The organism is Mesorhizobium sp. P3_A2 (assembly GCF_056403115.1).
The window spans coordinates 1-57,671 of the sequence record NZ_JBFUGC010000014.1 but is presented as its reverse complement, the minus strand read 5'-3'; the positions used below and the strand labels follow the sequence as shown (position 1 = coordinate 57,671).

Genomic DNA, 57,671 nt, shown 5'->3' with positions numbered 1-57,671 from the left:
CGCGATGTAGCTGAAATTTCCCGGCAACTGCGCCCAGAAGGCCAGTTCCGTGTTCAGTGTCTCGCGGACCGGCACGATCGACATGCGCGAAAGTTCGGCCGTGATGTCGGATAGCGCACGATTGAGACCAGTCATGTCCGGCGCCAATGCCATGACACTCATGTGATGTTGTCCGAATACGACTTCGCCGCCAGCCAGCTTGTCGGCACCGTCGTGGACGGAGACCTCGACCGTCGTGCCCGCCTCGTCGGAACCCTCGACCTGGTTGGCGATAGTGTTGATCCTGCGCATCGCCGTGACACGGTCTTCGATCGCGAAACTTTGCGTCAGGACAAACTCATGCGGCAGTCGCAACAGACCGTCCAAAGAGCCCGGCGCGGTGAACGGCGGATATTCCTTGATTGACACCATGGCGCCGAGCTTGGCTTGGTCCGGACCGCGAAGTTCCAGCGCCGACTTGCCGAAAAACAGCTGCCGCGTCGCCAGCACATCGCCAAGGGACATGCGCGGCAAAGGCATTTCCACGTCGCCACCACCGGCGAGGATTTTCGCCAGAAATTCGGCGGGCTCGGAAAAGAAGCTGTCGCGGCGCTTCACCACTCCGAGAAGACGTCCCCCATATGCGCTGAAATCCTTGACCATGCCGTCGAGGATGTCATGCAGTTCGGCTATTGCCTCTTCGCGGGTTTCTTCGCCAGCGGTGCTGATACGGAATGCATTGAGCGCCTTGTCCACCCAGCCGACCCGGCCGACCATCGGGCGCCGTATGACCGTCAGATACGCCTCGTTGACGAAGAGGTTTTTCGAGCCAAGCTCGTCCATGTAGCGGGCGTCGAGCTCGGCCACGAAAGGATTGTCAAAGTCGCCATCGATCTCCGGTGTCACGTGGCGGCGGATGATCGTTGTGTAGACCGCAAAGCGAGAGGTCGACAGGTTGCGGAAGGTGGTGTTGCGGTTGAACATTCGGCTGTTCAATTCGGCCTGATCCATCGTCTGGAAGGGCAGGCCGCTCAGCTGGATGACGCCAACCAGAAAGCCGCTCTTCGTCACGATCAGATTGTCATCGACATGGCGAAGGTAGGGGATGTGCATCGCAGCCGGCTTTTCGCGGCGGCGCTCACGGCCAAACTTCAGCTCTGCATCGAGGCTCATGGCGAATAGCTCCTCGCCCCCCAGAAAGTGAGATTCGCCACCGCTCCGCGTTTGGAGACGCGCCGCTCGAAAATATGAAAGATGTAGGGATCGCGCTGGCACAGATATGCGCTGACCAGATGCACCACGCCGAACACGCCAAGACCGAGCATGAAGCTGCTCGTGGCGATGAAGCCGATCACCGCCAGGATGCCGTTCAGTGCAAAAACTTCATATCGCACCCCCCATTTCATCGGGGGGCGTGTTAGGGGCAGGCTGACCGGTTCGACATAGACTTCCTCGTCGTCCATGGCTCAGCTGCCTCCAGCCGTCGCGCGAACCGCGTCCACCAGCTGGGCGGCGCCGAAGATCAGAGCGATGCCGATGATGATGGAAAAGGCCATCATCCACGCCAGCCGGCCTGTCATGGCGAGGAAGCCGAGAAAACAGACCGCAATGATGGCGAATGAGCGCGCTATGTTGCCCTGCAGAACGCCGACGAACCATTCCAGCACGTTTTCGACGGGGGCCGCCGACTGGGCGTACGCGGTGGCTGGCGCGAGCGCTATTCCGACCGCCGAGGCCAAGGCCAGTTTCAGGGCAAATTTGCCCGCTTTCCTGTATTCCACCCTTGGCTCCTTTCAGTTGCCGAAATCCATGACATGACCATCCTGCCAAGCGTCCTCGCTTGCTGGCGGAGCGGCCGCCAGCATTTCGGATTTGGTCAGGGCGGACTTCTTCACGACACCGCCGAACTTCCAGCGGTTCAGTATCTTCACGATGTATTCAGCCGTCTCCGGATTCACCGGAATGCCCTGCGCCTTGTAGACGCTGTTGGGTCCGGCGTTATAAGCCGCCAGCATCAGCAGCGGATCCTGGAACTCGTCATAGAGGGACTTCAGATAGCGCAGGCCAGCCCGAACATTCGCCTGCGTGTCGCAACGGTCGCTCACGCCGAGACCGGCCGCCGTTCCCGGCATCAACTGCATGATCCCAAGGGCTCCGGCCTTGGACGGACCCTGATTGGCGCCGAGATCGCTTTCAGCCCATGCGATCGCCTCGGCCAGATCGGCGTCGAAGCCTTCGTCCAGCGCGACTGAACGCACAAGTTCGGCGACATCAGTACGGTTTCCGGTCTTGCACGCCCCAGGCCTCTGCGCCCCGACTGAGGTAAGGGCTTGCGCCGGCGTTGCAAAAGCGACCGCGACGCGGTCTGATGCCAGATCCCGGCCGTGCGCTTCCAAGGGCATCGTAGCGGCACACAGAGTGAGCAGAAGAGCTGTTCGAGTGTTCATACTGTCGCCAAAATTTAACACTTTACTATGGCTACACGCAGCCCTAGTAAAGTGTCAACACCATATGCACCGCAGGGACGGATTTCGATGAAACAGATTGCCCTTTGCACGGCTTTGCTGCTCCAGGGCAGCGCGGCTTATGCTGCCGGCTCCGACGCTCCAAATGCCTTCGCGCAGCCGTCGGAACACTACCTGCTCCAGTTTGCCAAGCCGGGCGAGAAGGTGTTCGTCTATGAGCGCTACGATGCGAAAGGCGCGCTCTTTCAGCGCGACGCGGCGACCCTCAGTTCGCCGGTTAAGGCGTCGTCGGCGACCGAGCGCGTCATCAATGGCGTGGCCTATCGACTGCGCGGCCTCGCGGCCTGCCCAAATCCAAAGATTACCTACAAGACGCAGGCGTGGGACTGCACGAAGGCTGCGCAGGACTATGAAGAAGGAATCTACAACCATCGTGCTTCTGTCGTGCTTTGCAGAACGCTCGTGCTGCAGAGCAGGAAGGGGGAACCCGACGCCGTGTCGTGTTTTTCTCTCGTGGGTGCGGGCAATACAAACGACCCGTACAACGTCGCCTACGATGATGACGAAATGGTTTTCTTCGGCATGGCCGCAATCGGACGCAACAAGGACGGCAAGTCGCTGCGCCCCGATCTGGAGCACTCCGCCGACCTCGGTGGACAGTTCCAGGAATGAAACAGGCGCGCTTTGCAGTGCTGGCCGCTTTTGGTTTGTGCGCATCGGCACAGGCCCAGGATGCATCCGAATCTGCTGCGCAAACGCCCTTCGCGGTATCGAAATCGGCTCAACTACTGACCGGAGATACCTGGCGTGACGGCGACCATCTTTTCCGCCTCTATGGCGTGCAGTCATGTCTTCGCGGCACGTCGGCTGAACAGCCAAATGGGAACAAACTCGATTGCGGGAACATCTCGCTGGCGCATCTGGCAGCACTGTTCGATAGCGCGGCGGTGACATGCCAGCCAATCGGCTATGCCCTCGACAAGGCGGCCTTTGTCGTCTGCGGTGCGCAGCTGAATGGCGACACAATCGACGTCGGTACCGCGCTCATAGCGACCGGATACGCGTTTGCCGCAACGACAGCAAAGGGCAAAGCCGTCAATGAGAACTACCTCGTTGCGGAAATCAACGCTAAGATGAAACGTGCAGGTTTGTGGGGCACGACGTTTCAGCATCCTGTTCAGCTGCTGCTAAATAAGCGGTAGGAGAGACAACAATGAAGCACGACGATGAGGCGCACAAATATTACTATCCCGTGGAAGGACGCACCGAAGGCGCCATCGGCGATGCTATCGCATTCATCGCGATCATCTTGGTGCCGGCGGGGCTCTATGCGGCCTGGAACACCGTGGCTGCATGGATTTCAGCACTCTTCTCCTAGGACCGGAGTTTCGCGAAGGAACCGAGCAACGCGCGAAAATCGTCGACATCAACCTCGCACCAGTCATGAGCCGTCAGCCGTTCAAAGTAAGCAGCCTTCATTTTCATTTCCTCGATAGTGGCTACTGGAGCAATGGCAGCACGCCTTCGCACCGCGGCCTCTTCCGCCATGACCGCGTCCAGTCTCTGACCCAGCAAGATAGCATCCGTACCCTCTGCCTCCATCGCACGCTTGCCGATACGTTCAAGTTCAGCGACGCTCTGACGATGTTCCGCAATCAGTTTCGTGACGTCTTCAGCCGCTGCCATCACTCCGTTGCGACAGACCAATTGAATAGGCATTGACCGGCTCCTCGCGCATGACAATTCGTAAATGATACCTGGGCAGGCGAGAAAAATAGGGGGTTCATCCCTCTGTTTCTCAGGCTCCTGACCCGTAGCTTCCCCTACTTTCACTCATGCGGTCACACTCCGCCGCTGCCACCAGACAAAACGTTTCAGATTGTAGGCGTGCCGGCCAAATCGAGTTGATAAAAACGTTGATTGAGGACGAAGGCACGATAGGATACGAAGCCTGGCGAAACGGAACGAAACTAGAGCCTATAAGTTGTTGTTTAGGAACGGAAAATTATTTCTCCCTCCGCCTAACGATGGGAGTGATTTCAAAGAATTGTTCAAACGACTGGCGGCGGCGGGTGCGGGTCGACTGTTGGGCAAAGACGGGTTTCCTGCAGGCCCATGGACGCCCGAGCTCCTTGCAGAGGCGATTTCACAGATTGATGCTAACCGGGTTGGGGTCGATCTGCGAACGGTGCAGCTTTGGTTTCAAGAGAACGACAAGGGAATTAGCACTGCCAACATTCGTTGGCTGGCGAGGGTTTTTGGATGCGATGATCCGGCCGCAACTAGCGAATGGCAGATGGAGCTTAGCGCGGCCCAATCGCGGTTATCGGCCAAGAGACGAGAATGGAAGAGAGCCGGAAGCAGCGTTGCACAAGAGATTCCAGATACGGCACAGGCTACGACCTTCGATGATGAGACAGACTCCCCGGCAGAGCCGACACGGGATACTGACGCCAAGGGGCCGAGCCAGCATTTCAGTTTGGCGAGGAAATCGGAGGCGTTTTTTAGTCACGGATCTCCCCTGAATTTACCGGCGTCGGTGTTTGCCGGCATGACCGCCCTCGGCTTCTTGTCGTACATCATTGGTATCCACAACGTCACCTACGAGCGAGCGGACGGGCTCGTTAAGCAGGTTGGATTCCTTTGGGCCGCAAATTGGACACTCGACTTTATGGTGTTCTTACCGCTGTTTTTCTTCTTCGTTATTGAGTTGCTGGACTTCTGGAAAAGTGAGGGGCGCAGAAAGCTCGCAGCGCAGGGCGATCAGGCGGAAAGCGACGACGCTTGGTTACGCAACGTTGACGCTTCCTCCTACACATATTGGTCGGTTTTTTTGATTTGCTTGCTGTTCGCGGGTCTTTTTCAATGGATCGGCGTGTCCTTGATCCCGTTGATGAAGGGCGGTGGCAACTATGCCATGGATTGGGGAAAAATAGCTCTTGTGCGTCCTGAGGTCATATCTGTCCCTGAAACAGTCATCTTTACGGGGGTCGCTTACCTATACATGTGTCTGGTGTTTTATCTTTTCTTCGCCGGCCTCATTTTGCTCTATACGGTTGTTCATGATCTTTGGAGAATTGGAGACGGATTGAAGAAGCTGCCGCATGTTGAACATCAGCAAGAGCTCAATGATGCCGGCCTCAGAGTGATGCGTGGGGTTTTTCGGTGTACTGTTTTGGGGGTTCTGGTCGCCATATGGATGAAGGTCCAAAGCTCTTATCTGGCATCCGGTGGTGAGAATATTGTGGCATGGCTGGTCGGCGATATGTCCTCGATCTTCCAAGGTCGCGTTGATGTCAGCACCGGGTACCGCTATCGTATGCCGACCCATTACAGTAGCCTTCTTATCGTTATTTCGACCTGTTTTGTATTTCTGTACGGCTCCATCCGATTAGGTGTCGGAGGTCGATTTCATGCGCCTTTGTGGAAGATGTCAGCGGTCGTGGCGTTACTTGTTGTCAGCTACTTGCTGATCGACGCGTTTGCCGGCTTTTCGACCCTTCTGGCCATTTCAGTGCTAGTCGCACTATACGGCCTATTCGATCCAGGATTAGGCCGCCGGTGAGCGAGCGAGTAAGGAAACAATCAGAGTGTTTCATAGTTGGCTAGATCGTTGGGACGAACGCCGGGCCCTTCGCGGTGAGGAAGGGAAGAAACCAACGGATTTCGTCCTTGACGCGGAACGCGCCTTTCCAGGTGCGAAGAAGATAACGAGTATCGAGGAATTCTGTGCCCTTGCGGACCAAGCCGTGGCTGATCCAGCCTTTTTCGATGGCCCGAATGTGAGTGATCAGGGGTTTGAAAAGCTAGATGGGTGGCTCAAATTTCCATCCGACATTTCTACTGATATCGAACAGAACAATGTCGTCTCGGCGAAAATCACAGAAAGCGGGTCGTTAGATCAGGCGATGGTGATTTTTCACCATTGGAATGCAAGCTCTCGGAATGGTCAAATTGCCAACTTTTTCTCGCAGCGTGGCATCACGGTTGTCGAGATTGCTATGCCTTATCACTTCGAGCGCAGCCGTCCCGGCTCGATGCACGCCGACTATATGCTTAGCCCTAATCTCGGTCGAACGATCCAATCGGTAAGGCAGGCAGTGTTGGATGGGCGAAAACTCATACGTTGGTTGAAGATCGAAGGCTATCGAGAGATTTCGGTTCTCGGTATGAGCTTAGGCTCCTGGGTTGCGGGGTTGCTCGCGGCGTACGACTCGGCTGTGTCAAAAGCATCGTTGTTTCTGACGGCGGGGAGTCTAGCGGATATGGTTTGGACGGGTCGCGCAACACGAGTAATACGTGCTAGCCTGGAGCCTGAGATTGAGCTGACCGATCTCAGGAGGGCCTGGGGTCCACTTAACTTGGAGAATTACGCACGTAGTTTGGCACGGCCTGATCTCGATCTTCACGTTGTGTTGGCTAAGAGAGACAAAGTGGTGTTGCCAGAGCTATCGAAGAGCTTCATGCAGAAGCTGAAGGACGCCGGAGCTAGGCCAAATATTTTGGAATTAAACTGTGGTCATTATTCGCTCGCCATGCCGCCATACATTTTGTTGGCCGGGTTGAGCTTGAAGCGGTTTCTGTCGTGTGCTGACAAGTTGGCCCGGCGAGCATGAGTTTGCCGTTGGCCGGTCAGTTCACCAGGAAAAATCTCTGATAGGCATCACGACACGAAAGTGATGAATCTGGGTCGCCCCCTACCGGAACCGCCCCCGGAAGTGGCCGACAACGGCGCGGGCATGACACCGGCTTGTTGAAAAGGCCACGGCGCCGGCACAGTCGCCAAAGTCCCTTATGATCGCCGCCGCTGCAACAGGCTCACAGCGGACGATGACAGCAGCGGCCCGACAGCCGCGGCGGAGAGCGCGAGTCAGCCGCCGGGCTTGACCAGGGGCATATGGGCGGCGCCGGCTGGGCGAATAATAGGCCCTTTAGCAACACTCGTGGAGGCTAGGTGTCGGCTCTGCCAAACGCGATCTTTTCAGAAAAGAGGAAGGTCGCTGGATCAAGTTTCAACGCCTTGGCGATCGCGGCTATGGTGTCCACGCTGATGTTGCCGCTCGCGCGTTCGAGTTTCGTGTATGTCGCCTCCGCCACGCCGATGAGCTCAGCCATCTCATAGCGGTGCAAAGTACGTCGTTGTCGCTCAATATCGATGATGTGGGCCAGCCTCTTGCGGATCGCATTGTCGTCCAACCGATGCGCCCACTCCGGAACTTTCTTACCGCCGGCAAGCAGTCCTGCAAAAGACACTTGCAAGCCGTTTGCCATGATCTGCAGCGTCGTCAATGTGACATTATTTTTCTGACGCACTGTCTGAATGTAGGTTCGATAGGCCAGTTTTTCGCCCTCGGCGGTCCGAAACAGTTCGGCCATGTGCATATGGGATAGGCCGCGTCTGGCTCTCTCCCGCTCAAGCGTCAGTGCAATGTTGGCGCGCAACGGGTTATTGACCACGCCTCCGTCGTCTCGTTTCATAAATCGATGTAGTCGCACAAACCTGCCTTTTCGACCTGTCCTTTTTCGCGCGGATCATCCATAGTAAACTGTCAAATCTGCAGCGAGGAAAAGGCTATGACCATACTCAAATTCCTACTAGGGGGTGCCGTCGCCATCGCGGGCGCCGCAGCTCTTCCATCCCAATCAAAAGCGTCGGAATGGGGCTGTCAGGTTCTCCTATGTCTTTCCGGCGATTGGCAAGGCACCCCCTCGTGCCACCCGCCAATTTACAAGTTGATTGCGGCGATGGAAGCCCCGGGTTTTAATTGGCCGACCTGTCCGCAAGCCAACTCAAGCGCGGCGAGATATGAGAAGTATGAGGATTGTCCGTCTGGCTGGCAAGCAGTTGACAGCTCCGAATCCGATCGGCCGGGCTTAGGTCAAGAACGGAACGTCTGCCGCATCGCGGCCGATAGGCTCTCCCTGCACGTTGTTTTCAAAAACAACGCCCTCGGCGGGCATCATGGAGACGGATCACGTCCGGTCCAAATCGAAATCGACGGTAAGGTGGTTGCGGCAACAATCCAGACCGCCGGAAACGATCGAGGGCATTCCCTTGGTAATGGCCCCACCTACTACACCATCCCTCGACCGATGCGCGGAAAGCCCTGGTTCATCGAGTATGATGACGCGAACGGCGTGCGCCAGAAAAGCTGGTTCACTCTCAACATCCCATGAGCCAGGCGATCACGCAGGACGAGGTGCTACGACGGTGACAATTTCAGGGAGGTTTGAAGTGTTCAAGGCGCTTCTCCTGTCCGCTGTGATTATGAACACAGGCACAGTGTTGGCGGCAGCTGGTCAGAGCGACAAGCCGCGAGCAAACGTAGACAACCCTATGTGGCCGGCTTCACTGAAATGGGACTGCAAGACCGCAGCCAAAATCGTGTGCGAGCGCGATGGCAGTTGTTCGGCGGCTGAGGACCACACTGGATTTGTGCTGAACTACGGCAGCAACGAAGCTGAGTTTCCGGCCAGCAATGTCAGGATCAAACGCCACTATCAACAGACCGTGCAGGGGAGCCCTTTGCAGCAGGAAGTTAAAGTTGAATTGGCCGACAATCGCGTTCTTTGGCTGACGGCCGTGGATGCCAGCCGCACTTATTCGCAGGCGTGGGTCGGCGCACTGAGCGAGTTGAAGGGTGGCGCGGTACTCATGGAATCCGAGGGCGTCTATTGCATGCCGGACAAGTGAGTGCGCCGGGAGGGGAGGCGAGCGAAGGCCGATATCGTCTCACCTGGGGCGCCGGCCCCGGCGCTTCAGAAGAGTTCATAGTCTCCCACCCAGTCTTAATCAGACAGTGAGGTGACGTTGATAACATCGATCTGTCGAAGAATAAGTCGTACTGTTACAACAATGAAGGTTTGTCATTAGATTACAACCGACAAGACTAGCAGAACGGGCCATTAAAGCAGTTAATTAGTAAGGAATACTAACATTTACTGATAGAAGTCGCATAATCTATCTTATGGAACTTGCTAAGCGAGATCGTCGGGCAGATTTTCACATTGCGCCACGTTGAACACGATGAAGCGCTTCAGGAACGGTATGGCCTGTGCCGCCTCGCCGGTTTCCCGCGCGCGAGTCTTCTCGTCGTCAGGGATGAAGCGATCGGCATAGACGACGGTGGTCCCGTGTTCGCCCTTGCGGACATGGCCGCCCAGCGATAGCGCCTGGCGAAAGGTCAGCCAGCTCTGGACGGGAAAGCCATGCTCGATGACCGCACCCCACAGGATCAGCACGTTGATCCCGGAATAGGCGCGGCGGGTCGCGGCATTGGCCGGCATAGCGAGGGGCACTTGCGCCGCCGCCGTGCTCCAGGGCTGCACCCAGGGAAATCGCCCAGCCTCCAGCTCGGCGATGATCTTATTGGTGATGTCGTCATAGAGGCTTGCCCGGTCGGCGCCGGCGCGAGCGTAACGTCTGGACATCGCGGTTCTCCGCGGCGGGCGCCGAAGGGCCTCCTCCAGCCCTCAACCCGTCACGGCAACCGGTTCGTACTCTCACTCTAGACGGCTTTGCGGGGGTCTCCCACAGGCGAATTTGGGGCAAAGGCGGTCCGCGCCAAATCGGCAAATGTCGCTGACCATCTCGGTATGGTTGTTGCTACCGGACTGCGCGGCGGATGCGGTCGGTAAGCGTTTGTTCGACGTCGAAATAGCCCTCCCAGGCTTCCGGCAGCTGAGCGCGCGCGGCGGCGGCGAAAACATCGAAACAGTTGGCGCTTTCGCAGGATGGCAACTCCTCCCAGCTGACGGGCACCGCGCACCCCGCCCCGGCGCGTGCCCGAGTGGACCAGGGACAGATTGCAGTGGAGCCCTGGCCGTTGCGTAGGTAATCGAGAAACATTCGGCCCTTGCGCTTGGCCTTGCTCATGTTGGCGACGAAGCGCGACGGATCTGTACGGGCCAGCAGTTCGGCGAAGTCTTGGCAGAAGCTCTTGACCTCGTCCCAGTCTGCCTCCGGGACGAGCGGCACGACCACATGAACGCCCTTGCCGCCGGACAGCAACGGCCACGACTGCAGTCCAAGCGCTTCCAGGATGCCCCGAATGTCGAGGGCTGCCTGCTTGACGGCAGTGAAGCCCAAGCCCTCGTCGGGGTCGATGTCGAAGATCATGCGGTGTGGCAGATCCGGCTGCTGGCGCAGGCTTCCCCAGATGTGGAATTCGAGCACGTTCATCTGGACGCCTGCGATCAGCCCAGCCAGGTCATCGATCCACAAAATCCGGCTTTCCTTCCCGGACATCTTCTCCAACTGGCCGTCATGGATGGCCTTGGGCATGCCTGGCAGTCTGTGTTTCTGAAAAAAGGTCTGTTGCAGGTCGCCGTCGGTATCGCGCACCAGTGATAGCGGCCGATCCTGGATGTGCGGCAGCATCTTCTCGGCGACCACGGCATAGTAGGCGGCGAGCGTGGCCTTGGTTACCTTGGTCCCCGGATACATTACCTTGTCCGGATGCGTCAGCTTGACGCCGACAGCAGCGGCGATCTCCTTGCCGATTCCCGGATCGAGATAGGCGGAGCCAAGAGTTGCCGGCGTCTTCGGCATTTCCATCACCACCTGGTCGGCTGGCTTGTCTTCCCGCATGCCCTTAAAGCTTGGATGCCGCAAGCTGCCGTCCGATGTCACTTCGGCATAGGTGACCTCGGCAACAAGCTCGGGCCTCACCCATCGGGCACGGCGGGCAATGTCTCGCGGAACGGAGGCGAAAGCCGGTTTCTCAACACGGCGTGTCTCGAGCTTCGGGAGGATGTCCTTGCGCATCGCCGCGGTGAACCCCGTGCCGACGCGGCCGCGATAGATGAGCTTGCCATTGTCGTAAGTGCCGAGGATTAGCGAGGCCATGCCATGTCCTGTGTCACTTGGTCGATAGCCGCCGACGACGAATTCCTGTCGCTTCGTGCACTTGATCTTGAGCCAACTCCCGGTGCGTTCGCCGACGTAGGAGCTGCCGGCACGCTTGGCGATGATGCCTTCGTGGCCGCCCTCGCACATGGCGTCGAACACCCTTTTGCCTTGGTCGACGATGTGGCTGGAGAATTGCAGGCTGTCGTCAGGGCGGCGCGCGCCCAGCAGCGACTCAAGCCGCGCCTTGCGCTCGAGGAGCGGCTGGTTCGACAGATCTTCGCCATCGGATTCAAGCAGATCGAAGGCGTAGAACTTGAGGGGCATACCCGCGGCAATGCCGGTTTTCAGCATGGAGAAGTTCGTGCGGCCCTGGCTGTCGATCGCGACGATCTCGCCATCGATCAGCACCGCGCCTTTGGTCAGTCTCTGAAGCGGCGGCAGGATGACCTTGAACTGTCGGGTCCAGTCGTGGCCATTGCGGGTATAGACGACGACGTTCGAGCCGGAGATGGCGACTTGGGCACGATAGCCGTCGAACTTCATCTCGAAGAGCCAATCCCCGCCCGCCGGTATGTGGTCTGTCAATGTGCAGAGCTGGAACGACCGAAACCCGGGCAGCGGATATGTAGGGATAGATTCTGAGTCTCTGCGCCGTGTGCGCCTTTTGCTGAGAGTGCCATCTACAACCGACATGCGGAACTCGGATACATAGTTCATTCAATACCCTGCCCCGGATTCGGTTCCATGCCCAAGCATCTCCGCGCCGGCGACCGCCGGCGCTCACAGGAAGAACGGCGTATAAGCCGCAGTCCTGCGCGCGTCCGTAAAACGGGCGATTGTCGCGCGCAGGACGTAGGAAATTCGCCCCCGCCGCGGGCGGTGAACGGGACAGCCGTAGGAGCGTCAGCATAGCGCCGGCCGCAGGACGGGACGCGGGACCGACTGTCCCCGTCCGCGGCGGTCCGTGTGGATCTCGGCAGCAGGCGTTGGCTCCCTGTTACGCCCACAAGGCGGCGTCAACAGCCATCAACGATCGGCTGTGATCAAAGCGCGTCAGTACTCGATGCGCATAGAAGGCGTAGAGGCGCGCGTCGATACCAAGCTGATCCGCAGAGGCAGTTCAATAAAGACGGCGTCCGTCCGGAGTGGACGAATTCACTTGGAAGGAGCGTCGGTAATGCATTGGGCTGGTGTTGAAGCGGGCCCGAAAAGCTCGGAAATATGTCGCGGAAGACATAAATCCGCTTGCTAATCCGGTTTCCCGCACGCTTAGCGTGCTATAAAGAAGCAATTCCTTAGCGCGCTGCAGTCGAAACGTAATGTAGTAGTTCTTTGGACTTGCTTTTAAATGCTTCCTGAATAAATGCTGAAGCTCTCTTTGGGAAATTCTGCATTCATTCGCCATGGCTTGGATCGACAGCGGATCCTCGATGTTGTCTTGCATCAGTTTCTGCGCACAAAGAAGAACAGGATTTGAATGCCAAGCGTTGCCATTTATGATTTGACGTTGTTGACCTGTCTCGCTTTTGACTGACGGGTAAATCATCTCGTTTGCGACAACATCCCGCAAAACCCTGCCGCAAAAACGATCCAGCATGAAGAGCGCATAGTCCAGGCAGGCGGCCTGGCCCGCGCAGGTCGACCGGTTTCGATCTACGACAAACAGCTGTTCGACGATCTCCGTTTCGGGATATAGCTCCTTGAACGACGCCAACGTGCTCCAATGGCCCGTGGCCTTGAAACCATTGAGCAGCCCCGCTTCCGCGAGAAGCAGCCCACCAGCGTCCAATCCGCAAAGATGGGCGCCAGCAGATGCCTGCCTCCGGAGCCATCGAAAAAGCGAGGCTTTGCCTTGTCCGCCCCAGGCATACGAGGAGTACAGAAGCACAAGGTCGTAAGTTGTCGGCGCGTCGATCGTAGCTGTAGCGGGAATCGAGATGTCGAGATTGGTGTTGGTGCACTGGCCGTCGATAGAAACAAATTCGATCGTGAAAAGGCGCGATTTGCTCATCCGGTTGGCGGCGCGAAACGGCTCTATCGCCAGAAGCGTGGCGTAAAGCGACGGCTCAATGCAGACGACCGCTATGCTGTGCTGGGCGTCAAAGGGCGACGTTCGATTCCGTTTCTGTTCCATCCAACGGTGCTCGTATCCAAACGTCCCTAATGCTGACCAGCGTGCCATGGTTTAAGGGGGACTAGCGATAAGCGCAATCCTTGCGTAATGCGCTATCGGCCTTCGTCTGCGAGCTGGCGCTGCCAGGTCCCCATCGCGCCCGCCGCTCCAATGAGGCCGTAGCGTCTCTTGGAAACGTGACCTTGACCTATTCGTTGGAAGCCCTCCATCCATCACGACCATATCGTGCTTCAGGATCTTGGACTTGATTGATGGGGAACACTTCAACGGCGCAACTTGGGCGAATTGGAAGACCAAGTTCACCAGGCGGTCGCCACCCGAACCGTATCCGACGGCTTTGGCCACTCTGATCGCCCGCCGAGCGGAGCACATTGATAAAAAGGGAGAGCGCGGACTTGAGGATTGGTAGCGGCGCAAACCTTGTGGCCATTACCATTGGCACAGCTATTGCGCCCTTCTCCGACCGCGATTCCGTCTTTAGGTGTTTCACGTCCTTCGAAGCTCCATTGATCGACAGGGCTAAGACCCTGGCTGCGCCGTTCATCCTCAATCGGCATCCCGACTGCGTCAAGCGTTGAAGGCCGAGGAAAGCCTAGCCTTACCGCCAGACCGCCTATCAGGCGCGGTCGGCTCGAACAGGATTGCGGTAAACGCAATGTTGTTGGCGCAAAGCGATATGCATGGGCTGCAATTCGCTGGCAAGCTACTGAAGGGCTGCGCCTAGAACCGCGCTACGCGCTCAGTGACGAGCCCAGGATGCGATGGGAGATGACAATTCGCATCACTTCACTGCCAGTGCGTTAAACATAGACATGCACGATGATATATCATATCAAGGGCTAATAATGCCGGAAGACGTAACAATGGGAGTTGCTACAATGATGGTTATGCAGAACAGCGGTGCCCACGCGGCTCGCATCCTTCGGAGAAATACGCTCGCTCTCTCGCTGGCGGGTGCGGCGATGCTGATGCCCTTCGGTGTTGGCGCGAGCCAAGCGCAAGACAAGCCACTGGTGGTCGCGCGCGATATGGATATCAATTCCTTGGATCCCGGGCGGGCGTGGTGCGACACTTGCCAGATCTATTTGACGTCCACTTATGCGCGCCTTGTGAATCTCGACAAGGATAACAAGACGATCGTGCCGATGTTGGCGGATAGCTGGACAGTCAATGCCGACCAGACCCGTTTCACGTTCAAGCTCAATCCGAAGGCGGTCTTTTCCGATGGCTCGCCGGTGGAAGCGAAGGACATAAAATGGACGCTGGAGCGATTCAAAAACGTCAAAGGCAACGCCTCATATCTTGTGGATCCGATAAAATCGATCGAAACGCCGGACGCGCAGACCGTCGTCATTGATCTCAACGCGCCAAACTCGGAGTTCCTGAGCGTTCTGTCCGCGCCTTTTCTGTCCATCCTCAATTCCAAGCTCGTTGCGGAACACGGTGGCGACGCCGGACCAGACGCTGCTACCAAGGACACTGCGGAGCAATGGCTGCTCGCCAACTCCGCAGGCGCGGGTCCGTTCGTCCTCGCGTCATATAGCCCGAACCACGAGGTACGGCTGAAGCGCAACGACAAGTTCTGGGGCACGCCGGCCGCTCTCTCCGAGATCATCCTCCAGCAATCGAAGGGTGGCGTGAGCCAACTTCAGCTCTTGGAGGGCGGTAGCGCTGACATCGCGATGCAAGTGGACCCGACCACGGCCAAGGGCATAACCAATCCGGACATCGTCGTTGATGCCCAGCCCTCGCTTAACATGGTCTATGTCGCTCTTTCTCCCGGGGCCAAAAATCTGTCCAATCCGCTGGGAAGCAAAGTTCGCGAAGCGATCGCCCACGCGATCGACTATGATGGAATCATCGATTTGACCCTTGACGGCAAGGGCCGCCGCCTTGCGACTGCCATTCCGGAAGGCTTCCCCGGAACCGGCGGTGCGGAACCCATCTCCTACGATGTGGAGAAGGCAAAGGCGCTCATGAAGGAGGCGGGTGCCGAGGACGGGTTCACCATCGATACCGCGTTTCCAAACGTCAACACATACGGTGTCGACTACAGCTTGATGATGCAGAAGATCCAGCAGGATCTTTCGGAAATAAAGGTTCAGCTCAACCTGGAGCCAATCGAGTTCACCGTCTGGCGCGAGCGTATAAACGGAGACGGGATCCCGTTCACGGCGGTTTTCTATGCACCCGATTATTTCGGGACCGCGCAATATATCCAGTATTTTTCGATGATGAAGGATACCGCTTGGTACAAGCGGGCTGGCGCGGGTAAAGATCCGAAACTCGCCAGGCCCGAAGCCGCGGAGCTGTTGCAGAAGGCTCTCGCCACGAGTGGAGCTGAAAGTGACGGCTATTTCCGCAAACTTGCCGTCGGAATGGCCGAGGATCATATCATCCTTCCGATCGTTAGCCCCGACAACATCTTCGTCTACAAGAAGGGCCTGTCGGGACTTCGTTTCAGCGCTTGCTGCAACATGGTTTTGTCCGAAATTTCCTGGAAATAGAGCCGACCTTTTCTAACGAAACAGAACCGATGCCGGAGAGTGTATCTCCGGCATCCGGGTATTTTTCCCTTAAAAGAGGTATTTATTATCATGCCAACGGAGTTTGATCGCGACGTCGTGGTCATCGGCGCCGGTCTGTCGGGTCTCAATGCCGCGACCCTGTTGAAGGAAGCCGGCCTTTCGGTGATCGTGGTCGAGGCGCGCAATCGCGTGGGAGGACTCACATATTCTCCGACAAGCGCGGCCTATGGAGGGCGCGTTGATCTTGGCGGACAGTGGGTATCGCCCAAGCATGGACGCATCAACAAGCTGATTGAGAAGTACACGGTTCCGTTGATCAAGCAGTTCGTGACGGGGCAGCGGGTTTGTCTGCACGGCGAGGACGCGTTTGTCGGGGCAATGGGGACGGTTCCCGGTCTCACTGACGATGAGCAGACCGCGTATAAAAACGCCTTCGGAAAATTATACGAGGCCATGGACCGGATTGCGGCCAACCCATGGGAGAGCGCCGATGCCGATCAACTGGATTCCATCACTTACGCGACCTGGGTAAACAGCGTGTGCGAGCCAGGACGGGTTCGCGGGGCAATGACGCGCATCCCGGGAGCCTATTATGGAGCGCTGGCTGAGGAGATCTCCGCCCTTGAGTTGCTCCAGAAGCTGAAGTCTTGTGGCGGGCCTATCTTTATGTCGTCTACCGAGGGCGGCGGCCAGTCAGCCCATATGATGGGAACCCAGATCGCATCGGAGGGAATGGCGCGCGATCTTGGTGACGACATCGTGCTTTCGGCTCCCGTGCGAACCGTGGATTGGACAGCGAAAGGTGCGAAGGTTCACTCGGAAGCCGGCGTGTGGCGGGCCCGCTATGTCGTCTTCGCCACCTCGCCGACCATGATCAACCAGATACGCTTCACGCCCCAACTGCCGTCAAAACGCAGAATGCTGCATCAGCGCTTCCCCAACGGGCGCAACACCAAAGCGGTCATCGTCTACGACAGGCCATTTTGGCGTGACCGCAACCTCAATGGCAACGTCATCTCCACCGATGGGTCTCTCACCGCGGCGTACGACCTTGGGGACGAAGAGGCGCGCAAGGGAATCCTGATCACACTGTTCACCGGACTTCCCGCTTATCGTGTCGACAATCTCGCGCCTGCGCAGCGAAAGGCTCGCGTTCTCCAGCTGCTGACGCAGGCGCTGGGACCGGAAGCGCAAGACCCGGTCGAGTATATGGAACGGGTTTGGGCGGATGAAGAATGGTCCGGGGGGGCATCGAGCCCCTTCCTGACACCAGGTGCGCTGACAACAATAGCTGGTGACCTTCGCGAACCGGTAGGGCCTCTGTATTGGGCCGGCACACACATGTCGCCGGAATATAGAGGATACATGGAAGGAGCCCTGGCTGCGGGTGAAATCGCTGCCAGGCGAATAACGGAGGCGTGTTAACGGCGACGGGATAAAAGGGTCAGAACTGGTACGCCTTATCGTTAAGTAACTGAGTAGCGAGACTCCGAATGCTGACATACGTCCTGAGACGGCTTCTTGCCATGCCCCTGCTTTTGCTGGGCGTGGCGGCCTTGGCCTTTTGCCTTTCTCACATGACGCAGGCCGATCCCCTCGCGGCCCTGGTTAGCGATCGAATGACGAACAACCCCGAGGTCGTGGCTGCAGCCAAGGAACGTTGGGGGCTCGACAAAAGCCTGCCCGAGCAGTTTCTCATCTATGTCAAGAACCTCGCCACCGGCGATTTCGGTGTATCTTTTCGCACGCGCAGGCCCATCCTGACGGACATTGCAGAGCGACTTCCAGCGACACTTGAACTCGTCATCGCAGCGATGATCTTTGGCACTCTAAGCGGTGTATTGCTTGGGATAGTGGCCGCGCGCTTTCGCGATAAGTGGGCGGATTACATTGCCCGCCTGTTCGCATTGTTTGGCTCGACGATACCCGTCTTCTGGTCGGGTCTACTGCTTCTCTACATATTCTCGGTTCAGTTTTCGCTCATACCAGGGCCGGGTCGTTTTGATCCGCGCGGCGAACCTCCGCCCTTCGTAACCGGGATGTACACGATAGACGCGCTTGTCGCCGGCGATTTCCGGGCTTTCCTGACAGCACTGCATTATCTCCTGCTGCCCGCCTTCGTTCTCGGCTGGTCCGTGACCGGAATCCTGGCCCGCCTGGTGCGAGCCAGCATGCTCGATGTCCTGGGCCAGGATTACATTCTGGCGGCCCGAGCGAAGGGCGCCGGAGAGAGACGCACTCTGTTCAAGCATGCATTGCCCAACGCCATGATCCCCACGCTTACGATCATCGGATATTCTTTCGCCTATCTGATCACCGGCGCCGTGCTGACAGAATCCGTCTTCGCATGGCCCGGCATCGGATCCTACGCAGTGGATTCGGCCAGAACGCTCGACTATCCCGCGATCATCGGCGTCTCGCTTGTGGGCGCGGCCGCCTTCCTGTTCTCCAACCTGATCACCGACGTCGCTTACGCATTCGCCAACCCTCGTATCAAGCTGAGCTGAATGGCATGACTTCCATCGTTTCGATAGCAAGTTCGCCGCGCCAGTGGCACATAGCGAGGCCTGCCCTGCTGATTGGTATAGGCATCCTTGCCGTGTGGACGGCAATTGCGTTGACGGTTGACTTCTGGGCACCTTACGCGCCTCTTAAAATTGTTGGCCGGCATCTCCAATCTCCCTCTTTGGCCCATTGGCTGGGAACCGACTCACTTGGCCGCGACGTGCTGATCCGCACGTTCTACGGCGCCCAATACTCCCTATCCATTGCCGTCATAGTGGTTGCCGCCTCTGTGCTCATTGGCTCAGCCCTTGGGGCACTATCCGGTTTTTTTGGCGGCTGGGTCGACTCCTTGCTGATGCGCCTTGTCGACGTAACCTTGTCTTTCCCGCCAGTGTTGCTGGCCATGTCTATCGCTGCCTCACTTGGACCAGGGGTACAAAGTACGGCCATCGCTATCGTCGTCGTATGGTGGCCTGTTTACGCGCGCCTGATGCGAGGCCAGGTGCTTGAGGTCCAGTCTCGAGACCACATCGAAGCGGCGATTGCCGGCGGAGCCTCGCGAACACGGTTGCTGCTGAAGCACATCCTGCCGCTTTCCTGGACTCCAACGATCATCAGCGCCACCATGGATTTCGGGCAGGTCGTCCTCTTGGCCGCGTCGCTGAGCTTCATTGGATTGGGCGCCAAACCACCGACCCCCGAATGGGGCTCGATGATAGCCGAAGGCGCCGCGCACTTCTATTCCTGGTGGATCGCGTTTGGGCCGGGTCTTGCGATCTTGTCTATCGGCCTTGGCTGCAACTTCGTCGGAGATACGCTCCGCGACATATTAGATCCGAAGGATGACTAGTCGTGACGTCCGATAGCCCCTTGCTAAAAGTCGACGATCTGCGCGTTACGCTGCGACGAGGGATCGAGGTCGTGCGCGGTGTGAGCTTCAGTGTCCACGCGGGAAAGGTCGTGAGCATCGTCGGCGAATCCGGCTCTGGCAAATCCATGGCAGTTCGCGCCGTGATGGGCCTGCCGCCGCCCATGGCTTCACTATCCGGATCGATATCGCTCAATGGCGAGCAACTCATCGGGGCTCCGGAGCGCCGTCTAAAGCAATTGCGCGGTTCGAAGATCAGCATGATCTTTCAAGATCCGATGACGGCTCTGAACCCAGTCGTGAGGGTCGGGGAATTGATCGCGGAAGCGGTGCGACTGCACAATCCCCAGATGTCGGCGAGGCAGGCCGCCCTGCGTGCGATTGAATTGCTGGAAACCGTTGCCGTGCCTCAGCCTGACGTCCGCGCAAGGCAATACTCGCACCAGTTCTCTGGCGGTATGCGCCAGCGGGCCATGATCGCAATGGCCATAGCAAACAATCCTGACGTCCTGATCGCTGACGAGCCGACAACGGCTCTCGACGTGACCGTGCAGGCGCAGATCATCGAGGTCTTGGCGAACTTGCGCCGGATGTTTCCGGTCGGGCTTGTGTTGATCACACACGATCTCGGCGTGGTCGCCGGTGTCGCCGACACCGTCGTGGTGATGTATGCCGGAAAGGTGGTCGAGACAGGCGAGGTGCGCGATATTTTTCATAACTCACGGCATCCCTACACGCGCGGCTTGCTGGCGTGTCTCCCCGACATCGAGAAGAAGGGCGGCAAGCTGATACCAATCCCCGGCAACCCCCCATCGCTATCGACAAGACCGAGTGGCTGTCCGTTTCGCCCGCGTTGTCCAATCGCGCGAGACATCTGTGCCCACCAAGAGCCACCGCTCAGGCACGTGGATCGCGTTGAGACCGCGTGTCATTTCGCCGAAGAGCTGCGCTCGCCCGGCGCGCCGGCACTCCAAGCCACCGGAGGCCACGGATGACGACAACCATGACAGCGCCTCTGGGCCAGGAAACGCCGGTCCTTTCCGTCAGGAATCTGAAGAAGTCCTTCGATATACGGGGCGGGCTCTTTGGCACGAGGCTGGCCATGCAGGTACACGCCGTGTCTGGCATATCATTCGAGCTGTTTCGGGGGGAGACGTTCGGGCTCGTCGGCGAGTCCGGATGCGGCAAATCCACGCTTGGAAGATGTATCCTTCGACTTGTTGAACCTACCTCGGGCGAAGTCCATTTTTCAGGCACCAACATAACGAAGCTCCCGCGCAACCAGATGCGCAAGTTCCGTCGCCACATTCAGATTGTTTTTCAAGATCCCCTCGCCTCACTTCACCCGCGCATGACAGTGCGATCAATCATCGCCGAACCTTTGCGTCTGATTGGGGTGACAGGAGCGCCCGCGCTAAAACGCGCGTCGGAGCTGCTCGATTTGGTTCGACTGTCGCAAGAACACGGTGACCGATACCCACATGAGTTGTCCGGGGGTCAGAGACAACGCGTGGGTATAGCACGCGCCCTGGCCCTCGAACCGACCGTTCTGGTTCTTGACGAACCGGTTTCCGCGCTTGACGTGTCCATCCAGGCCGGCGTCCTGAACCTCCTGGAAGAGCTGCAGGAAACGCTCGGAATCTCCTACGTTTTCATCGCCCACGACCTTGCTGTGGTGCGCCACGTCTCCGATCGGCTAGCGGTCATGTATTTGGGGCGCATCGTGGAAATCGGAGAGGCCTCCGACATCTACGAACACCCGGCCCATCCATACACGAGGGCCCTATTGTCGGCAGTTCCTTTGCCTGACCCAGACAAGGAGCGCCAGCGCCAGCGCATAACGCTGACAGGAGACGTTCCAAGCCCGATGAACATTCCTTCCGGCTGTCCCTTCCGCACCCGCTGTTGGAAGGCGCAAGACATCTGCAGGGAAGTCACCCCACAACTGGAAACGCGCTCCCAGGGCCATGCCGCCGCGTGCCATTTCCCGGAGGCCTAGATGCCGCGCACAACCCGAACCTTGGGTAATCGGCAGGGGGCAATTTGAGTTCGAACAAACAGCTGGTTTTCGGCGCCGTGGCAGATGATCTCACCGGCGGCTCCGAACTCGCGTCCATGCTTGTGGCAAGGGGCATCCGGACGCGTTTCACGATCGGCACGGCGACAGATTCTGGCGCGGATTTCGATGCCCATGTAATCGCACTCAAGACACGCGTGGTTTCCGCCGACGAGGCGATCTCGCAGGTCTTGCAGGCTGCCGAAACACTCCTTGCCCGAGGCGTACGACAGATATTCTTCAAGTATTGCGCTACCTTCGATTCAACTGCCGATGGCAATATTGGCCCTTGCGCCGAGGCTCTGATGGATCGGCTTGGCGCTCGATACGCTCTTTTTTGCCCTGCATTCTGCGAAACTGAAAGGACGGTCTATCAAGGTCACATGTTTGGGGGCCCGCAATTGTTGGCCGAGTCGCCGAAACGCAACGACCCGCTGACGCCAATGACCGACTCTAACTTGGTGCGGGTCCTGCAACGGCAGTCTCGCCGCAAGGCGGGCCTGGTGAATTACAAGGCGGTCGACGCGGGAGCAGGCGCTATTCGTGCCGCGTGCGAAACCCTGGCCGACCAGGATATTTCGCTTGTGCTGGTAGACACTCTACACGAGCGCCATCTGGCCTCCATAGCCGAAGCCAGCGTTGACATGCCGCTCCTGACCGGTAATTCCTCGATTGCCGCGCATCTTCCGCCAATCTGGCTGCGAGATGGACTTATCTGCGCCACGCACTCCGGCACGCTCCCCGGCGTGATGGGACCGGGCGCTGTTCTGGTGGGAAGCGTTGCCGAGCAGACACTGCTGCAGCTTGAGTGGTTTGCGCGAACTTATCCATTCATCACCGTGCATTTGGAACGCGCCTTCGCCGGCGACGATGTCGTGGGGGAAGCGATTGATTTCGCACGCAAGGCGATTTGCGACAACGTCCCGTTTGCGATCAGCACGGCGCAACCTCATGGTTCCGTCGAACGGCTGCAGTCGAGGTACGGGCGCTACGAGGCGGCTGCCAAGGCAGAAGATCTCCTGTCGCGTGTTGCGACCACGATCACCCTTGAACTGGGCGTGCGGCGGTTGGTGGTGGCGGGGGGGGAAACGTCGGGCGCCGTCATCTCGGCGCTCGGAATATCGGAAATGACCGTGGGACCCTATCAGGGTCCCGGAATGGCGCGCGCCGTGACCTCACTGCCGGCCCGGCTGGCGTTGATGCTCAAGTCGGGAAAACTAGGCAAGCTGGATGTGTTCCAGACCGTTCTCGACGAAATGCAACGCGATTTGGCCTATACGCCCGCCTCGGAATGGCCGCCTTTGAAAAAATAACAACATATTGAAATGTCGACCTCCGCTGCCGCAGGATATTCATCTCGTCTCGGCCTTCGCTCTCAATCTATGACCGTGAAGCCCAGCATGGCCTCCCGGCTCCGTGCCTGCCTGGAGTAGCCTGTCGAATGCCAGCGGAAACAACTGCTGGCCACTTTCGATCGGTCTCGCGTCTCTCCACGATCACTGCTTTATACTAGACACAGACGTTTACCATGATATATCATATTAAAAATCGAGGTCCTTTGCCGGAAGACGTATGCCCAAAATCCCGCCAGACAGATCCTTTACCAGAATGTTTCGAACCTATTTGCATAGCGTGCTGTTCTGGCGCTGGATCGTGAAAGCAGCTGGTGAGAAATCAGTAGCTAACTGTGGCCAGGTGACGGCCAGCGCGCCATCGTTTTGTTGTTGAGAGGGAGGGCAGTCAGGCATGAGAAAATCCATGGCCACGAAGATATTTCTGGTAACAGGCGCAGCGAGCGGTATCGGCGCCGCGATCGCGAGGTTGGTGGTCGACCGAGGTCATAAAGTCGTCGTGGCAGATATCAACGAGGCAGGGGCGCGGAGCGTTGCTGAGGCATTGGGTGACAATGCCATGGCCGCGAAGCTTGATATCCGCTTGCCGCAAGAATGGGAAAGCGTCGTCGACGCTGCCTATGCTCGATTTGGCGCCTTGGACGTTCTTGTCAACAACGCGGCCGTGGTCCACACCGGGTTGACAAAAGATGTATCGCTGGCGAAGCATGAGCAGACGATGACGGTCAACGTCATTGGGCCGATGCTCGGAATGCTGGCGGTTCTTCCTCGTTTCCGGCAGCAGCAATCAGGGCACATTGTGACCATCTGCAGCATGACCGCGTTCCTCCCCTTCCCCGGCATTGCCAGCTATGCAGCCTCCAAACATGCATTGCGTGCAATTCATTTTGGGGTGGCCATGGAAGAGCGGCACGAGCCGATTAATTTCACCATCGTTCATCCAAGCTCGACTGAAACTCCCATGCTGGAGGAAGAGGCCAGGACGGGGGTAGCACTGGCTTTCGCAGTGCCATCATGGAAACCGGAAGATGTTGCCGAGATCGTACTGGCTGCCATCAAAAACCAAAAACAGGAAGTCTGCATACCGGCCTCTCGTGGCCGCCTCGTCAAGTCGATAGGCGGAAGTCCCCGAAAGCTTTTCGAGATGGTCGAAAGAAACGAAAAAATAGGTGCGAAAAACCTTGCGGAACGTCTAAGTGTGGCAAAGACGATAAGCTGACGGTCCCTTGGACGTAGACTGCCTCATGGATGGGTTAGCGAGGAAAGGGTAAGCAATGGGAACGCACTGGACGCGGCTTGGAGAATGAAATGAGCCTAGCCGACGAAACGGAAGACCAGGCTTCCATGGGTTTGTCGCGCGACAGCCTGTCGGCGATGATCTACGACAGTCTCAAATCCAACTTGATGACAAGTGCCTACGAACCAGGTGAGCGGCTCAATATCAGGCGCCTGGCGATCAGCTTCGACACATCCCCTACCCCGGTGCGCGAAGCCGTCATGCAACTTGTGAGGGACGGTGGACTTGAGCTGCGGCCGGGACACGAACTGCGTGTACCGATTCTTTCGGTGGACCGATACCTGAAGATACGTCAGGTGCGAGCTCCTTTGGAGCGTCTGGCAACGGAACTGGCGGCCCCCCGGATATCCAACGACGTTCTGGCGAAATTGGCGCAGGTGAACGATAAATTCCTGGCGGCTGAAGAAGCAGGCCATTGGAAAGTCGCCCTCTCCTTCAACACGGAATTTCACTTCCTGGTTTATGCTACCTCGGGAAATGAAATTCTTGTAAAGGCAATTGAGAATTTATGGCTCCAGACGGGTCCCTTTCTGATTAATCAGTATCCTTCGGCAATTCACCCCCACGATGAACACCACCCCCACCTGGAGCTCATCGATGCGCTGCGGCGCCGCGCTTCTGCCGAGGCGGGCGAGATCGTCCTGCGCGGGATGGAAAAAGGCTCTGCACTGATCATCGACAAGCTGAAACGAGACCCGCGGTAGGGAACCCGAAACCAAGAAAAAATCGCGGGACAAGCTTTGTCGTGAGCGCGTGGATATATCATATGAACTAGAGCGAAATCTCGTATACGTCCAATACATCAAGGAACTTGGCTGAAAGGAATTTATCGTGTCATCCGCAGAACGGCTAAAAGAATTGGGCATCGAGCTGCCTGCTTTGGGCGCGCCAAAGTATACCTATGTGCCTTTTCGAAGGGCGGGGGATATCGTCTTCCTGGCTGGACAAGTACCTCGTTTGCCCGACGGCTCGTACCTCACCGGGAAAGTTGGTGGTGATTGCTCCCTAGAGGACGGGAAAGAGGCAGCGCGTCTCTGCGGGTTGCATATGCTGACGTCCGCGCAAGCAGTGACCGGCTCACTGGATGACATCGAATTCTTGAAGGTCTTCGGGATGGTGAACGCGGCTCCCGACTTTCGCGATCATGGGGTGGTGATCGAAGGCTGCTCCCAGCTGCTCGTCGAGGTTCTAGCTGAGCGTGGTCAACACGCTCGATCCGCGGTCGGGATGGGATCCCTGCCCGGCAACATCCGTGTCGAAATCGAAGCCGTTCTCCGGGTAGTGAAATAGATTTGGGTCAGTGCATGCGTGTCATCACGGACAAGCTTACGTTCCCCGAAGGCCCGATTGCGTTTTCAGATGGCTCCGTCATGGTCGTCGACATTATCGAGCAAACCCTTGTCCGAGTATCACGGGACGGGGATATCGCGGTAGTCGCCAAGGTTCCGGGCGGGCCAAACGGGGCAGCTGTTGGGCCAGACGGCAAGATATTCATTTGCAACAATGGTGGTATGGACTGGGTCGAAGAGCAAAAAGGACGATTTCGACCAGCCTTGCAGAGCTCCGGATATACGGGCGGCAGCATTGACGTCGTGAATCCTGCCAACGGGTCCGTCCGCCGTCTTTACGATCGCTGCTCGGACAACCAGTTGCGCGGCCCCAATGATCTTGTATTCGACGGAGACGGAGGCTTCTGGTTCACGGATATGGGGAAACGCCGTCCTCGAGAGATGGACCTTGGGTTCGTCTATTGGGCGGCAAGCGACGGTTCAGAAATTAAAGAGGTCATCTCTGGTCTGATCACGCCCAACGGCATCGCCCTCTCACCTGACGGAAAGACACTTTATGTCGCCGAGACTATCCCAGGTCGTATATGGGCATATCCCGTAATCGGTCCAGGAGAGGTGCGAAAGCAGCCATGGCCTTCCCCGGCCGGCGGAATACTCTTTGCCGGTCCTGGTGGACGAACCCGGTTTGACGGCTTGGCGGTGACAGAATCGGGAGCCGTCTATGCTGCTGCGCTGGACATGTGTGCGATCCTTGAATTTACCGGAGATCTGAAGAGCCATGTCATTCACCCCATTCCCGATCTGATGGTGACGAACCTCTGCTTTGGCGGTTCGGACATGCATACCTGTTATGTAACATTGTCTCACGAGGGTAGACTGGCCGCGTTTGATTGGCACGAAGCCGGCCTGAAGCTTAACTATCAATCCTGAAATCCAGGTACGTCACCGAGACGACGCTTGCTCGTCTTGATATATCATGCAGAAAAGAAGCCGACTCGTCCTTCGAGCAGGCATGGAGCCGCAGGAAAAAGATGAAAATCACCAACATTCGTACCACCCCGCTGCATTGCAGGTTCAAGCAGGATTACCATTGGGCAGATGGCATAACGTTGTGCTCGCCCGTGATTCTTATCGAGGTTGAGACGGACGAAGGTGTTGTCGGCATTGCCGAGTCTGGAGCAGGGCCCACCATCGAGCCGATGTTAGCCATCCTTCAGGACGCGATACCCCATTTCATCGGCAAATCGGTCTACGATGGCAACAAGCTCATCTGGGACTACTTTCGGACCGGGTTCAAGGCCCGAGGAGCCGGCAGTCAGTACCGATACTTCTCACGCACCATGTCGGGCATCGAGCTTGCAATGTGGGATGCGATCGGCAAAGGCCTGGGGCAGCCGGTATGCAACATCCTAGGGGGAGCCTTGCACGACAAGGTGGGCTATTTTGGTTTCGTTCAGGGGGATACACCGCAACAGCTTGCCGATGACGCGAAGCAGTTGGTTGAGCAGGGATATCCAGTTCTCTATGTGAAAGTCGGGCGCGACGACAAGCTCGATTTGGAGATCGTCCGGGCCGTGCGGGAGGTGGCTCCAGATGTTCGCCTTCGCCTGGACGCAAACGAAGCGTGGGACACGCTACGTGCTGTGCGCATGATGGAAAAGCTCAAAGCGTTCGATATTGAGATCATGGAGCAGCCAGTTCCCGGTATTGGAGGAGCAGATGCACTTCTGCGCCTCCGCCACGTCGGGATGCCGCTGTCTGCCGATCAAAGTGTGTATCTGCCGGAAGAAGTATATGCGATGTGCAGCACCCGCGCCGTCGAGTCGGTTGTCCTGGGACTGCACGAAACTTGCGGCGCTCTGCGGTGGCGTAAAGCGGCAGCGATCGCCGAAGCGGCAAATGTAAGAATCAATATCCACGGAATTTTCGAAACCGGCATCACGACCTGCATCGCTAATCAGGTTGGTTCAACGGTCCCCAATCTGGACGATGCCAACCAGATCATGTGGCAGTTGCTTGAGGAAGACATAATCGAGAGTCCGAACCTTACGCCTGTGAATGGATTTCTGCCGGTGTCGAAGAAGCCTGGATACGGATTCGAACTGAATCGAGATGCGGTCGGCCGTGCTGCCGAAGCCTATCTCAAGCAAAAACGCTAAAGCATGATGCCGAAAAGTGTGAAGCGCTTTTCGGACGACATGTCGACTTGGAGCCGGATTCAGATCTCAGGAGACGCTGCCCCGGCGGCCGTACGAGGTCTGCTGGGGAAATTCCGGCAGCATCGTGCGGCCAGCCCAGAGGAATTGCCGGCAACCGGAGGCGTGCTCGGAGTGTCTTTGTGGCTTGCCTATTCAACCGGACTGGTATTGGGCCCGGGTCTTCCGCAGACTGTGACGCCTGCCCCATTCCGGGATATTTTGTTATTGATACAGCCAGACTCAAGGGCGCTATATCGATTCGCCGCGCCGGAGTGAGGAGCGATAAATGCCAACCGCTATCAGGGCAAGTGGGCCTGCCGACGAGCTCGACACCGTAGGGTCGGTTGGGATTAGCAGGAACACGTTCGCCGACCGAATTTATGCACAGCTGCGCATTGCGTTGATGTCGGGTCGCTACGAACCGGGAAGCCGGCTCAATATTCGGCAACTCGCCACCGCTTACGAGACCTCTCAGACACCCGTCCGAGAAGCGGTCCTGCAATTGGTGGCGGAGGGCGCGCTGGAACTCAAACTAGGCCATCAGCCTCGCGTTCCCATCCTCTCTATCGCCAGATATATTGAGATACGCGAGACGCGCGCTCCGCTGGAGCGGTTGGCGTCCGAACTCAGCACCGTCAACATGACACGCCAAGACATCGAGCTGCTGGAAAGGCACCAGACTGAATTCATGGCGGCGGAGGCCGCGGAGGATTGGAAGGCAGCTCTCGCGGCAAACCAGTCATTCCACTTTGCGATATACCGTAAGTCGAACAACCAGGTCCTGGTGCGGGTGATCGAGAATCTGTGGCTATTGGCTGGCCCGTTCGTGAACAATCAATATCCCTATGCCAAGCCACTTGCCTTCGAAGTTCACCCCCACGATCTGATCATCGACGCTTTGAGGCGTCGGTCACCGACCGAGGCCGGTGAATTGGTGGTGCGTGATCTTCGCGATGGCTCATACAGAATTTTGGAAAAGCTGAAGTCACAATCCGGCTCGAGGCGTAGGCAGCAAGAAAAATAGTGCCTCGTGCCTGCAACGACGTCCCGTCGGCTCCACGGAAGCGGTTGGGCAGGTGCCGATCTGGGCAGAGCCCTCGCGATATCCTGCAGCCACCCCGGTGCGCCTGACATGGCGCACGTAACCACGCCGGGCCGCCTGAGACGCCCTGACTCGAAAATACCTTTCCGCCCGTTCTGCTATTTTAGCGCGAGCGCGTTGGCTGTCGAGCCGGAGCCGCCCAGCTTGTTGAGCGGTGCGGAAACAAACATTCCTTCATAGCGGCCGTCTTCTTCGCAATCCGCGGCCAGGGCGTCCAATGCGAACATTTCCCCGATGGCGGTGCCTAGCATCGGAATGAGCCGGTAATGTAGGAAGCCATCGGCATCTGTTGGGTCGAAGGGCTGAACTTCCAAGGCAGGGTTGTCGCCGGCAACAGCGGCTACACCCTTGTTCCATATCCAACGTGCGGTCTCTTCCGACCGCGAAAGTCCGCAGGCGGCGAACTGATCGTCGGTTGCCATCTGCTCGCGCGTTGCGGAATCGACACTTTCGTACCACTGGATCCAGCCGAACCGCAGGAGCAGTATGTCTCCTATATTCAGCTTGGATTTCTGCCTAGCAAGACAGGCGTCGATTTCAGCGACCGTTATAGGATCGGGATATCCCGGTTGGATCGGCCGTCCGACCGCCTGTCGAAAGCGAGCAAGGTCCGCTAACACAAACCGGCCGACGATGCCTCGGGTGGCCCAGTTCTCGATACCCAGCCGCGTTCCCGGGAGCCCCGTTATGTCATGTTCCTGAAAGCCTTGGTAAAACCCATGAACAGGGTGGCGGATATGCGAAAGACTGTCCCACTGGGAGGAGCATTGGGGGAAGAACCCCTCATACATGTCGTCTGTGCCGGAACTATCGAAATTGATGGTGTGCTGCATGTTTCGGCGGCCAAAGAGTGCAGGGTTGGGAAGATCAAGGGACCAATTTAGAGAAAAGACCGCACCCTTCGAGACCAGAGCAACTCCGCTCAAGACACGCTCCGGCGTCAACAAACCGACACTTCCAAGCTGGTCATCGCGGCCGTAGACGTTCCAGGATGACCCTGCGGGCACGCTGCCCTCGAGGCCAAGCTGGTCGTAGGGGATGCGGGTTTCGAAATTTGACACTTTTTCCTCCAACAAATCCTATCAATCATCAGGCTTCACCCGCCGAGAAACGTCACAGGACGAGATCCCTCGGCCCAACCGACGATCTCGTCTCAGTTCCATGGCTCACGTTCTGAACGGAAACTCCTGACACATCACGACAGCGTCGGACCGACTGATCTGCCGGAGTTTTGACCATGGCGAGAAGGGCTCCTCCAGTGCCGATGACGGCCGAGCCAAGCAACACGCCAGTTCCCGCGACCTCATCAAAGAACACCCTACCAACCCCGAGAATACCAGCAGGCTGTAATCGATCGCGCGCCACAATCGACAGCCATGCGCTTCTGTACCCTTAGGCTCCAAGGCTGTCGTATCGCGGTCTGTCGTCGCGTTCGTTCATCATGTTGCTAAAACCGTATGCAAGCGGGGCGCATTACATATCGTGAATTGCGCGACAAAGAGTGCAATTTGCGAGTCATTGCCAAATTTCCCGTCGTCGCTTCCGATAACTTTTCATTGTGCGGCGCATTCGGAACCGCCGGGGTCGAGGTCTCAAAAAAAATGATTGAGCCGTCGCCACGGGATTACCTCATTGAAGACGATCAGCCACCGCCGCGAAGCCGATTTCGGCGGCAAACAGGGTCGTTTCAATATCGGCGTCAGTGTGGGCAGCACACAGAAACATGTTGTGTTTGGGATGGAAATAAACGCCGTGCTTCAATAATGTACTGCAGAACAGTTCACCTTTGCTGCCGTCGTGGTCTTCGTCAAACATGATGAGTGGCATCTGGACGGGACCAGTTTGTCGCAAGACCATGCCAGCCTTGGCTGCACGAGCATTCAGTCCGTCGCGGAGTTTGTTCCCGAGGCGGATCAGATGCTGCACCACGTTGTCCCGGCGGGCTATCTGGAGCGTGGCCACTGCGGCCGCCATTGCGACTGACCCGCACCAGAACGATCCCGTCACGAAGATGCGCGACGCGGCTTCGCGAAGCCAATCCGCCCCTGTTACCGCCGCCAGTGGATAACCATTTGCAATCGCCTTGCTCCACGCCGAGAGGTCAGGGCGGACCCCAATTGCTTCCCAACTGCCGGCCAGATCGAGGCGCAGGCCAGCCCTCACCTCGTCGATGATAAGCGCGGCGCCGTTGCGATCGCAGATTTCGCGCATCGCGCGCGCGAATTCTGGGGTCGCCATCGCCTGATCCTTGCCGAAATCGTGGCGGAACGCCGAAACCAGGATGGCTGCCAGATCGCCCTCGGCCGCTTCCGCTGCGCTTCGCAGGCTCGAGACGTTGTTGAATTCATAGGTGCCCAAATGAACTCGGTCCTCCGCGGTGACACCAAGGACAGAGGGCGAGCACCAAGGCACTGCGCCATGATAAGCGCCCTGGGCAACCAACACCTTGCGCCTGCCGGTCGATGCGCGAGCGATGGTCAGGCACGTCGTAGTCGCATCCGTCCCGTTCTTCTGGAACTGCACCCAATCAGCGGCAGCAATCATACTGGTAAAAAGTTCCGCGAGATCGACCAGCGCATCTGTCGGACCGTTCAGGCAATCGCCACTGGCCGCCTGCCGTGCTGCCGCGGCCTCGACCTCCGGTTGGCGATAGCCCAAATAATTCGGCCCCCAGGCGCACATGAAGTCCACATAGCGTCGGCCGTTGACGTCCCAGAGTGCGGAGCCCTCGCCCTTCTTGAAGAACTGCGGATATCCAGCCGGCAGCTTGGCCGCGTTTAAGTGACCCCACATGCCACCGGGAATAACCCGCAGCGCTCTTTCGCGTAGGAGTTTGTCGGCTGATTGAATGACTTCAGGCATCTTCGTCCCTGTTCCAGTCCGGCGCGCTGCGCCTACCAAGAGTGCCGCCCCTCGAGCATAGATTTATCCACCCAGCGGCGGCTCGCTGCCGTTGAGCGCCATGGCTGATTTTTGCCTGCTCCGCGACCCACAGAACGGCGGCCGCGGAGCACATCATCGCCTTGGGAGGCAAACGATTTAGGAAGCTTCGAAACAGCGCGTGGACTGTTTTGAAAACCAGCAATATGATATATCATGTTGGCGTTGGCCGTCAATCAATCTCTCCAGTTTGATTCAGGCAGCAGCAGGGCCATCGAGCGCGCCATAGAGGACGAAAAGCGCCGCGTCCGCAACTGATCAGCAGGGGATGGCATTTGAGGGCTGCCGCAGATGTGGCCCGTGCCAGGCTCCCCTCGCCTGCCTGCCAGCACGTGGCAAGGTCGCCACACACACTGTCTTTGAGGGGGACCGTGCTGCATACCGGCATAGACTGCCGGACGCCCGCATCGCGCGACGCGCAAGTCCTGTTTTTGATTGTGCAAAGAGACCGCTGTCGGCTGTCGTCACCTTCAAGCGCAGAACGCGTGATAGCCCTACGCAGCCGTCGACAGGGCGATAAATCGCTCCAGGTGGAAATCAGAGTCGCCGAAGCGGTGTTCGATCATGGTGAGCCGCTTCGCGAGATGGCCAAGCGCGTATTCCATGGTAATGCCAATTCCGCCGTGCATCTGGATTGCCTCCTCGACCACGATGCGTGAAACCCGGCCAATAAGATTTTTTGCGGCACTCACTTGCAGTTCGCGCTCGCCACGCGGTGCGTCCAGATGTCCGCACACGTTGATGGCGGCCGAGCGGGCCTGCTCGATTTCGATTAACATGTCGGCTATGCGATGCTGGAGGGCCTGGAATTTCCCAATTGGCTGGCCGAACTGCTTGCGGGTTCGCAGGTACTCCACCGTAAGATGCTTGATGCTCTCCATAAGCCCCACGGCTTCGGCACATTGGGCGGCCATAGCGCGGGCATGCACAGCCTCAATGGCGTCAAAAGCACCGCCCACTTCGCCCAAGCGCTCGCTATCGGGAACCGCCACACCATCCAGGCTCAATTCCGCGGCGCGACCGCCGCCATTGAGCGGATAAGATCGCAAGGCAAGTCCATCGGAATCCAGCGGGATCACGAAAAGCGTAATGCCATTTCGCTCGTCGGCTGCTCCCGAGACTCGCGCGCTGACTACCGCGAGGCTCGCCGCCGGTGCGGCCACAACCAGGGACTTGCCGCCAGAAAGCACCCAACGTCCATCCTGCCTGGTGGCGCGTGTCTCCACGTGAGCAAGATCGTAACGGCCGCCTTGCTCTGCGTGAGCCAGAGTGACAATGCGGCCCGAAATGATCTCCCCGACCAGCGCAAGCTGGTCAGCGGTCGCGAGCGATGCGATGAGGCCGCCGGCGAGGATGCCAGCTTCCATCAAGGGTTCGAAGACACCGGCGCGACCGAGTTCCTCGAAGACGACAGACAGGTCGAAGCCTGACCCGCCGAATCCGCCAACTTGCTCAGCAAAAAGGGCGCCCGGGACGCCCATCTCGACCAGTCCGTCCCAGAGCTCCTTGGAGTGCCCTTGTGGACTCTCCGTCGCCTGAAAAAGGATTTCCTGCGTGACAAATCCACGCAAAAACCGCCGCAGGCTGTCCTGCAGCATCTGGCGTTCTCCAGTGAGATCGAAGTTCATATCATAGCTCCAGAATGGCTTTGGCGATAATCTGCCGCTGAACCTCGTTCGAACCGCCGTAGATGGAGAGCTTCCTGTTGTTGAAGTAGCTCTGTGTGGCAGCCATCGCGTAGGCCGGACCGATCGGGGCCGCGTTGGAACCCTCGTCAAGCAATTCGGAGATGAAGGGGATTGCATTGGGACCAGCGGCCTGGCGGGTAAGCTTGTTCAACTCCTGGCGGATGATCGTGCCCTTGACCTTGAGCATCGAACTTTCGGCCCCCGGGGCCTGCCCGGCGGCTGCTTTGGCAACGACCCTGAGGTTCGTGGTTGCCATCGCCATCAAATCGATCTCGACTTGCGCGATCCGGGCCGCAAAGAGAGGGTTGTCAATCAGCTTGCGGTGGCCATCGGGCTCAGTTGCGGCGACGCGCTTGAGATTGGCGAGAGCCGCGCGAGCCATGCCCACCCCGGCAAGATTCGTGCGCTCATGGGTCAATAGATACTTCGCGTAGGTCCAGCCCATGTTCTCCTCTCCCACGAGGTTCTCGGCTGGCACACGGACATTGTCGAACCAGACTTCATTTACTTCCGCCTCGCCGTCCATCAGCAATATCGGACGGACGCTGACGCCGGGTGCTCGCATGTCGACGAGCAGAAACGAAATCCCTTCTTGTGGCTTGCCCTCCTTTGACGTCCGGACAAGGCAGAAGATCATGTTCGCGTGCTGGGCAAGGGTCGTCCAGGTCTTCTGGCCATTGACGACATAGTGATCGCCGTCGCGCGCCGCGGAGGTCTTGACGCTTGCCAGGTCGGACCCGGCACCGGGCTCCGAGTAGCCCTGGCACCACCAGTCCTCGCCATTCAGAATGCGCGGGAGCCAATAGTCCTTCTGCTGCTGTGTGCCAAAATTCTGCAGGACCGGTCCCAGCATGCTGAGGCCGAAGGGCAAGATTCGCGGAGCATGAGAGCGCGATGCTTCCTCTTCGAATATATGGCGCTGAACTGCATCCCAACCGGGGCCGCCATATTCCTTCGGCCAACTCGTCGCGAGCCAACCTCGCCGGTTCAAAGCCGCATGCCATGTCTCGTGGTCGTTTTTGGTGAGACGCTGGCCGGATGCGACTTTGGCCGCGATTCTTTTCGGGAGCTCCCGGTCAAGGAAAAGTCGGACCTCTTCGCGAAATGCGAGCTCTTGCGCGGTATAGGCCAGATCCATGGTTCTTATCCGTTCAAAGTGGCAAAAATGGCGTTATCGGCCACCAGACGCTCAAGCAGTGGAGCGGGAGCCCAGAAGAACGGATCGTCTTGGGCCCAGCCTCGGATGTCCGCGAGAAGGTTCGGAAGGCCAGCGGCATCCGCCCAGTGCATCGGTCCGCCGCGATAACGTGGGAACCCGTAACCGAACAGGAGCACTGCATCGACATCGAGCGGTCGAGCTGCGATTTTCTCGTCGATTACACGGGCGGCTTCATTCACCATCGCAGCCATGTAGCGGCGCTGGATTTCGGCGTCGGTGAAGTTGCGCGCTATGATGCCTTCTTTGGCGCGATAACGCGCGATCATGTCATCTACGTCGTGATCTGGCACACCAGGACGACCGCGTTCGGCGTAGATGTAGTAGCCACGACCTGCCTTCTGGCCGAGCCGCCCCATGTGATAAAGTTCATCCGCCCATTCCGGCACAACGTCGCGAGGATCCCGCGTCGAGGCCTTGCGCTGTCGGGTCAGAAAACCGATGTCGAGGCCGGCCAGATCGGCGACGGCAAAGGGTCCCATTGCCAAGCCGAAGTCCACCATTGCCCGGTCGACCTGATACGGGCTTGCGCCCGCCAGCACCATCCTGTCGGCTGCGCCCCGAACACGCGCCAAGATGCGGTTGCCGATAAACCCGTCGCACACGCCGGACCGTACGCAAACCTTGCCCAGCTTCTTGCCCACGGCAAAGGCCGTCGCAACCACATCGGGCTTGGTTGCATCTGCGACAATCACCTCCAGAAGCTTCATTACATGTGCCGGCGAGAAGAAGTGGAGCCCGAGCACATCGCCAGGGCGGCGAGTGATCGAGGCGATCTCGTTGACATCGAGATAAGAAGTGTTGGTCGCCAGAATTGCCCCCGGCTTCATCACCGCGTCCAGCTGCGCAAATACGTCCTTCTTCACATCCATGGATTCGAAGACCGCCTCTATGACGAAATCGGCCTGGGAGAGCACGGCGTATTCGGTCACGCATGCCAAGCTCCCAGACAAGATCGTCGTGCGTTCCGCTTCCGACAGCTTGCCGCGTCCAACGGCGGCTGTCAGGTAGCCCTCGATCGTTGCGCGCGCCCGGGCCGCGGCCGGGTCGTCACGCTCGACAAGGCAAACGTCATAGCCGGCCAGCAAGGCTGCTGTCGCAATCCCCGCTCCCATCGTGCCACCGCCGATCACACCTACCCGCGCCACATTTCGTGGGTTGACGCCGTTCAGCGCCGTTAGGCGGGAGACCTTGCGCTCAAGGAAGAATGCATGGATGAGGCCTGCCCTTTGCGGCGTTTGCATCAGCGCCATGAACAAACGGCGCTCCTCGGCCAGACCTTCTTTGAAGGGACGCGTGGCCGCTTCAATGGCATCTACGACAAAGAAGGGCGCGACCAGGCCCCCGGCAGCCTTCTGAAGCTTCGTCCGGGCACCGGATATTGCGTCGGGATCGGCCGCGGGTGCACGCATTTCGCTTACGCGGCGCGGGCCCTTTCCAGCCTTCAGAAGGTCATTTGCGAAAGCGAGCCCTGCCGCGCGCACATCGCCATCGCCAATCCTGTCTATGAGCCCGAGTTCGAGCGCTGCTGTCTCTGAAATGGGAGCTCCCGGAACGATAAAATCGAGCGCCTTTGCCACTCCGGCAAGGCGTGTCACGCGCTGCGTGCCGCCTGCACCTGGCAACAGGCCGAGAGTAACCTCGGGCAAGCCCAGTTTAGTGCTCTGCATGGCCAGCCGATAGTGGCAGCCAAGGGCAAGCTCAAGCCCTCCACCGAGACTGACTGCGTGCATCGCCGCCACAATCGGTTTGGCAGAGCTTTCTACGTGATTTACCAGATCGGGAAGCAGCGGCTTTAGGGGCGGCTTCCCAAACTCGTTAATGTCAGCGCCACCAACGAACATGCGTCCGGCGCCTATGACGAGCGCAATGCCGACGTTCGCATCCTCGCTAAAGCGGTCTATCGCGCGCCACAGCATGGATCTGACTTCATGGCCCAAGGCGTTGGCGGCCCCGTTGCGGATGGTGATGACGGCTGTCCGCCCCTCTCGCTCATAGCTTACCAGTGGATCCATTGGTCGCGTCCAGAAATCGGAATTTAATTCCATATATCGAATCTTCTTCGCGCTGACCAGTGTCCTTCGGGCGGACTGAGAGCGCGGTGCCATTCGTTGGCGCCACTGATAAAAGCGGCCCCACCGAACCAGGCAGACAGCCCTCTCTGCAGCAACTCGCACCGGCGCGAGATCTGCTCTGCGGCACAGGTGTGCAGGCGGAAATGACCCATTTCGTGTTGCCTGACCACGTGGATCTCGAACTCTGCCGATTGTCGGTGAAGGCTGGCCGAAGCCTGCCACGCCCTTCCGACCGCACCGCTGTCAATTGCCAATTCTTGCGGCATATAACTCGGTCGCGAATTCCACAGCGATATCACGCGGCAAATCCACCTTTGGCATCAATCCGCTCCCCGAACAGTCAGAATCCGCTCGATGAGCCTGCGACACTGCTGGCGAGCGTCGTAAAGGTTCGCGATCTGAACAGGAGCGACTCCGTCGGCCATTCTTCAACCTGACGAGCGCCGGCGGCACGCCAAATCGCGCTTGTCGCGATCGGCTATGCCAGAGGCTATCAATGGGCAAACAGCAACCGGGGTCTTGTCGCTTTCGGCAGACAGATCGCGCCTGTGGTGGGCCGCGCCTCAATGGACCTGACCGCAGTCGATCTCACCAGTCTGGGCTTCGTTGACGAGGGTACCGTTGTCGGAATCGTCGCCCGAGTATTCCTATCGCCGATTTGCCGAGCAGGCTGGTACGAGCGAACATGAGGCACTCATCGCACTTGGCCGCGCATGTCGCCGTATCCATTTGGGCGTCGATTCAGCGACCCGACCGGAAACAAGGGCAGTCACCCCGACGCTTAAGCGTTCTCCAGCAGATCCTGTAATTGCTGCTTCGTCCTCAGCAATGCATCACCCACGGTGGTCAGACAATCGTCACGCGAGACGATATCGGAAATGCCCCCACATGTGAGAGCAACGAGCGGCGATCCGTCGGTCGGCCGGAAAGCAACTCCGATGGCGTTGATGTAGCTGTACCAAGTCCCAAATGAACAGACGAAGCCGCGCGTTCTGTAGCTTTGGATCGCCTCCTCGACACTATCTCGGATCGCGTTCGCATTGGCGGGCTCCCGCGCGATCAGTTGGGCAAGCAATTCCTCGCGCGCTTGCGGTATCATCTCCGCCAAATAGGCCAAGCCCATCGCGGTGCGCCAGATCGGTAACTGTGAGCCCACATTAAGTTGCAGCGTCACCGGCCCGAACGCACGGCAGTTGGCCAAATAGATCATCTCGAGTCCACTACGGGCGCCGAGCGCTGCTGCGACGCCCGTTTTGTCAGCAAGCCCCTGCAACAAAGGCTGGACCATGCGTACGACCGGGATAGAGCTCATCGCTGAATAGCCAAGCGAGATGGTTGAGGGGCCGATGGAGTAACGGCCCAGGGATTCGTTGTAGATGAGGTAACCACTGCTCGCTAGAGCATAGGTCAAGCGCGACACGGTGGCTTTCGGAAGCCCGGTGCGTTCGATCAAATCCTGGTTGCCCAATGTCGACTCGCTCGCCTTGAAAGCCCGCAAGATTTCCAAACCTCGCAGGAGCGAACCGGCGGCGACGCCTTCTTCCCCGCCATTGGCATCCTCCGCTGATTTGGAACGCTTTCTCATCGTCACCTCCTGAGGTTCCGCGGCAACTCTAGCCGCAATTGGCTCGAATACAATGGAATTTAATTCCATTCAGTTGACGCGCAAGGTACCAGATGGCATTAGTAACGCAAAATCGCACCCTGCCGCCGGGCACGACAGACGAGCCACATCATCAAACGGCCGAACTGCTTGCTTCCGACATCTCGACCCAGTTTGCAGTCGGGATCGATCGGAATCAGACAGGTAGGACGGGAGATCAGCTCGACTGCGTCGCCGGGACAGAGGGGTCGCAACCGAACCCGTTTGCGGCGGACATCTCGAGGAGACCAGCAATGGAGAAGACAGAGCTGCCGCTGGACGGAATCAAGGTGCTGGATTTGACGCGGGTGTTGGCCGGTCCCTGGCTGACGATGTCACTCGGCGATCTGGGTGCCGAAGTCTGGAAGATCGAGAGTGTGGCCGGGGGCGACGACACACGGGCATGGTCAGTTCCAAACTACATGGGGGTGAGCACCTATTATCTCTGCGCCAACCGCGGCAAGCAAAGTGTGGCTGTCGATCTGAAATCGCCGCAAGGGCGTGAAATCATCTTGAAGCTGGCTACAAAAGCTGACGTCGTGGTGGAAAATTTCCGTGCAGGCACGATGAAGCGGTTGGGTCTCAGCTATGAAACGCTTCGCGACATTAACCCGGCCCTCGTTTTCTGCTCGATCTCGGGCTACGGCCAGACCGGACCGGAAAGCGATCGTCCCGGTTATGATTTCATTATGCAGGCAGAAAGCGGACTGATGTCGATCACTGGGGCCGCCGATGGACCGCCCAATCGGCTGGGGGTGGCTTTCACGGATGTCGTTGCGGGCATGGTTGCTACACAATCGGTCTTGGCGGCGCTCTATCAGCGACGCGATACGGGCAAAGGCCAGTTTATCGACATAGCCCTGATCGAGAGCACATTGAACATGCTGATCAACGTCGGAACAGGCTACTTAAACGCCGGCGTGGATGGGTTCCGATATGGCAATGCTCATCCTAGCGTGGTGCCTTACCAGTTGTTTGAATGCTTGGACGGCTTCTTTGCGCTGGCAGTGGGCAACGACCGGATGTTCAAGGATTTCTGCATCCAGGTCATCGACCGACCGGATCTGGCCGAAAATCCACGCTTCGTCACGGCGCATGAACGTGCGCTGAACCGCGAAGACCTCTTGGCAGCCCTTGGAGAGGCGCTTTGCAAAAATTCGGTTGAACACTGGCTCGATGCCTGTCGCAGTGCGTCTGTGCCAGCGGGTCGCGTGCATACGGTCTCCCAGGCCCTGGCAACGCCCACGGTGACCGAAAGGGGGATCATTCAGTCCTTGAAGCATCCCGAACTCGGTACTATCCGCATGATCAGTCCGGCCCATGGCCTCGCTGGCCAGAAAAACCGCGTGCAGAAGGCTCCCCCCCTGCTTGGCGAGGATACCCGCGCCGTTCTTGAGATTGTCCTTGGCTATGACGATAGCCAGATAGACCACCTGATCCGAACTGGCGTCGTCTATTGCCACGGCGCAGCGGCACTACAGGCCCAGGCGTCGGAGGGCGCTGCGCAATGAGCCGTGCCTTCGCCGCACAGGGGCTTGCGGTTCTTCGCGCTCTTGGCCTGCCAGACGACGCGCCGCACGTGAATCCCAATGGAGGCGCCATCGCGATGGGCCACCCTCTTGGAGCTTCGGGCGCTCGACTGGCGCTCGCAGTCGCCCACGAACTGAAGCGCCGAAATGGCGCTTTGCGCTTTGCACAATGTGCATTGGAGTCGGTCAGGGGATCGCTTTCATCATGGAAAGGCCCTGAGCTGGAACATGCGCACCCCCATTAATCCCGCCTGGACGTCACGCATCACGAGGAAAGCCGATATGAGCAACTATCCCGACGTAAACCTTTACATCAACGGATCATGGCGGCCCGCAGAAGAGGAGCGTTGGATCCCGGTGACCGATCCATCCAGTGGGCAGGAAATTGGTCGCGTCGCCAATGCCTCGCAAAATGATTTGGACGATGCGCTGGCCGCGGCCGACGAGGGGTTCAAGATTTGGAGCCGGACTTCACCGTTCGAGCGCGCCAAGCTCATGCGTCGCGCCGCGGACCTGCTGCGCCAGCAAGTGGACGAGATTTCACATTGGATGACCCTGGAGCAGGGCAAACCCCTGGCACAGTCGCGGCTTGAAACATTGGCCGGGGCAGACATCATCGACTGGTTTGCGGGCGAGGCCCAACGTACCTATGGCCAGGTCATCCCGGCGCGCGCGAGCGACGTGCTGCAGATAACAATCAAGCTGCCCGTCGGGCCCGTGGCAGCGTTCACGCCCTGGAACTTTCCTATCAACCAGATTGTTCGCAAACTTTCGGCCGCAGTGGCTGCAGGGTGCTCCATCATCATCAAGGCGCCCGTGGAGACACCTGCAAGCCCGGCGGGTCTCGTTCGTGCCTTTGCAGACGCCGGCTTTCCTGCTGGCGTCGTCAACCTCGTGAACGGACGCTCACCCGAGATCTCGCGCTATCTGATACCCCATCCTGTCATTCGCAAGATAAGCTTCACCGGGTCGACTCCAGTTGGCAAGGAGCTAGCAGCGCTTGCTGGACTGCACATGAAGCGCGCCACCATGGAGCTTGGCGGTCACGCTCCGGTTGTGGTGGCGGCCGATGCCGATCTTGACCTCGCTGTTTCCACGATGGTGCCGTTCAAGTTCAGGAATGCTGGGCAGGTATGCGTTTCCCCCACCCGGTTTCTCGTCCACGAGACGCTGGCTGAAGAGTTCACCCAGCGTTTCACCGCCGCCACAAAATCGATCAAGACTGGAAACGGCTTTGAAAGCACAACGGAGATGGGTCCGCTGATCAACGAGAAGCGTGTCGCAACGATAGACGGGCTGGTGGCCGACGCGGTCAAGAAGGGCGCCAAATTGATGACGGGTGGCAGGCGGATCGGGAACCAGGGCTGTTTCTACGAACCAACGGTCATTTCAGATGTGCCGGTCTCCGCGCAGATCATGAACGAAGAACCGTTCGGCCCGGTGGCAATAATCAATCGCTTTTCGACGATCGACGAAGCCATCGCGGAGAGCAACCGCCTTCCTTTCGGATTGGCGGCATATGCCTTTACCCGAGATACCGCACTGGCGACGCGTCTGGGCAACGAAATTCAATCTGGCATGACCGCAATCAATCACCTCGGCCTTGCTCTTCCCGAAGTGCCGTTCGGCGGTGTCAGGGATTCGGGTTACGGTACGGAAGGCGGGTCGGAAGCGATCGAGGCCTATCTGGAAACGCGCTTCATCAGCCGCAAAGGATAACTGCGGGAACATTATGGAAATTAATTCCATTTTCGGTTGAACGGCCGGCTCGGAAGTGGCAGAGCTAGAGACGGCTGGCCTATCGCACTTCCGGCGGTTGGCGAGCCTTGACCACGCGCAGCCGAATAGAAGCGATCGGGAGAAGCCAGATGACCGTCCCTGAAAGACCACAGATGAATGGCGCGCAAAGTCTCGTCCACACGCTGGTTGCGGGTGGAATCGATACCTGCTTCGCCAACCCTGGAACCAGCGAGATGCACTTTGTCGCAGCGCTCGACCAGATTCCCGGGATTCGCTGCGTTCTCGGCCTGCAGGAAAATATCGTAACCGGGATGGCGGACGGCTTTTATCGGATAGCTGACCGCCCGGCGACCAGCCTGCTGCATTGTGGACCGGGTCTCGCGAACGGCCTGGCCAATCTGCACAATGCTCGGCGTGCTCGCAGCGGCATTGTTAATATCATCGGCGATCAAGCGACATGGCACCGTCCCTTTGACGCACCACTAACGACCGATACCGAAGGCCTGGCTCGGTTCAGTTCAGACTGGGTGAGGACGACGACCCGTTCGGCCGACGTCGGCCGCGACGCAGCCTGTGCCCTGCAAGTCGCCCGCCGCGCGGGTGGTGGCGTCGCTACGCTAATTCTCCCCTCGGACGCATCGTGGGACCAAGGTGGCGTAGCGGCTTCAACGCTGCCAGATCTCGCCCCAACCGCGTCTGATCCACATGCCATCGGCACTGCGGCCCGAATATTGCGCGAGCATGGCGAAACGACGCTGATCCTGCTTGGCGGCCGAGCCATGCTGGTCGAGGCGCAAGAAGCCAGCTGGCGGCTTGTGCAGGCCACCGGAGCCGAAATGATGGGAGAATACGTCTGCGCGCGCATGTCGCGGGGACGTGGTCGTGTTCCGCTCAATCGAGTCCCCTACGCCCAGGCGTCGGCGCAAAAGGCATTGTGGCGGTACAGTCACATCATTCTGGTAGGCGCCCGCCCGCCTGTGGGCTTCTTCGGTTATCCGGGACAGCCATCGATCCATCACAACCCAGAAACACTTTTCCACGTCTTGTCGCGGCCCGATCAGGATCCTGCCACCGCCCTTACCGACCTAGCGGAAACCCTGAAAGCCCCAAAAGCCGCGATCCCGGACACGGGCCCGCGCCCCGACCCGATCGTTGGCGCACCAACTCCCGAAGGCCTTGCCCGCACCTTGGCCGCGATCATGCCCGAGAATGCTATCGTTTCCGACGAAAGCGTCTCCTTCGGTCGCGGATTCTACGAGCATACGTTTGCAGCGCCACAGCATGACTGGCTGCATTTGACGGGAGGGGCAATTGGCGACGGCCTGCCTGTCGCGACAGGCGCCGCGATCGGCGCGGGAGGCCGACGGCGTGTTATCGGTCTGCAAGCGGACGGTTCGGCGATGTACTCATTGCAGTCGTTGTGGACGCAAGCACGCGAGCGTCTTCCGGTGACTACTGTTATACTTTCAAATCGCAAATACAAAATATTGATCGATGAATACGCGGGAGTTGGCGCAAGCCCTGGTCCGACGGCGATGAGCATGCTGGATTTGACGAACCCGGAACTCGATTGGGTGAAAATCGCCAACGGCATGGGTGTCGAGGCAGCCTGGACCGACACGCTGGAAGGCTGCGCCGACCTGATGAGACAAAGCTTCGCGAGCCAAGCTCCCTTTCTGATCGAACTAGCAATCTGACCTGTAGCCAAGCGGAGGATGCTATGTGGCCAAACGGGACCCGAACACTTTCCGTAGCGCGCGATGGTTCTTGCCCGACGATATGCGAACTTTGAGCCATCGCGCTCGCGACGGCAAGCCCGTGACTGCCATCCTGAACACATGGATCGAGCTAAACCCGTGTCGTAGCCATTTCAAAATGCAGGTGGACGTCAAGCGAGGACTCCTACAGGCGGGTGGTTTTCCGTTGGAGTTGCCTGCAATGGCGCTTGGCGAGGTGTTCTTGAAACCTCGACCATGCTCTTCGCAACGTGCCCGAATGCAGGCTGAAGAATCATGGGTGGCTGCGCCAAAACAGTCCCGGGTTACTGATGGCAGCATTTGCTTAGTTCGATGAGATGCGGGAGCTTTGCCGCGATCTCGGCCATCTTACCCTTGAGCGCGTCGCTAAATGCTTGGAAGGCCACAGTCCCCAGCGGCACTTCGATGCTGCCGCTGATTATTGATTCGTCTAGCAGGCGGACGGACTGAGGCGAATAACTTGAGCACATGAACCAGAAGCTCTTCGTCTTTCTGGAAGAGCTTATGCCATAATACATCTCTGAGAGTTAAGCATCCGGCAAGGTTCCGTTACAAGGGCCTCGCGACAGGCCCGCCTCCCCTGCGAACTGCTGGCCGCGCGACACCACTTGGTGCGATATGTGGCTCAGCATGGTGAAAAGGCTACAGATACCTGGCGCGGATAGAAACCTTGACAGAGTCGAGCAGCACCGCCGCCAGAACAAGAGCGCCCTGGATCATTTGCGTGTACTGCGGCGGCATGCCGAGCAGATTGATTGCTGTTCGGATGGAACTCAGCAGCAGGACACCGGCAAAGACGCCCGACAAACGCCCAACCCCTCCCTTGAGGCTGACGCCGCCAATGACAACCGCGGCGAAGGCCTCGAACAGCATGCCGATGCCGAGATTTGCAGTGGCCCCGGCGGACCGAGCAGCAAGCAGCCAACCGGCAAAGGCAGCAAGCATCCCGCAGATCACAAAACTCCAAACGGCAATGCGCCCCGTGTTGATGCCTGCCCGGAACGGCGCTACCGCATTGCCGCCGTAGAGATACACATATCTGCCGAACGGTGTTTTGGAGAGAATGAAGGTAAAGACCAGGAAGATGCCGATGGTGATCCAGGCCAGGGCGGGAATTCCGAGCAAATGAGCCGTTGCGATCAGACGCAGTTCCGCCGGCATTCCGAAGATTCCCCTGCCGCCGCTGAACGCAACGACCGATCCGCGAAGAAAGATGTAGGTGGCCAAAGTCGCAATGAATGCGTTGATCCCGAATTTGAGCACGATCATGGAATTGAAGAGGCCAATACACGCGCCAAGCACGAGCGCCATCACAAGCGTTGCGGGAACGACGAGCCAGGGCAGACCAAAGAAACCTTCAGTTCCGGACGCGGCGCCTATCGCTGCTGTTAGCATGGCGGAAAGCGCCATGGTGGATTCGATGGATAGATCCATTTGTCCTGCGATGATGGCGATCGACAGACCGACGGCCAATATGCCAACGAAGGTGGATTGCTCCAAAATATTGAGGAAAATGCCCGTCTGTGCATATCCTGGAATCAACAGACAGAACGCCGCCAACAGGGCGAGCAAGATCAGCCACACGGCGTGCTGCAGGACGACCTCGAGTAAACGATGGTTGCGCACCCTTGGCGGGAATGCCTCCAGTGTCTTGGCAGTGTCCATTTTATTCCTCTGATCTTCGTATGGGCGCAACCCGGTGGCCCCGGTCGAGGGCCACCGGCAGTCGCAGTCACTTCACCGGTTCGACTTTTTGCGGCGGCAACTTCAGATTTGCCCAATGGAGCGGATCGTCGACATTTTCTTTGGTTACCAAGGCGCCCGGTATTTTCAGGTTCGGACCCCATGCCTCGTCCGTTAGCACAGACTTGAGCCCCAAGACTTCGTATTCGCCCGCCGTGAGCGGCTCGCCCCGGATGATCTTGTCGAGGAACATGGCTACACCATAGGCCTGTGCGAACATCGGCGCTCCCACGGCAACCTGCTGCCATCCGGCGCGTATCTGAGCCAGGCCGCCGATGTCGCCGTCGGCGTCGAGCATCAGGATGTCGCCTGGCTTCTTGCCGGCCGCCTGCAATACGGCAACGACCGCCGAAGCCAGGTATCCCGAGTGATAGAAGATGAGATCGACATCAGGATTTGTCTGCAGGTAGTCTTGCGCGATGTTGGCAGCGTTGGTCGGCTCCCACTGCATGGCCGCCTTGGTTTCGATCTTCACATCGGGATAGGCAGCCATGATCTCGTCGAAGGCACCCTTGACGCTGACCGAATAGGAATCCCCGGGATCGCCGGTGATTTGCAGTACCTTGCCTTTCACCGCCCCTTTGCGCTCTGTCAGCAGGCGAATGGTCTGCTTGGCGGCGTCATGGCCAATCTCGATCGTGCCAGCGACGGAGGTGAGCGCGAGTTTGGCGGAGGTAATGGGCCGGTCGAACGCAATGACCGGGATACCCGCCGCCTGTGCGCGCTCGACGCCGGGAACCACTGCGTCGAAGTCCACGGCGGCAATCACCATGGCTTTCGGCTTTAGATTGATGACGTTGTCAATCTGGTTCAGTTGTACGTCAGATTTATTTGTGGCATCGAGCGTCGTCACCTTGTAACCGATCTGGTCAAGGAAATGCGCCATCACCTTGGCTGACTCTGGATAGAAGGGGCCTCCCGAGTCAGGGATAAGATAGTATATCTCGCCCTTGTCCTGAGCTGTGGCGAATACTGGTGCAAGTATCAAAAATAATACCGACATTAGTATAGACACGGTGGATTTCAGCATGTTCACTCCTCCCGGTTAATATTGTCAGTTATGGGAACTTGCTTTAGGCTTTGTCCCGGTTATGATCCGGACGATTTCCTCAGGCGAGGTATCGACGGTGTTCACGTCGCCCACGACCGATCCCTGCCGCATGACCACCATGCGGTCCGCGATTTCGAATGCATGAGACATGTTGTGGGTGACGATGATGACTGCGATGCCCTTGCTACGGACATCGCGGATTGTGTCGAGGCTGCGCCGAACCTGTTCGACGCCAAGGGCGGCGAACGGCTCATCAAGAACGACAAGCTTGCCGCCCCAATGGACAAAACGGTTGAGTTCGATGGCCTGTCGCTGACCACCGGATAGGTGTTCCGCATTCATCTTGACCGAGGGAATCCGCGTGCCGGCCTGCCGGAGGACACTCTCGGTGACCTGACGCATCTCCGCTTCCTGAAGGATCGGAATACCGAGGACACGGCGGACGATTTCACGACCCATGAAGAAGTTCGCGACAACGTCGACGTTCATGCAGATGGAAAGGTCTTGATAGACCGTTTCAATGCCGAGTTGCTTCGCGTCCTGCGGGGAATTCAGGTGCCTATCCGCACCATCGAACAGGTAGCGACCGCTTGTCGGCTGCAAGCCACCCGAAATAATCTTCACCAAGGTGGATTTGCCGGCGCCATTGTCGCCCAGCAGCGCAACGACCTCTCCCCTGCGCACGGAAAGATCAACGTGCTCGATGGCGGTTACAGCCCCAAAGGTCTTCGAAATTCCCTGAAGCCGCAACAATTCTCGATCCATGGGCCAATCTCGTTGTCTGCGTTTTGCAAGATGATATATCATCTTTAAGTTTTGGCCCATTGGCAAGAGAAAAATCGCCTCCATTCTTTGCGCTGAGCCTTAAAGCGGTCCTTGCCAACTCAATCCCCGACCACTCGACGGCTACTCGGCCTGCTGCTGCTATGCTGCGGATTCGGGCCGAAGGGCGTCGACATAAGGGAGTCTCGGCTCTTCGAGCCGGACTTTACAACAAACGAGGTGCCGATTGCCCCACAGAGCACATGATATATCACGTTAGCGTTTCGGACCGACCATATCGATGACGTCCACGACACGATCCTCAGCGCAGGCACTTGAGGCCAGACTGCCGGAACTATCGGGTTCGTGGAAATGAGGCGATCCTAACTTAAAACCGCGTCGGAAAGCCGGCAGCAGGCCAGATTTCGACCCAGTCGTGCACAGCTCATCGAAGCGTTGGGAACGGAACAGGGCATAATCACGGCGTCACCGGATTGCCGTGATTTCGTCTGGACACGGCCTGTCGATTGTAAGGAGAGCTAGGCCCTGTTGTTCCCCGCCAGGGCCTTCGGAGAGGTGCTCTTCTTCAGCGCGCGGCAGCTCGCACGGCTTCTTCAGCCACGGCTTTGACCGCGGCCCAATCCGAGGCTTCAATCAATTGTTTAGGCGCCATGTACATGCCGCCCGCGGCAAAGACGTTCGGCTGGCTAAGAACCTCGCTAATTGTTTCGTTTGAGATTCCGCCCGTCGGGCAAAAGCTGACATCGGGGAACAAGGGGGCGAGGTGCTGAAGCCATCGCAAGCCGCCGTTGAGATCCGATGGGAAGCATTTTAGCTCGGAGTAGCCATGCTCCCGCGCCACAAGCACCTCAGTCGGGGTTGTAGCGCCCGGCAAGAACGGGAGCCCGACCTCATCTGCGGCGTTGGCAAGTGAGGGCGAAAACGCAGGGCTGACAAAAAAGCGCGCTCCTGCATCACGCGCCGCTGCAAATTGCTCCGGCCGCGTCAATGTCCCTGCTCCTACGACGGCTTCCTTCGCGCGCGCCGCCATCGTTTCGATGACCGCGAGCGCACATGGGCTTCTGAGCGTCACCTCGATGGTCTTGATGCCCGCCTCTTCGAGAGCGTCGAGGAGGGGCACGGCATGACTTAGCTGTTCGACATGGAGAATGGCGATCAGCCGCGACGTCTTGCTTAGCAGCTCATCGAAAAGTCGTGGCGATGAGAGTGAATTTTTGGGCGACAGGGCTTTCATCAGGGAGTCCTTGAGTTTGTCACCGGAGCGCTTCGGCACGCCGGCGAAGCGAAGATAGAGTCGAAAACCTTAGGCTGCGGCGGCGCAGACATTGTCCTTGAAACGGAAGGTGTAATAGTGGACGTAGCGCTCGCGGCACTTCTCCAGTATCTCGCTTTCGGACATGCCTGCTGCAAATCGATCCAGAGCCATTGGCGACAGATCGAGTTCGGTGCGGCCATTGACGATAAGTTCCGCCAGCTGCTCGCCCAGAGCTGGCGCAATCGACAGACCGCCGACATTGCAGCCACCCAGAACGTATAGACCTTTTGCACCGGGCGCCTCGCCCAGGATATGATGACCGTCGGTGGTCATCGTGGGAAGACCGCCTCGATGCTCCTGAAGCTTGAGGTCTTGCTGGAAGATCGGCAACTGGTCCTTAACCGTTTCGGTGAGCCGCTTCAGAACTGAGAGATCGAGCTCCAGATCCTCAATCCGAAACGATGGCGACATCTGCGAGACATCGACCGGTTTAGGGTCCTTCTCGTAGCCGCCGAACATGAGCCCACCTTTATCGGGCCGCACATAGACATTGGCATCGATGATGCGCGTGATCGGTTGAGTTGTCTCCACCCCCTCGATCGGAGCGGTGATCATCAGCTGGTGGCGCATGGCAACAACCGGTAACTTGCTGCCGGCAAAGGATGCTACCAGCCTCAACCAACCACCGGCGGCATCGACAATGGTTTTCGCAGCAAAATCGCCTCGATTGGTAACGACACGGCTGACGGCACCGTTCTCCACGACGATCTCAAACACATGGGTGTGAGGAAGGAGCACTGCCCCCAACCTCTTCGCGCCGTTGGCATACCCTCGGGGGACTTGCACCGGCTCAAGAAAAATGTCTTGGCGCATATAGGCAACGGCTACGATGCCCTTCGTCGCCAGAAATGGGTTCAGTTCATGCGCTTGATCCGGCGAGATCATATCGACGTCGAGGCCGAGAGTCTTGGCGCGGGCAAGTCGCTCCTGCAGCATCTCAGCATGTTCCGGAAACCGGGCCACTGACATGCTCCCAGGCTGGAAATATTCAATTTCCTCGCCAGTCTCCTCGGCAAAGCGCCTTATCTTGTTGATAGCGCGCATTGCGAGCTTCGTCATCACTTCGGTCTGTCGAACCTGCCCGCTCAAACCAGCGGCGCGGGCGGATGTCTGGGACGCGATTTCTGCCCGGTCCAGCAGCGCTACGCTTTTCCCCGCCTTCGCGAGATGAAATGCCGTACTGGCGCCCAGGGCTCCTGATCCGATGACAATTGCGTCAAATTTTTCCATGACTGAGCATCCTTTCTTCCACTGGGCGTATGCTGAGGCGAGCCTCAAGGATGCGAACAAGATAAGATAAAGGGAGGGCCATCAGCAGGTACATGAGTCCGACCGCAACATAGATTTGCAGCGGCATAAAATACTCGCTTGTGAGATCGCGAGCTTGCAGCATCATTTCGGGAGCTGAAATCAACGAAGCGACGGACGTATCCTTCAGCAAGGAGATGCTAAAATTTCCCATCGGAGGAAGAACGACCCTGAAAGCTTGCGGCAAAACAACGTGCCGCAGGACCTGGACGGGACGCATTCCAATCATTTGTGCAGCCTCGCGCTGCCCGGGGTCGATAGCCTGAATGCCTGAGCGATAGATTTCGGACACGTAGGCGGCGCCGTTCAGCCCCAGCCCGAGAATCGCCGCGTCAATAGCGTGCAGGGTCAGCCCGAATGATGGCAGCCCGAAGTAGATGACGAACAGCAAAGTCAGGGACGGCATGCCTCTGATGATCTCGACATAAGTCTGTGCGACTAAGCGCAAATAGGAATAGCGTGAGAGCCTAGCCAAAGCGATTGGCAGCGCGAGCACGGCCGCAAGCAGAAAAGACAGTCCCATCAGTCGCAGTGTCCAAAGGACACCACGCATCAACTGCGGCATCCATTCGACGACAAGCGAGACAAATGCCATCACACGCTCCTCCCTTGGCTGAAGCGCCGTTCGAGACGCTGTGCAAAGCGCGACAATGGGAAGCTCATGGCGATGTAGACAGCGGCCACCAGGAAATAGATAGGTCCACTGAGATAGGTCCGCGTCACGAGATTGCGCGCATAGAAGCTCAATTCAGGTGCGGCCACGGCAGATGCTAGTGAGGTGTCCTTGAGAAGTCCAACCGCGAAATTCGCCAAAGGCGGCAAGACCACACGCATCGCCTGCGGCAGAACCACGTAACGCAAGGCCTTCATCCGCGTCATTCCGACCATGAATGCGGCCTCTAGCTGGCCGGAGTGAACCGACTGCAGGCCCGCGCGGAAAACCTCTGTCAGATATGCTCCGCCGTTGAGACCGAAGCCGACGATAGCGACCGGGATCGGATTTAACTTGATCCCGATCTGGGCTAATCCGAAATACAAAACGAACAGTTGAGTTAGGACGGGAACACCTCTGAATACCTCGATATAGATCCGGATGATTATCTTCGGCAGGCGAGCGGGGAAGGTCTGAATAAGCCCCAGGACCAGTCCGATAGCGACCGCGAGCATGAAGGAGCCGATCGTTATATGTATCGTTGTAACCGCTCCCCAGAGCAGAATTCCCAGGAATTCGGGAAAAAGCGGTAGTGCGCGAGCCCACTCATTCATGAGGAGGTTCCAGCCCGCAGCGCTGTCGACCGAGGTTCGCGGTTCGGGCGCAGAAGCGCTAGCGTGCGCGGATGCGCCGGTGAGGACACCAGCATGTCGGGTGCGCCCTGATCGACGATGACGCCGTGATCCATGACGACGATGCGGTCGGCCACTTCCTCGGCAAAGGACATCTCGTGGGTGACGATCAGCATTGTCATGCCTTCTTCGGCGAGCTGGCGAATGACGTGCAGCACTTCGCCGACGAGTTCCGGGTCGAGCGCCGAGGTGGCCTCATCGAACAGCATCAGCTTCGGCTTCATCGCAAGAGATCGTGCGATGGCGACCCGTTGCTGCTGCCCACCCGAAAGATGGTCCGGATAAGCGTTGGCCTTATGGGGAAGACCAACCTTCTGGAGTAGATCACGGGCGATGGGCTCAACATCCTCGCGCTTCCGGCGAAGCACTTTGAGTGGACCAAGCATGATGTTTTCTAGTGCGGTCAGATGCGGGAAAAGGTTGAAGCGCTGGAACACCATGCCGATACCGGTGCGGATCTGGGCGATTTCCTTGTCGGACATCGGCACCTTGCGTGCGCCGACGACCTTCTCTCCGATGGACTTGCCGTCAATGGTGATCAGTCCATTTGTCGGCTTTTCGAGATAGGCAATGCATCGCAGCAGCGTGGTTTTTCCCGAACCACTCGAACCGATGATCGCGACCTTCTCGCTTGGGGCGATAGACAGATCAACTCCGTCTATCGCCTTGAAGCTCCCGAACGATTTGTGAAGATCCTTTACCACGACGAGCGGCAGATCGATTTTTGGAGCCGGGTCGGCGTCTCGCTGATCTTTGGCCGATCGATCTGCCACCGCGATCACCCGAAGAAGCTCGAGAAATCTTTCGGCGCATGCGCCCAGGGACCTAGGACGGTGCCCTTTTCGTCGCGATCGATGCCGATGCGAGGGTTGCGTTCGGGCGGGACCAAAAAGTCAGGGTTGTTCAGTCCGTACTTCGCCAGAAACTCCTTGTTCCCGCCGGTCTTCCACAGCCAGGCGATACCGGCATTAAGCGCGTCGAACAGGTCGGTATTCTCTGGGTTCATTCCCATCAAGGTCAATTGCTTAACGCCAAGAATCTTGAACTGTGGGTAAGAGGTAGTTGGAATTACCTTCAGATCCCAATCGGGGTTTTGCTGAATCATGTAGCTGATTGTCGGAGTATCAAGGAACCCGAAATCCAAGCGGCCGGCGCGAATGTCGCGCACGCAAGCGTCGGTGGTGTCGTAGAGCCTCACTTCCGCGGCGCCCGGCACCTGCTTCAATTCCGGAACGATCGTGAATCCTTGGACAGTCCCAAGGGTTCGATCCTTCATGTCCTCAAGTGTGAGCCGGTCGCCAACGGGCATGTCCTTGCGCATGAGCGTGAACTTCGGCGTGTAGTAGATCGGATCGGTAAGAAGCATTACTTCCGCGCGCTTCTGCGTCCAACCCATATTTCCCAACATAACGTCAGCTCGGCCACCGCGGACCGATTCAATCGTAGCCGACCAATCCATCAAAGCGGGCTGTGCCGTTAGGCCGAGTTTCTCGGCGATCTTTGAAATCATTTCGCCATCGGTCCCAATTATCTTGCCATCTTTGACGCTGGTCATTGGCATGTCGCCGTTCATCGCGATGGTCAACGCGCCTGGCACCACTGTTTTTACCTCTGCAGTCGCCGCGAACGCTGCGGGCAGCAAATTGGTCGCGGCGGTGACGGCGGTCGCCGCAGCGCCAACTAAAATGGATCGGCGGGTGAGGTGATGATGAAGACAGGCGTGTTCTGGCATTTTTGATGTCATCGCTGTTTCCCCTTCAAGCCGGTGCAATCCTGAGAGGCGAGGCCCGGCGCCCTCGCACGAAGCTCGGCCCTCAGCTCAAGGGCCGGGTTCAAAAGATCACTCCGCTATTCTCGCGGCGGCGAACACTCCTCCAGTATGATATATCCAGCTCTCAGGCGGAGTTTGGACGGCACCGGTCGAAGACCTGACAGATGTATATCTGCCGCAAGATTCGTAGTTTGCAAGTGAAAAATGCCTGCCAGCGGCATTTTTTGCGACCGGCTAATAAAAAACTGCTCACGCGCACCCGCCCTGGCCGGCTTCAGGAATCATAGGCCTGACAAATGAATCGGGATAGCAGACACCAATTTTCGCGTACTTTACCATATGATATATCCAACTCCTTGTTGGTCGAGAAGCCCCGATGGCCGTTTCAGGCTGACAACCGAGGTTGTTCGAAAATCAGCGCGTGCGTCGCCGGGCCCCTACTACCGGCGCTGTTCGTCATGGAAGGCGCCACGTGCGTCCTCCGTTCAACCGGTCCGCGCTCCTCAACCGCGATAGCGCGTCAGCTGCAGCGCTATCACCGTCGAGCCGATGGTGAGCAAGAGGATCAGCGTGCCTATGGCGTTGACCGTTGGCGTCAGGCCCGTGCGAACCATACCCCACACCAAGGTCGGCAGAGTGTTGCCGGTACCGATGGTGAAGAAGGTGATGATGAAATCGTCGATCGACAGCGCCATGGCGATGAGCGCGGCACCGATCACCACCGGACGGATGATCGGCAGCGTCACCGTGAAGAAGGCCCGTAGCGGGCTGGCGCCGAGGTCGCGCGCGCTTTCCACCACGCGTGGGTCGAAATTGACCAGGCGCGCATGTACGATCAGGGTGACGAAAGGCTGCGCGAAGAGCACGTGGCTCAAGATGACGGTCGGCAGGCCGAGCTTAAGGTCGATGCTGACATAGAAGGACAACAATGCGACGCCGAGCACCAGTGGCGGCAGCATGACGGGCAGCGTCAGCAGGGCCATAATGATCGAGGCACGGCGGGCTGGCATCGCCGCCAGCCCCATGGCCGCCAGCGTGCCGACGATCGCCGAGATGACCGCGACGCAGGAGCCGACGATCAGGCTGTTGGCGAAGGACGGCCAGAACTGCCGGGTCACCACCATCTCCTGCCACCAGTGGACCGAAAGCCCCTCGATCGGGAAGTTGGTCAGCGAGCGCGACGTGAAGGAGAAGAAGACGAGGAGCACGATCGGCGAAAGCAGGAAGACGATGAACGCGACCGCCACAATGCCCCACACGATGTTCGAACGCACGTTCATTGGCGGCTCCACAGCGCTATGAGCAGGCGGAAGAGGTAGACCACCGCTACAGCCGCAAGCAGCATCACGATCGACATTGCCGCGCCCAGCGGCCAGTTGAACTGAGCGCCGAACTGCGGCACGATCAGATTGCCGATCATCGTCAGTTTGCCGCCGACCAGAAGCGGCGTGACATAGTCACCGGCGACCATCAGGAAGACGAAGCTGAAGCCCGCGACGATGCCGCTCTGGCAGCGCGGTACGATGACCGTCGAGAGGATCGGCCAGCGGCCGGCGCCGAGGTCACGCGCAGCCTCCACCTCGCTGTCGGAAATGCCGCGCATCGACGCGTAGATGGGCAGCACCGCGAAGGGCAAGGTGAAATGCATCAGCGCGAGGACCACGGCCTGCGGACTGTAGAGCAGCGAGGTTATCGGCGAGGAGATGACCCCCATCGCCATCAGCGCGCTGTTGAGCACGCCCTCGTTGCCGAGGATCGTCTTCCAGGCATAGATCTTCATCAGATAGCCGCCGAACAACGTGATCAACACTATGAAGAGCAGTGCCTGCGCCCATTCGCCGGCGCGGAAGCGGGCGAGGAAGGAGAAGGCGAAAGCCAGTATTGTGGTGAGCAGCGCCGTTGCCAAGGCGATCACGACAGTGAATGTCATCACATCCCAGTAATTGGCGAAGACATCGCGGTAGTTCGCAATCGTTGGCTTGGCGCTCAGCGCGAAATATTCAACCTGCCAGAAGCTGAGACTGACGAAGTACGCCATCGGCGCGATAAACAGCACGCAGAACACCAGCGCCGAGGGCGCGATCAGCCAATAAGTGGATATGTTTTTCATCTGCCCGCATATCAAGAGGTATGGGAGCCCTGGCCAAGGCCGGGACTCCCCGGCAACGTTACGCGGTCTTGAAGCGCTCGTAGGCCTTCATCCACTCGCTGAAGGTAGCGAAATCGCCTTCCCGCTCGAGCGGCGGCATGCCGAAGAAGCCCGCCTTCTTGCCGTAGTTGGCTACGTCGTCATATGGGTACAGAGAGCGGATGTTCGCCGGCAGCGCCGCGGCGGCATCGACGTTGACGATCGCCTGGAAAGCGACGTTGGCGAGGCGCGTCTGGCCCTCAACGCTGATGGCCCGATTGCACAGCTCATAGGCGGCGTCGAGGTTAGGCGCGTCCTTGGCGATGCAGTAATTGTCGAGCCAGGCGTTGGTGCGCTCGACCGGATAATTGTATTTCACCACCTTGCCCTTGTCGCCGCAGAACTTCACCATCGTCTCCCAACCATTAAATGTGATGGTGACGTCGCCGCGTGCGATTGCGTCGGACAGGTCGCCATAGCTCGCCGCGACGACGCGCGACTGCTTCTTCACCTCGATCAGAAAGTCGATGGATCGCTCGAGTTGCGCCGCGTTGATCTTGGCCGGCGTCTGGGAGCCGGTCGTGACAAGGGAGCCGATCATCATATTGCCGAGCGGGTCGTCCAACATGCCGACCTTGCCGGCGAACTCCGGTTTCAGCAGATCCTTCCACGAGGCCGGTGGCGTCGGGATGGCCGCCGGGTCATAGACCATCGGAGCGCCGCCCCAGGTGAACGGCACGCCATAAAGCTTGCCGTTCACGTTGAGGTTGGGATCCTTAAGAAAGATCGGCATCACCTTTTCGAGGTTCGGTAAGCGCGAGACGTCAATCTCCTGGATAAGGTCGAGCTTCGCCAAAAGCGGAATGTAGCCCATGTAGGGCGTGACGATGTCGATCTGGCCAATGCCGCCGCCCTTGAGCTTGGCGACGATTTCGTCATTGTTTCCGATATAGGTCGTGTTGAGCGTGATGCCCTTCGATTTGAGAAAGTCGTCAAAGGCCAGCGGGTCGTCGTATCCCTGCCAACCGAGGAAGGTGACGGTCGACTCGGCGCGAGCGCGCGTGGCCGGCAGTCCGACTGCACCGGCCGCCGCGGTCGCGGCGAGGACACGGTTGAAGTCGCGTCGCGTCAGCCTGGAGGCCGACAGATTTGAATAATCGCTTCCCATTTTGCTTATCCTGCCTTGTTGTTGTGTGGTATTCCCTCGTCCCGGCTCGGCCTAGGCTCTGACGACGCGTTGCTGCTGCAGCGGCCAGCCGAGCCTCACACGTTCACCCGCTGCCGGCCGCGGCATGACCGCCGCGTCGAGGTGAACGATCACGTTCTGCCCGTCGGGCATCCCGACCGAGCATTTGATATGGTCGCCGAGATAGAGGACGTCGCTGACGGTACCTGTGATCTCGACCTCCAGTGTTTCGTCAGGCCCGAGCAGCCTCACTGCTTTTGGCCGTACCACGACGGTAACGGACCCATCCGGCCCGGCATCGGTGAAGGTCGGTCCGGCCGCGAGCGTTACCACCCCACTCTTGCGTTCGCCGGCGAGCAGATTCGCCTCGCCGATGAACGTCGCGACAAAACGGGTCGCCGGAGCGGCATAGATGCTTTCGGCGTTGCCTTCCTGATCGATGCGGCCGGCATTCATCACGGCAATGCGGTTGGCGAGCGACAGTGCCTCGCCCTGATCATGTGTGACGAAGACGAAAGTGCCGCCGAACTCCTGGTGCAGGCGACGCAGTTCGTCCTGCATAGCGTGACGCAGTTTGAGGTCGAGCGCAGCGAGCGGTTCGTCGAGGAGCAGCACCTTCGGCCGAAGGATCAGCGCACGCGCCAACGCCACGCGCTGCTGCTGCCCGCCAGACAGGGCCGTCACGGAACGGTCGGCGAAATCGGTAAGCCTGGAATGACTCAGCGCTTCCGAGACACGGTCGTCAATCTCGCCTTTCGGCTTTTTTTGCAGGCGCAGACCATAGCCGACATTCTGGCGCACGGTCATGTGCGGAAACAGCCCATAACCTTGGAAGACGGTGTTGGTCGGCCGCTGCTCCGGGCCGATACGGGTCACGTCGCGGCCGTCGATCTCGACAGTGCCGGTCGTCGGCGAGACGAAACCGCCAATAATACGCAGCAAGGTCGTCTTGCCGCATCCCGACGGCCCGAGGATGGCGACGAAATCGCGCGGGTATATATCCAGATCGAGCGGCTCGACGGCAGCGACCGCGCCGTAGTTTTTCGAGATGCCGCGCAGCCTGAGAAGCGCAGGCGATCCGGCCGCCGGCGAGGACGGGGGTTCTGTTTGGACCCGGAGCATCATTTCGTCTTTCGCCCTCCAGTTGCGGAGGCGAGCCGCTTGCGCGATCTCGACGCCAGGAAACGGATGGAAAAATCGACGTTCTCGATGGCAGCCACAGCGCCCAAGTTCCCTTCTTTAAGACGCAACAAATCCGGAGCCATGCTGTCTCATTATGTGCATTTGGAAGATCGTATATCTTTCCTCACATTCAAATTTGTTGCAACAGAAAAACGTTCGTCCGCCCCTCCTTTGGCGCAAATTCGTTATGAACTCCGTGTTCGAGCCGTGGCCAGATTGAGCAACCTCGGGTCGTCAAAATCAGGATGGGACTCGGCATGTGGCTGATTGACACCAATTTTGCCTCATGCAACACACGATATATCATCCCGCGCCGAACGCGGTGCCGGAAGGTCGAATGTCCGGCACCACGAAACGCCCGAGGACCGGAAACGAATTAACTATCGCCGGACCAGGGCGCGCCCCTGCCCGCCCCGCGCCCCCCGGAAAGCCCCAGAAGGACCTTGATATGAAAGCTGTCGTCTTCGAACAGTTCGGCCAGGCGCCGACGATCCAGACCGTCGCCGATCCGAAGCCGACGCCCGAAGGTGTCGTCATCAAGGTCGAGGCGACGGGCCTTTGCCGCAGCGACTGGCATGGCTGGATGGGCCATGATGAGGGCATCACGCTGCCGCATGTGCCGGGCCATGAGCTGGCCGGCATCGTCGTC

The 57,671-nt window shown here is 58.5% G+C and carries 52 protein-coding genes and 3 pseudogenes (1 of these 55 running past the window's edge); 27 read left to right on the top strand and 28 right to left on the bottom strand.

The genetic code is table 11. The annotated features are described in order from the left end of the window. The 4 genes in view from AC1DXM_RS26715 to AC1DXM_RS26700 are tightly spaced (at most 12 nt apart) and all read right to left on the bottom strand, a layout consistent with a single transcriptional unit that may run on beyond the window. Positions 1 to 1,152, bottom strand: partial view of a VirB4 family type IV secretion/conjugal transfer ATPase gene (locus tag AC1DXM_RS26715; protein ID WP_477237782.1) — the 5' end (the start) only. 1,251 nt of this gene lie to the left of the window's left edge; 1,152 of the gene's 2,403 nt are visible here — the first part of the coding sequence; it begins with the start codon at positions 1,150 to 1,152; the stop codon falls past the left edge of the window. Next, positions 1,149 to 1,442, bottom strand: coding sequence for a VirB3 family type IV secretion system protein (locus AC1DXM_RS26710; RefSeq protein WP_006339854.1), 294 nt, complete (start codon positions 1,440 to 1,442; stop codon positions 1,149 to 1,151). The genes AC1DXM_RS26715 and AC1DXM_RS26710 overlap by 4 nt, the downstream gene beginning before the upstream one ends. A 3-nt stretch (positions 1,443 to 1,445) precedes the next feature. Beyond that, a complete protein-coding gene (locus AC1DXM_RS26705) occupies positions 1,446 to 1,760 on the bottom strand; it encodes a TrbC/VirB2 family type IV secretion system protein (protein WP_023720448.1) in 315 nt (104 codons plus the stop codon). Positions 1,761 to 1,772: 12 nt separating this feature from the next. Then, positions 1,773 to 2,375: a lytic transglycosylase domain-containing protein gene (locus tag AC1DXM_RS26700; protein WP_477237779.1), complete on the bottom strand. Its 603-nt coding sequence runs from the start codon at positions 2,373 to 2,375 to the stop codon at positions 1,773 to 1,775. Positions 2,376 to 2,513: 138 nt separating this feature from the next. Here AC1DXM_RS26700 and AC1DXM_RS26695 point away from each other — a divergent pair, with 138 nt between their 5' ends. The 3 genes from AC1DXM_RS26695 to AC1DXM_RS26685 are packed head-to-tail and all read left to right on the top strand — an operon-like array spanning position 2,514 to position 3,822. Continuing rightward, complete coding sequence (locus AC1DXM_RS26695; RefSeq protein ID WP_477237777.1) at positions 2,514 to 3,116, top strand: hypothetical protein; 603 nt, start codon at positions 2,514 to 2,516, stop codon at positions 3,114 to 3,116. Further along, a complete protein-coding gene (locus AC1DXM_RS26690; RefSeq protein ID WP_477237775.1) occupies positions 3,113 to 3,646 on the top strand; it encodes a thermonuclease family protein in 534 nt (177 codons plus the stop codon). Before AC1DXM_RS26695 ends, AC1DXM_RS26690 begins: the two co-directional genes overlap by 4 nt. Positions 3,647 to 3,657: 11 nt before the next feature. Beyond that, entirely contained in the window at positions 3,658 to 3,822 is a 165-nt protein-coding gene (locus AC1DXM_RS26685; RefSeq protein ID WP_477237773.1) for a hypothetical protein, read from the top strand. Here the strand turns inward: AC1DXM_RS26685 and AC1DXM_RS26680 are convergent. After that, entirely contained in the window at positions 3,819 to 4,163 is a 345-nt protein-coding gene (locus AC1DXM_RS26680; RefSeq protein ID WP_477237772.1) for a hypothetical protein, read from the bottom strand. The two genes, AC1DXM_RS26685 and AC1DXM_RS26680, sit on opposite strands and share 4 nt — an antisense overlap. Positions 4,164 to 4,431: 268 nt before the next feature. On the opposite strand from AC1DXM_RS26680, the gene AC1DXM_RS26675 reads away from it, so the two are divergent. Next, positions 4,432 to 6,009: an RcgA family putative transporter gene (locus AC1DXM_RS26675; RefSeq protein ID WP_477237964.1), complete on the top strand. Its 1,578-nt coding sequence runs from the start codon at positions 4,432 to 4,434 to the stop codon at positions 6,007 to 6,009. Between the two features lie 25 nt (positions 6,010 to 6,034). Then, positions 6,035 to 7,060: an RcgR family putative quorum lactone hydrolase gene (locus AC1DXM_RS26670; RefSeq protein ID WP_477237770.1), complete on the top strand. Its 1,026-nt coding sequence runs from the start codon at positions 6,035 to 6,037 to the stop codon at positions 7,058 to 7,060. 334 nt (positions 7,061 to 7,394) lie between these two features. Here AC1DXM_RS26670 and AC1DXM_RS26665 read toward each other — a convergent pair whose 3' ends face one another. Further along, positions 7,395 to 7,820 (bottom strand): helix-turn-helix domain-containing protein, encoded by a 426-nt coding sequence (locus tag AC1DXM_RS26665; protein WP_477237768.1) that lies wholly within the window; start codon positions 7,818 to 7,820, stop codon positions 7,395 to 7,397. Between the two features lie 198 nt (positions 7,821 to 8,018). Here AC1DXM_RS26665 and AC1DXM_RS26660 point away from each other — a divergent pair, with 198 nt between their 5' ends. Continuing rightward, positions 8,019 to 8,621 carry a hypothetical protein gene (locus AC1DXM_RS26660; protein ID WP_477237766.1) on the top strand — a complete coding sequence of 201 codons (603 nt, stop codon included), beginning with the start codon at positions 8,019 to 8,021 and terminating at the stop codon, positions 8,619 to 8,621. A 58-nt stretch (positions 8,622 to 8,679) separates the two neighbouring features. Further along, the gene (locus AC1DXM_RS26655; protein ID WP_477237764.1) at positions 8,680 to 9,138 is read left to right on the top strand and encodes a hypothetical protein; all 459 of its coding nucleotides are present in this window, start codon (positions 8,680 to 8,682) and stop codon (positions 9,136 to 9,138) included. A 287-nt stretch (positions 9,139 to 9,425) separates the two neighbouring features. On the opposite strand, the pseudogene AC1DXM_RS26650 reads toward AC1DXM_RS26655, so the two are convergent. From AC1DXM_RS26650 to AC1DXM_RS26640, 3 genes and pseudogenes are all read right to left on the bottom strand, one after another. Then, positions 9,426 to 9,875: pseudogene (locus AC1DXM_RS26650) on the bottom strand (ArdC-like ssDNA-binding domain-containing protein); the annotation flags it as partial. A 175-nt stretch (positions 9,876 to 10,050) separates the two neighbouring features. Further along, positions 10,051 to 12,012 (bottom strand): DNA ligase D, encoded by a 1,962-nt coding sequence (ligD, locus tag AC1DXM_RS26645; RefSeq protein WP_477237762.1) that lies wholly within the window; start codon positions 12,010 to 12,012, stop codon positions 10,051 to 10,053. A 403-nt stretch (positions 12,013 to 12,415) separates the two neighbouring features. Next, the gene (locus AC1DXM_RS26640; protein ID WP_477237760.1) at positions 12,416 to 13,429 is read right to left on the bottom strand and encodes a GlxA family transcriptional regulator; all 1,014 of its coding nucleotides are present in this window, start codon (positions 13,427 to 13,429) and stop codon (positions 12,416 to 12,418) included. An 881-nt stretch (positions 13,430 to 14,310) separates the two neighbouring features. Between AC1DXM_RS26640 and AC1DXM_RS26635 the strand changes: the two genes are divergently transcribed. The 13 genes from AC1DXM_RS26635 (at position 14,311) to AC1DXM_RS26575 (ending at position 28,546) form a co-directional block, all read left to right on the top strand. Further along, positions 14,311 to 15,936 carry an ABC transporter substrate-binding protein gene (locus AC1DXM_RS26635; protein ID WP_477237962.1) on the top strand — a complete coding sequence of 542 codons (1,626 nt, stop codon included), beginning with the start codon at positions 14,311 to 14,313 and terminating at the stop codon, positions 15,934 to 15,936. Between the two features lie 39 nt (positions 15,937 to 15,975). After that, entirely contained in the window at positions 15,976 to 17,382 is a 1,407-nt protein-coding gene (locus AC1DXM_RS26630; protein ID WP_477237758.1) for a flavin monoamine oxidase family protein, read from the top strand. Positions 17,383 to 17,450: 68 nt separating this feature from the next. Then, positions 17,451 to 18,464 (top strand): ABC transporter permease, encoded by a 1,014-nt coding sequence (locus tag AC1DXM_RS26625; RefSeq protein WP_477237756.1) that lies wholly within the window; start codon positions 17,451 to 17,453, stop codon positions 18,462 to 18,464. Positions 18,465 to 18,469: 5 nt separating this feature from the next. Then, on the top strand, positions 18,470 to 19,312 hold the full coding sequence (locus tag AC1DXM_RS26620) for an ABC transporter permease (protein WP_477237754.1): 843 nt from the start codon (positions 18,470 to 18,472) through the stop codon (positions 19,310 to 19,312). A 2-nt stretch (positions 19,313 to 19,314) separates the two neighbouring features. Next, on the top strand, positions 19,315 to 20,325 hold the full coding sequence (locus AC1DXM_RS26615) for an ABC transporter ATP-binding protein (protein ID WP_477237752.1): 1,011 nt from the start codon (positions 19,315 to 19,317) through the stop codon (positions 20,323 to 20,325). Continuing rightward, entirely contained in the window at positions 20,322 to 21,329 is a 1,008-nt protein-coding gene (locus tag AC1DXM_RS26610) for an ABC transporter ATP-binding protein (protein ID WP_477237750.1), read from the top strand. Before AC1DXM_RS26615 ends, AC1DXM_RS26610 begins: the two co-directional genes overlap by 4 nt. 44 nt (positions 21,330 to 21,373) lie before the next feature. Next, the gene (gene otnK / locus AC1DXM_RS26605) at positions 21,374 to 22,699 is read left to right on the top strand and encodes a 3-oxo-tetronate kinase (RefSeq protein ID WP_477237748.1); all 1,326 of its coding nucleotides are present in this window, start codon (positions 21,374 to 21,376) and stop codon (positions 22,697 to 22,699) included. A gap of 445 nt (positions 22,700 to 23,144) precedes the next feature. After that, positions 23,145 to 23,957, top strand: coding sequence for an SDR family NAD(P)-dependent oxidoreductase (locus AC1DXM_RS26600; RefSeq protein ID WP_477237746.1), 813 nt, complete (start codon positions 23,145 to 23,147; stop codon positions 23,955 to 23,957). Between the two features lie 89 nt (positions 23,958 to 24,046). Next, positions 24,047 to 24,739, top strand: coding sequence for a GntR family transcriptional regulator (locus tag AC1DXM_RS26595; protein WP_477237744.1), 693 nt, complete (start codon positions 24,047 to 24,049; stop codon positions 24,737 to 24,739). Between the two features lie 127 nt (positions 24,740 to 24,866). Next, positions 24,867 to 25,325, top strand: a complete 459-nt coding sequence (locus tag AC1DXM_RS26590) for a RidA family protein (protein ID WP_477237742.1) — start codon at positions 24,867 to 24,869, stop codon at positions 25,323 to 25,325. A gap of 14 nt (positions 25,326 to 25,339) precedes the next feature. Beyond that, a complete protein-coding gene (locus AC1DXM_RS26585; protein WP_477237740.1) occupies positions 25,340 to 26,254 on the top strand; it encodes an SMP-30/gluconolactonase/LRE family protein in 915 nt (304 codons plus the stop codon). A 101-nt stretch (positions 26,255 to 26,355) separates the two neighbouring features. Then, positions 26,356 to 27,483, top strand: a complete 1,128-nt coding sequence (locus tag AC1DXM_RS26580; RefSeq protein ID WP_436260260.1) for a mandelate racemase/muconate lactonizing enzyme family protein — start codon at positions 26,356 to 26,358, stop codon at positions 27,481 to 27,483. A 325-nt stretch (positions 27,484 to 27,808) separates the two neighbouring features. Continuing rightward, the gene (locus tag AC1DXM_RS26575) at positions 27,809 to 28,546 is read left to right on the top strand and encodes a GntR family transcriptional regulator (RefSeq protein ID WP_477237738.1); all 738 of its coding nucleotides are present in this window, start codon (positions 27,809 to 27,811) and stop codon (positions 28,544 to 28,546) included. Positions 28,547 to 28,722: 176 nt separating this feature from the next. Here the strand turns inward: AC1DXM_RS26575 and AC1DXM_RS26570 are convergent, their stop codons facing one another. The 5 genes from AC1DXM_RS26570 to AC1DXM_RS26550 form a co-directional block, all read right to left on the bottom strand. Continuing rightward, entirely contained in the window at positions 28,723 to 29,685 is a 963-nt protein-coding gene (locus AC1DXM_RS26570; RefSeq protein ID WP_477237736.1) for a cyclase family protein, read from the bottom strand. Positions 29,686 to 30,253: 568 nt separating this feature from the next. Next, positions 30,254 to 31,486, bottom strand: a complete 1,233-nt coding sequence (locus tag AC1DXM_RS26565; RefSeq protein WP_477237734.1) for an aminotransferase class III-fold pyridoxal phosphate-dependent enzyme — start codon at positions 31,484 to 31,486, stop codon at positions 30,254 to 30,256. Between the two features lie 572 nt (positions 31,487 to 32,058). Next, positions 32,059 to 33,192, bottom strand: a complete 1,134-nt coding sequence (locus AC1DXM_RS26560) for an acyl-CoA dehydrogenase family protein (protein ID WP_477237732.1) — start codon at positions 33,190 to 33,192, stop codon at positions 32,059 to 32,061. A 1-nt stretch (position 33,193) separates the two neighbouring features. Beyond that, the gene (locus AC1DXM_RS26555; protein WP_477237730.1) at positions 33,194 to 34,390 is read right to left on the bottom strand and encodes an acyl-CoA dehydrogenase family protein; all 1,197 of its coding nucleotides are present in this window, start codon (positions 34,388 to 34,390) and stop codon (positions 33,194 to 33,196) included. Positions 34,391 to 34,395: 5 nt separating this feature from the next. Further along, positions 34,396 to 36,516, bottom strand: a complete 2,121-nt coding sequence (locus AC1DXM_RS26550) for a 3-hydroxyacyl-CoA dehydrogenase NAD-binding domain-containing protein (RefSeq protein ID WP_477237728.1) — start codon at positions 36,514 to 36,516, stop codon at positions 34,396 to 34,398. A gap of 479 nt (positions 36,517 to 36,995) precedes the next feature. Here AC1DXM_RS26550 and AC1DXM_RS26545 point away from each other — a divergent pair. Continuing rightward, positions 36,996 to 37,232, top strand: a pseudogene (locus AC1DXM_RS26545) (alanine racemase C-terminal domain-containing protein); the annotation flags it as partial. 92 nt (positions 37,233 to 37,324) lie between these two features. Here the strand turns inward: AC1DXM_RS26545 and AC1DXM_RS26540 are convergent. After that, complete coding sequence (locus AC1DXM_RS26540) at positions 37,325 to 38,128, bottom strand: IclR family transcriptional regulator (RefSeq protein ID WP_436260267.1); 804 nt, start codon at positions 38,126 to 38,128, stop codon at positions 37,325 to 37,327. Between the two features lie 311 nt (positions 38,129 to 38,439). Between AC1DXM_RS26540 and AC1DXM_RS26535 the strand changes: the two genes are divergently transcribed. From AC1DXM_RS26535 to AC1DXM_RS26520, 4 genes and pseudogenes are all read left to right on the top strand, one after another. Further along, positions 38,440 to 39,696 carry a CaiB/BaiF CoA transferase family protein gene (locus AC1DXM_RS26535; RefSeq protein WP_477237726.1) on the top strand — a complete coding sequence of 419 codons (1,257 nt, stop codon included), beginning with the start codon at positions 38,440 to 38,442 and terminating at the stop codon, positions 39,694 to 39,696. Continuing rightward, positions 39,618 to 39,934: pseudogene (locus AC1DXM_RS26530) on the top strand (3-oxoadipyl-CoA thiolase); the annotation flags it as partial. The gene AC1DXM_RS26535 and the pseudogene AC1DXM_RS26530, both read left to right, overlap by 79 nt. A 62-nt stretch (positions 39,935 to 39,996) precedes the next feature. Further along, complete coding sequence (locus AC1DXM_RS26525) at positions 39,997 to 41,433, top strand: NAD-dependent succinate-semialdehyde dehydrogenase (RefSeq protein WP_477237724.1); 1,437 nt, start codon at positions 39,997 to 39,999, stop codon at positions 41,431 to 41,433. Positions 41,434 to 41,582: 149 nt separating this feature from the next. Next, positions 41,583 to 43,151 (top strand): acetolactate synthase large subunit, encoded by a 1,569-nt coding sequence (locus AC1DXM_RS26520; protein ID WP_477237722.1) that lies wholly within the window; start codon positions 41,583 to 41,585, stop codon positions 43,149 to 43,151. Between the two features lie 702 nt (positions 43,152 to 43,853). On the opposite strand, the gene AC1DXM_RS26515 is transcribed toward AC1DXM_RS26520, so the two are convergent. From AC1DXM_RS26515 to AC1DXM_RS26455, 13 genes are all read right to left on the bottom strand, one after another. After that, positions 43,854 to 44,876 (bottom strand): ABC transporter permease, encoded by a 1,023-nt coding sequence (locus tag AC1DXM_RS26515; RefSeq protein ID WP_477237720.1) that lies wholly within the window; start codon positions 44,874 to 44,876, stop codon positions 43,854 to 43,856. Positions 44,877 to 44,943: 67 nt separating this feature from the next. Next, entirely contained in the window at positions 44,944 to 45,984 is a 1,041-nt protein-coding gene (locus AC1DXM_RS26510) for a sugar ABC transporter substrate-binding protein (protein ID WP_477237718.1), read from the bottom strand. A gap of 24 nt (positions 45,985 to 46,008) precedes the next feature. Next, positions 46,009 to 46,770 carry an ATP-binding cassette domain-containing protein gene (locus AC1DXM_RS26505; RefSeq protein WP_436260274.1) on the bottom strand — a complete coding sequence of 254 codons (762 nt, stop codon included), beginning with the start codon at positions 46,768 to 46,770 and terminating at the stop codon, positions 46,009 to 46,011. 583 nt (positions 46,771 to 47,353) lie between these two features. Next, positions 47,354 to 48,022, bottom strand: coding sequence for a bifunctional 4-hydroxy-2-oxoglutarate aldolase/2-dehydro-3-deoxy-phosphogluconate aldolase (gene eda, locus AC1DXM_RS26500; protein ID WP_477237716.1), 669 nt, complete (start codon positions 48,020 to 48,022; stop codon positions 47,354 to 47,356). Between the two features lie 69 nt (positions 48,023 to 48,091). Beyond that, positions 48,092 to 49,333: an NAD(P)/FAD-dependent oxidoreductase gene (locus AC1DXM_RS26495; protein ID WP_477237714.1), complete on the bottom strand. Its 1,242-nt coding sequence runs from the start codon at positions 49,331 to 49,333 to the stop codon at positions 48,092 to 48,094. Next, on the bottom strand, positions 49,320 to 50,006 hold the full coding sequence (locus tag AC1DXM_RS26490) for an amino acid ABC transporter permease (RefSeq protein ID WP_477237712.1): 687 nt from the start codon (positions 50,004 to 50,006) through the stop codon (positions 49,320 to 49,322). The genes AC1DXM_RS26495 and AC1DXM_RS26490 overlap by 14 nt, the downstream gene beginning before the upstream one ends. After that, positions 50,006 to 50,677 carry an amino acid ABC transporter permease gene (locus AC1DXM_RS26485; RefSeq protein WP_477237710.1) on the bottom strand — a complete coding sequence of 224 codons (672 nt, stop codon included), beginning with the start codon at positions 50,675 to 50,677 and terminating at the stop codon, positions 50,006 to 50,008. The genes AC1DXM_RS26490 and AC1DXM_RS26485 overlap by 1 nt, the downstream gene beginning before the upstream one ends. Next, positions 50,674 to 51,477: an amino acid ABC transporter ATP-binding protein gene (locus tag AC1DXM_RS26480; RefSeq protein ID WP_477237960.1), complete on the bottom strand. Its 804-nt coding sequence runs from the start codon at positions 51,475 to 51,477 to the stop codon at positions 50,674 to 50,676. Before AC1DXM_RS26480 ends, AC1DXM_RS26485 begins: the two co-directional genes overlap by 4 nt. A gap of 56 nt (positions 51,478 to 51,533) precedes the next feature. Then, on the bottom strand, positions 51,534 to 52,499 hold the full coding sequence (locus AC1DXM_RS26475) for a substrate-binding periplasmic protein (RefSeq protein ID WP_477237708.1): 966 nt from the start codon (positions 52,497 to 52,499) through the stop codon (positions 51,534 to 51,536). A 530-nt stretch (positions 52,500 to 53,029) separates the two neighbouring features. After that, positions 53,030 to 53,806, bottom strand: a complete 777-nt coding sequence (locus AC1DXM_RS26470; protein WP_477237706.1) for an ABC transporter permease — start codon at positions 53,804 to 53,806, stop codon at positions 53,030 to 53,032. Next, positions 53,803 to 54,636 carry an ABC transporter permease gene (locus AC1DXM_RS26465; RefSeq protein WP_477237704.1) on the bottom strand — a complete coding sequence of 278 codons (834 nt, stop codon included), beginning with the start codon at positions 54,634 to 54,636 and terminating at the stop codon, positions 53,803 to 53,805. The genes AC1DXM_RS26470 and AC1DXM_RS26465 overlap by 4 nt, the downstream gene beginning before the upstream one ends. Positions 54,637 to 54,694: 58 nt before the next feature. Beyond that, complete coding sequence (locus AC1DXM_RS26460; RefSeq protein WP_477237702.1) at positions 54,695 to 55,822, bottom strand: ABC transporter substrate-binding protein; 1,128 nt, start codon at positions 55,820 to 55,822, stop codon at positions 54,695 to 54,697. Positions 55,823 to 55,873: 51 nt separating this feature from the next. Then, positions 55,874 to 56,965, bottom strand: coding sequence for an ABC transporter ATP-binding protein (locus tag AC1DXM_RS26455; RefSeq protein WP_477237700.1), 1,092 nt, complete (start codon positions 56,963 to 56,965; stop codon positions 55,874 to 55,876). Between the two features lie 36 nt (positions 56,966 to 57,001). Here AC1DXM_RS26455 and AC1DXM_RS26450 point away from each other — a divergent pair, with 36 nt between their 5' ends. Further along, the gene (locus AC1DXM_RS26450; protein ID WP_477237698.1) at positions 57,002 to 57,289 is read left to right on the top strand and encodes a hypothetical protein; all 288 of its coding nucleotides are present in this window, start codon (positions 57,002 to 57,004) and stop codon (positions 57,287 to 57,289) included. 181 nt (positions 57,290 to 57,470) lie between these two features. Then, the coding region (locus tag AC1DXM_RS26445; protein WP_477237696.1) for an alcohol dehydrogenase catalytic domain-containing protein at positions 57,471 to 57,671 on the top strand (201 nt) is incomplete at its 3' end.

Coding starts and splice junctions, on each gene's coding strand:
- ligD (WP_477237762.1), bottom strand. CDS start 12,012: ATGAACTATGTATCCGAGTTCCGCATGTCGGTTGTAGATGGCACTCTC.
- AC1DXM_RS26550 (WP_477237728.1), bottom strand. CDS start 36,516: ATGGAATTAAATTCCGATTTCTGGACGCGACCAATGGATCCACTGGTA.
- AC1DXM_RS26460 (WP_477237702.1), bottom strand. CDS start 55,822: ATGGGAAGCGATTATTCAAATCTGTCGGCCTCCAGGCTGACGCGACGC.
- AC1DXM_RS26485 (WP_477237710.1), bottom strand. CDS start 50,677: ATGAATGAGTGGGCTCGCGCACTACCGCTTTTTCCCGAATTCCTGGGA.
- AC1DXM_RS26635 (WP_477237962.1), top strand. CDS start 14,311: ATGGTTATGCAGAACAGCGGTGCCCACGCGGCTCGCATCCTTCGGAGA.
- AC1DXM_RS26575 (WP_477237738.1), top strand. CDS start 27,809: ATGCCAACCGCTATCAGGGCAAGTGGGCCTGCCGACGAGCTCGACACC.
- AC1DXM_RS26495 (WP_477237714.1), bottom strand. CDS start 49,333: ATGGAAAAATTTGACGCAATTGTCATCGGATCAGGAGCCCTGGGCGCC.
- AC1DXM_RS26470 (WP_477237706.1), bottom strand. CDS start 53,806: ATGAACGTGCGTTCGAACATCGTGTGGGGCATTGTGGCGGTCGCGTTC.
- AC1DXM_RS26580 (WP_436260260.1), top strand. CDS start 26,356: ATGAAAATCACCAACATTCGTACCACCCCGCTGCATTGCAGGTTCAAG.
- AC1DXM_RS26660 (WP_477237766.1), top strand. CDS start 8,019: ATGACCATACTCAAATTCCTACTAGGGGGTGCCGTCGCCATCGCGGGC.
- AC1DXM_RS26690 (WP_477237775.1), top strand. CDS start 3,113: ATGAAACAGGCGCGCTTTGCAGTGCTGGCCGCTTTTGGTTTGTGCGCA.
- eda (WP_477237716.1), bottom strand. CDS start 48,022: ATGAAAGCCCTGTCGCCCAAAAATTCACTCTCATCGCCACGACTTTTC.
- AC1DXM_RS26685 (WP_477237773.1), top strand. CDS start 3,658: ATGAAGCACGACGATGAGGCGCACAAATATTACTATCCCGTGGAAGGA.
- AC1DXM_RS26510 (WP_477237718.1), bottom strand. CDS start 45,984: ATGCTGAAATCCACCGTGTCTATACTAATGTCGGTATTATTTTTGATA.
- AC1DXM_RS26475 (WP_477237708.1), bottom strand. CDS start 52,499: ATGACATCAAAAATGCCAGAACACGCCTGTCTTCATCATCACCTCACC.
- AC1DXM_RS26585 (WP_477237740.1), top strand. CDS start 25,340: ATGCGTGTCATCACGGACAAGCTTACGTTCCCCGAAGGCCCGATTGCG.
- AC1DXM_RS26490 (WP_477237712.1), bottom strand. CDS start 50,006: ATGGCATTTGTCTCGCTTGTCGTCGAATGGATGCCGCAGTTGATGCGT.
- AC1DXM_RS26565 (WP_477237734.1), bottom strand. CDS start 31,486: ATGCCTGAAGTCATTCAATCAGCCGACAAACTCCTACGCGAAAGAGCG.
- AC1DXM_RS26455 (WP_477237700.1), bottom strand. CDS start 56,965: ATGATGCTCCGGGTCCAAACAGAACCCCCGTCCTCGCCGGCGGCCGGA.
- AC1DXM_RS26555 (WP_477237730.1), bottom strand. CDS start 34,390: ATGGATCTGGCCTATACCGCGCAAGAGCTCGCATTTCGCGAAGAGGTC.
- AC1DXM_RS26665 (WP_477237768.1), bottom strand. CDS start 7,820: ATGGCCGAACTGTTTCGGACCGCCGAGGGCGAAAAACTGGCCTATCGA.
- AC1DXM_RS26535 (WP_477237726.1), top strand. CDS start 38,440: ATGGAGAAGACAGAGCTGCCGCTGGACGGAATCAAGGTGCTGGATTTG.
- AC1DXM_RS26600 (WP_477237746.1), top strand. CDS start 23,145: ATGGCCACGAAGATATTTCTGGTAACAGGCGCAGCGAGCGGTATCGGC.
- AC1DXM_RS26515 (WP_477237720.1), bottom strand. CDS start 44,876: ATGGACACTGCCAAGACACTGGAGGCATTCCCGCCAAGGGTGCGCAAC.
- AC1DXM_RS26560 (WP_477237732.1), bottom strand. CDS start 33,192: ATGAACTTCGATCTCACTGGAGAACGCCAGATGCTGCAGGACAGCCTG.
- AC1DXM_RS26505 (WP_436260274.1), bottom strand. CDS start 46,770: ATGGATCGAGAATTGTTGCGGCTTCAGGGAATTTCGAAGACCTTTGGG.
- AC1DXM_RS26520 (WP_477237722.1), top strand. CDS start 41,583: ATGACCGTCCCTGAAAGACCACAGATGAATGGCGCGCAAAGTCTCGTC.
- AC1DXM_RS26620 (WP_477237754.1), top strand. CDS start 18,470: ATGACTTCCATCGTTTCGATAGCAAGTTCGCCGCGCCAGTGGCACATA.
- AC1DXM_RS26610 (WP_477237750.1), top strand. CDS start 20,322: ATGACGACAACCATGACAGCGCCTCTGGGCCAGGAAACGCCGGTCCTT.
- AC1DXM_RS26680 (WP_477237772.1), bottom strand. CDS start 4,163: ATGCCTATTCAATTGGTCTGTCGCAACGGAGTGATGGCAGCGGCTGAA.
- AC1DXM_RS26465 (WP_477237704.1), bottom strand. CDS start 54,636: ATGAAAAACATATCCACTTATTGGCTGATCGCGCCCTCGGCGCTGGTG.
- AC1DXM_RS26640 (WP_477237760.1), bottom strand. CDS start 13,429: ATGGAACAGAAACGGAATCGAACGTCGCCCTTTGACGCCCAGCACAGC.
- AC1DXM_RS26625 (WP_477237756.1), top strand. CDS start 17,451: ATGCTGACATACGTCCTGAGACGGCTTCTTGCCATGCCCCTGCTTTTG.
- AC1DXM_RS26595 (WP_477237744.1), top strand. CDS start 24,047: ATGAGCCTAGCCGACGAAACGGAAGACCAGGCTTCCATGGGTTTGTCG.
- AC1DXM_RS26710 (WP_006339854.1), bottom strand. CDS start 1,442: ATGGACGACGAGGAAGTCTATGTCGAACCGGTCAGCCTGCCCCTAACA.
- AC1DXM_RS26695 (WP_477237777.1), top strand. CDS start 2,514: ATGAAACAGATTGCCCTTTGCACGGCTTTGCTGCTCCAGGGCAGCGCG.
- AC1DXM_RS26540 (WP_436260267.1), bottom strand. CDS start 38,128: ATGAGAAAGCGTTCCAAATCAGCGGAGGATGCCAATGGCGGGGAAGAA.
- AC1DXM_RS26525 (WP_477237724.1), top strand. CDS start 39,997: ATGAGCAACTATCCCGACGTAAACCTTTACATCAACGGATCATGGCGG.